Here is a 57,671-nt window from a genome sequence, read left to right as displayed (position 1 = left end):
TGGCAGGTGGCGCTCTGGGCTTTCTGATTCCGCCCAGCGTGCTGATGATTGTCTATGCCTTTCTGGCCCGTGAATCCGTCGGCAAGCTGTTTGCTGCGGGCCTGATGCCTGGCCTGATGCTGGCCGGTATCTATATGATCTACATTCTGATTCGCTGCCGCCTGAACCCGGCGTTAGGGCCAGCGGCCCCGAAAGAGGAAGGTTTTACCACTCAGGAAAAGCTTGCCTCGCTGCGGCATATCATTGCCCCTGGCCTGCTGGTGGTTACCGTGCTGGGTTGTATTATCGGCGGGGTCACTTCACCGTCTGAAGCCTCAGCCGTGGGCGCTGGTGGTGCCCTGCTGATTGCCGCCCTGCGCGGCAGGCTTAACTGGAACCTGCTGCGCTATGTGATGCTCAGCACCACCAAGATCACCGGTATGCTGCTGTGGATTGCCATTGCAGCGGTCTTCTTCAGCCGCATCTATATGGGCCTGGGGGCCGGTATGGTGATTGAGGATATGATTCAGGCTTTCTCGCTCTCACCCTATGTGGTGATCATCTTCATGCTGGTCAGCTTTTTCGCCCTCGGCATGTTTCTGGATGACTTTGCGATCCTGTTCATTACCGTACCGCTGTATATTCCCATCGTCCGTGACCTTGGCTTTGATACCACCTGGTTTGCCGTGCTGTTCATTATCAGCATGCAGTCGGCCTACCTCACGCCACCCTTCGGGTATAACCTCTTCTATATGCGCTCGGTGGCGCCCAAGTCGATCACCATTGTGGATATCTACCGCTCAGCATTGCCCTATGTGGCGCTGCAGATTTTTGGGCTGGCGTTGATTGTCATCTTCCCGGAAATCGCCCTGTGGCTGCCCGGCCTGCTGTTCTGAAGCAGAGCATTGTTTGGTCAGGTATCAAAAAAGCCCCTCATTGAGGGGCTTTTTGTTGCCTGTTCGGCCGGTATTTTTGCTACTACCTATTGGGCCCATTCCTACATATTAGGATAGTTAGGCCCGCCGCCGCCTTCCGGGGCCACCCAGGTGATGTTCTGGGCCGGGTCCTTGATATCACAGGTTTTGCAGTGCACGCAGTTCTGGAAGTTGATCTGGAAACGCGGGTTGCCAGCGTCGTCTTCCACCACTTCGTACACCCCTGCCGGGCAGTAGCGCTGGGCGGGTTCGGCGTAGGTGGGCAGGTTATCGCGAATCGGCAGTTCCGGGTCGCTTAACTGCAGGTGGCAGGGTTGGTCTTCCTCGTGGTTGGTGTTGGACAGAAACACCGAGGTCGACTTGTCAAACGACAGCTTGCCGTCCGGCTTGGGATAGTCAATCTTCTCGAACTCCGCCGCTGGCTTCAGCGCACCGTGGTCGGTGGTGGTGTCGTGCAGGTTGGGCAGCTTGTTGCCCAGCAGCTGGTTGGCGAAGTTGTAGGCGCCACCGGCCACCGTGCCGTATTTGTGAATGGCTGGGCCAAAGCTGGCGCTGGCCTTGAGTTCTTCATAGGCCCAGCTAGCTTCCCATTTTTCGGTGAAGGTGGTCAGCTCCTGGCCGCCTTCATCGCCCGCCTGAAGGGCTTCAAAGACGCTTTCCGCCGCCACCAGGCCGGATTTCATCGCCGTGTGCAGGCCCTTGATCTTGGCAAAGTTCAGGGTGCCCGCATCGCAGCCAATCAGCAGGCCACCGGCAAAGGTCATTTTTGGCAGGCAGTTCAAGCCACCCTTGGTCAGCGCCCGAGCGCCGTAGGCCACCCGCTTGCCGCCTTGCAGATGCTGGCTGAGTACCGGGTGGTGCTTCATGCGCTGGAACTCGTCAAACGGCGAGAGCCAGGGGTTCTGGTAGGACAGATCCATGATCAGCCCGACCACCACCTGCTGGTTTTCCGCGTGGTAGAGGAACCAGCCGCCGTGGGTGTTTTTATCCAGCGGCCAGCCGGAGCCGTGCAGCACCAGCCCCGGCTCGTGCTGCTCGGCAGGCACGTCCCACAGCTCTTTCAGGCCGATGCCGTAATGCTGGGGGTCGCGGCCGGCATCAAGGGAAAACTCGTTGATCAGGCGCTTGCCCAGATGGCCGCGGGCACCTTCGGCAAAAAGCGTATATTTGGCGCGCAGTTCCATGCCCTGCATATGGCCGTCCTTGGGCTGGCCATCGGCGCCCACACCCATATCGCCGATCAGGATACCGCGCACGCTGCCATCTTCGATGATCACATCCTGGGCGGCAAAGCCGGGGAAGATTTCCACGCCCAGCTGCTCGGCCTGCTCGCCCAGCCAGCGGCACAGGTTACCGGCGCTGATCACGTAGCGGTTCATGTCCCCGCCAGTGTTATGCATGCTCTTGGGCACCAGGGCGTTGGGGATCTGCTGGCTTTTCTCAGCATCCTTGAGCAGGTAGACCTCATCGCGGATAGCGGGGTGGTCAAGGGCGCGCCGCGCTCCTCCCAGTCAGGGAACAGTTCAGCCAGGGCGCGTGGCTCGAACACCGCGCCGGAGAGAATATGCGCGCCGACTTCGGAGCCTTTTTCGACCACGCAGACGGTCAGCTCCTGCTCGGCGGCATTGGCCTGCTGCATCAGGCGGCAGGCGGCGGAAAGCCCGGACGGCCCAGCGCCGACAATCACGACGTCAAACTCCATCACATCGCGTTCGATCTCATCACTCTCTACGGCATTGTTATCCACAGTGTCTCTCCTGCTCGTCGCTTGTTTGTTTTAGCTCATCGCTATAGCCACTAAAATATATAAATTTTTAAAAATGTCTATAATAATGCCCATCCAGGCTTGAAGGGTAGTGAATGTCCAAGAATCATCACGAACGGGGGCAAGGTTTTAACAGCTTTTTGTCGGTGGCCAAGCCTGAGCGTTGACCTGGGCCTGATACCAGAGATTCAAGCCTGCGTCTTCCACAGCGTACTCTCCTCGCGTGGATTTCCATATATCCACTCAAGACGCGTCTCTCTGACTTTATGGACACATACGAAAAAGCCGCCCTTTCGGGCGGCTTTTTCTAAATCTGTGACGCTTTGATTTTTGGCCAGTTTTAGATGGTGCCGACACCAGGAGTCGAACCCGGGACCTACTGATTACAAGTCAGTTGCTCTACCAACTGAGCTATGTCGGCTTATCAAGCGCTTTTAAAAAATCACCGTAAGAATTACGATGATAAAAACAGGTTAGCAATGGCTGGGGTACCAGGATTCGAACCTGGGAATGCCGATACCAAAAACCGGTGCCTTACCACTTGGCGATACCCCAGCAGTGTGGTGGCCAGAGACGGAATCGAACCGCCGACACGGGGATTTTCAATCCCCTGCTCTACCAACTGAGCTATCTGGCCGCTGCCAACGGTGCGTATTAAACTAAAACTTCCGTGTTTCGTCAACACCTTTGTGAAACTTTCTGATTTCACCTAAAAATCGACGAGGTGGTATGCCGATATACGCACCTACTGATGACAAGTCAGATGGTGTGTCAGAGGGGCCAATGAGTAACCCGGAAGCCTCTATGCCTGGCTGGGTGGCACGTACCCTTCTGCCTGGTCAGTTTCCTGATTGTCGAAAAAGCGTTCCATCTGGGTCATCAGGTAAGCGCGTGAATCCGGGTCGAGCATGTTGAGGTGCTTTTCATTGATCAGACGCGTCTGTAGGGCCTGCCATTCATCCCAGGCTTTCTTGGATACCGTGGCCTGAATCTCCTGGCCCTGTTTACCCGGCAGAGGAGGAAATGGCAATGCTTCAAGCTCTTGGTGGTATTTGCGGCAGAAAACAGTGTTGCTCATGGTTACTCCTGAAGGTGTCTTTAAATGGCTTTTAGTGGTTGGACAGCCTACGCGTAGCCAGGTAGGTTCGCCAGTTGAAAGGGTTCTCTTTGCGCCTTTGTTTGCGCCAGCAGCTTTTTGACCGGCGCGGCCAGCCCCAGCGCCGGTGGGTCGGTAAGGTCATACCAGAGCCCATTTTCGCGCACACCGTTGAGCGTCTGGCACGCGACTGACTGGGGGTGATCTCCAGGCGAAAGTGGCTGAAGGTATGCACAAAAGCAGGCTGTGCCGCCTGCGGCTGGGCTTCCTTGACGTGGGTTGCCAGCCAGTCGTCCAGGGCGTCTTGGCTATCAAATTGAGGTAGGCTCCATAGCCCACCCCATAAGCCGCTAGGGGGCCGTTGCTCCAACCAGATGCGACCTTGGGCATCTTCCAGAATCAGCATCAGGGTTTGGCGAGTGGGCAGCGCCTTTTTGGGTTTGGACTGCGGGTAGCCTTGCACATTGCCTTCCGCCAACGCCAGGCAAACATCATTGAAGGGGCACTGCGAACAGGCGGGCTGGCTGCGCTTACACAGGGTCGCGCCAAAATCCATCATCGCCTGAGTGTAATCCGCCACACGCTCTTCCGGGGTGTAAACCTCGGCCAGTGCCCACAGCTTGCGTTCCACCGCAGGCTTTCCAGGCCAGCCACTTACGGCATGCAGCCGGGTCAGCGAGCGTTTGACATTGCCGTCAAGGATCACCGCCCGCTTGCCAGTGCTCTGGGCAATAATGGCTCCGGCCGTCGAACGGCCAATCCCCGGCAACGCCATCAGCGCCTCCAGGCTGTCTACCGGCAGTTGGGCGTTGTGGTCAGCCGCTACCTGCTGCGCTGCCTTGTGCAGGTTGCGCGCCCGAGCGTAATAGCCAAGCCCTGTCCATAAGTGCAGCACATCGTCCTGAGGGGCTTCTGCCAGCGACTGAAGCGTCGGGAAACGCGCCATAAAGCGTTCGAAGTAATCAATCACAGTAGCAACCTGGGTTTGCTGGAGCATTATCTCCGACACCCAGACCCGATACGCCGTGCGCGGCGACTGCCAGGGCAGGTCATGGCGCCCAAACTGGTCGAACCAGGTCAACATACGGCGCTGAAACTCGTCAGGCGCAAGTCTTGGTGTCAGTATATCTGTCAACTCGGTTTCGCCCTGCGCCATTGATTATCTCCGTACCTGTCAGCCAGACGGGTTCATTCAAACAGTTTACGCAAGCCATCACGCAGCTTCTGGGTCGTGCCTTCCCCCAGGTTTTCATCGAGCTGCTCTAAAGAACCTTCCAGCTGCTCGTCGAGCTGCTGCTGTACCTTTTCACCTAGCTGATTTTCCAGCTCATCGCGGAGCAAGTCCGTCAGATTCTGTTTGAAAGTCTCACGGTCAAAGCGGCACCATTCGCTGCGCTCATCGCTCACCTGGCCTTCACACATCACCGGTAATGCCAGAGATTCAAGGCGAGGGTTCACTTTACAGGCGGCATCAGCGGTATTCACCAAGCGAACGTTAGCACGGGTATCAAAACGCTGGGAACCCAGGTCGAACTGCCCTTCACCACTCAGATCAATGCCTGGCAGAGTAACCAGCAAGTCATCGCTGGACACTACGCCATTATTAATCACCAGGCGGGCGTCTGCTCGTTCAAAGCGCGTATCCTCCGCCCAGTCGCGGCTGGTTTCCTCCCCTCAAGAGCGGCCACCAGGGTGCAGATTTCACGCGATACATTGACATCCAGAATCGCGCCATTGGCCAGTGAAGTAGCCAGCTCGCCATTCAGGTTGCGAACCAGTTCGGTGTAGGCATTGCCACGGCTGGTGAGGTTACCATCCACTTCCAACTGGCCGCGCAGAGGCGCGCTTTCATTACCCAATGCTTCCAGCAGTGCCGCCACATCCACCTGTTCCACCTGTGGCGTCAATGACCAGGCCATCGTAGGCTCGCGGCTGTCCAGCTCGCCGTTGGCACTCAGCTGCCCGCCATAGAAGCCTGCCTCCAGGTCTTGGAGCTGGTGAAGACCGTCTTCACCTACCAGGCGCATCTTTGGTTCTTCAAAGGTGAGGCCCATCCATTCAAAGCGCTCTAGCTGCAAGGCGCCATCGATATTCAGGGTACTGAGCCATGCCTGGGGCAGTAGCGCTGGCTCTTCTTGTGCGTACGCCCGACGAAGCAGACCGTCGCTTGCAGGCCGGGCAGCGACAGAGGCCGGTAGATAGCGGTCAAAGTCAAGCGTATCGCCCTGCAGATCAAACCCCAGCCGGGTACCGTCAAAGGCAGCGGAAAGCTCCCCGGTGAAAGTGGTGTCGTCAACTACCAGCGACAGACTGGTCAACGCCAACTGCGACAGATCACCTTCCAGAGGGCTGGTCAAAGCGACGTCACGCAGTGCGCTTTCAAACTCGGTATCCACCTCAGTTCCAGTGCGCTCTAACCAGGCTCGCAGGTTGAAGGGTGAGGCCGTCACCTGCCCCTGATACCGGGGGCTTTCCAGCAGTTGCTCAACGTTGAGATGGCCACGCATCCGCAGGCCATCCGGGCCGTTTAGCTCCCATTTCTTAAAAGTCGCCGTTTGCTCGGCCCAGTTACTGGTGAGGCCAAAGTTCAGCGTCATGCTAAGCCCAGCCTCCCAATGGTCGGCATTGCGCAGCGTCGTTTCCAACACGCCTTGCTCAACGGCCAGACGTTTCTCTGCTAGCCAGGTTTCAATCAATGGCGTAGACAGGTTCAGCTGCTGGATTTCCCCTTCAGGCACGAAGCGGTTGCGGGTGGTGAGCTTGACGTTTTCTAGGCTGAATTGCTGTTCTGGCAATGCCAGCTTGATGCGCGTGTCCAGGTTCACTTCACTTTGCGCATTAGGCGTACGCTCCAATGCCTCGGCATCCAGGCTGTCGTGACGATCAACGGTAAACATGGCCTTCATGGGGAAAGACGAAACCGGATTGACGTTACTGCCGGAGACGTTCAGCTTGTGAACATGCCAGGATTGGCCCGCCTGGACATCGCGATAATGAATGTCGCCTTCTTTGACTTCAACGCTGGCAATATTGAGCACCACGGCGAGATTACCGGCATCCGCATGCGGCCCGGCACTGGCCGGCGCCAGCACGGTTTCGGCTTTTCCACTGCCTTCGGATAGACGCTCAAGCAGGGAATTCCAGTTGCCTTCACCTTCTTCATCACGCTCAAGTTTCAGACGCAAGCCGTTGATGGTCAGACCATCCACCGCAATATCACCGCGCAGCAAGGGGCCAAACGCCACACTGACTTCGGCGCTGGAAACCGCTGCAAAAGGGTCGTTATCTTCATCTTGTTCTGGCAGCCAGGCACGCGCCTTCTCGACCCGCATGCCAATGCGCGGATAGAACGACCAGGTTAATGGCCCCTCCAGCGCCAGGTTCAGGCCGGTCTGTTCTTCCACCACGGCGGTAAGCCGCGGTTTGAAATCTTCCGGGTCTAGAAACGTAGTGACATAAACCACAGCGGCCACGGCCACCACGGCCAGAATCCCTACCGCAGCAAGTAAGATACGAAGTAGCTGTTTCATTACCCTGTTCCCTTCTGGGTTTGATCAAGAGCGATCGTTATCGCTTCAGTGCTGAAAACTCATAGTGTTAAAAACCAACCCAAGCCGTTGTGACTATTGACGGGATGATGCCAGGGAAAGCTCGACATAATCGATGCCAGCGGGCACTCCAGACGCCTTGGCCGAGGCGTCCACCTGCCGATAACCCAGCTTGGAAACCAGCATGCGGTCAGCCATCGGCAATGTGGTTGTTTCAATGCGTAAAATGCTATTCTGGCGCATTGACCACTCAGCCAATAGCGCCATCAGTCGTGAGCCGACCCCACGCCGACGTGTTGTCTTGCGAACGCATAAATCGGAAAGCCACCAGGCACCGTCTGGCCCTTTTACCATGGTTACTGCTCCGAGCAGACGGTCATTAAAATGCGCGCAGCCAAAGCAATGTTGCGCGTTCAGGTGTTGATCAATAAAGGATTCAACCGTTTCAGCAGGTATCCTTTCCTGCGGTGCGTCATGATAGATGCGCACCAAGTCCAGTTGGGTCTGAGAATCGGCGTCCCATTTGGCTTGATCAACGATCTGTAGTGTCACCGGCATGCTGGAGTTCCTCTTGGCCTGGGCAATCTTGCTGCTTTTATTGTGGCAATCGTGAGCGCTGGTTATCACACGCATTGTAGCGGATGGGCAGGCCGATTCACTATAATAGTGGTTTTGCCTTTGGCTTTATCCGATTTATCCGCTGGTTGCCGCTTAGATCAAACGCTACAGGGAACGGCGGCTAGCACCTAACATGCGCTCAAGCGCAGGAGAAGTTATGTCAGCGCGTACTGCCACGGTCAGCCGTGACACCAAGGAAACCCAGATAAAGGTCACCATCAATCTGGATGGCGAAGGGCAACTGAACTGTGAAACCGGCATCCCGTTTCTAGACCATATGCTCGATCAGGTCGCCCGTCACGGTATGATCGACATGGCGATCAATGCCAAGGGCGACCTGCACATTGATGACCACCATACGATGGAAGATCTCGGCATTACCCTGGGCCAGGCCTTCCACGAGGCGATTGGCGACAAGCGTGGCATTTACCGTTACGGCCATGCCTATGTACCGCTGGATGAGGCCCTTTCACGGGTAGTGGTCGATTTCTCCGGTCGTCCCGGGCTTTATATGGATGCGGATTTCACCCGGGATACGATTGGCCGATTGGACACTCAGCTGTTCTCAGAGTTCTTCCAGGGGTTTGTCAATCACGCCCGCGTGACCCTGCACATCGATAATCTCAAAGGGTTTAACGCCCACCATCAGGCAGAAACCATTTTCAAGGCCTTTGGCCGCGCCCTGCGTATGGCCGTGTCCGAGGATCCGCGTATGGCGGGTCAGATGCCGTCCACCAAAGGGTGTTTATAAGGAGCGTTTTATGACAATTGCCGTCATCGATTACGGGATGGGTAACCTGCACTCCGTGGCCAAGGCGCTGGAGCACGTTACCCATGAAAACGTCGTGATCACTCGTGATCCTCGGCGTATTCTCGGCGCCACCCGCCTGGTATTACCAGGGCAAGGTGCCATCCGTGATTGTGTGGGTGAGCTTGAACGCACCGAGCTGCGCGGGCTGGTGGAAGATATCCTGACGCGCCAGGCCAAGCCGCTACTGGGTATCTGCGTTGGCCAGCAGATGCTGCTGGAGCACAGCGAAGAGAACGGCGGCATTGGTTGCCTGGGCGTTTTCAAAGGCAACGTGCGATGCTTTCCTGCCGATATGCGCGATGACCATGATCAGCGCCTGAAAGTACCCCATATGGGCTGGAACCTGGTTGAGCAACATCATGAGCACCCGCTGTGGGCAGGTATCGACAATCAGGAGCACTTCTATTTCGTCCACAGCTTCTATGTAGACGCCAGCAACGACACCGAGGTGTTCGGCACCACTCAATACGGCAGGGCAACGGCTCATGTGGCGATTGGCCGTGAGTCGACCTTTGCGGTGCAGTTCCACCCGGAAAAAGCTCTCGTGCAGGCCTGCGCCTGCTGGAAAATTTTGTTACCTGGACACCCTGAACGCCTCCTGACGGCGCTGACAAGGACACTATCATGTTAGTTATTCCCGCTATCGACCTGAAAGATGGCCAGTGTGTACGCCTCAAGCAAGGCCGCATGGACGACGCCACCTCCTACGGTGATGATCCGGTTGCCATGGCCGCCCGCTGGGTAAAAGCCGGCGCCCGTCGTCTGCACTTGGTCGACCTTAACGGTGCCTTTGAAGGCAAGCCGGTCAATGGTGAGGCAGTGACGGCCATCGCCCGGGCCTACCCGGACCTGCCCATCCAGATTGGCGGTGGCATCCGCAGTGCAGAGACCATCGAACACTACCTGGCCGCTGGGGTTTCCTACGTCATTATTGGCACCAAAGCCGTCAAGGAGCCCGATTTTGTGGGTGAGATGTGCCGCGCCTTCCCCGGCCATGTGATTGTTGGCCTGGATGCCAAGGATGGCTATGTCGCCACTGACGGCTGGGCTGAAGTCTCCACCCTGAAAGCCACCGAGCTTGCCAAGCGCTTTGCCGATGACGGCGTCTCATCGATTGTCTACACCGATATCGCCCGGGACGGCATGATGCAAGGGGTTAATGTCGAAGCCACCGCCGCCCTTGCCCGAGAAGGCGGCCTGCCGGTGATTGCCTCAGGCGGCGTTACCAACCTGGATGACATCAAGGCACTCTGCGAAGTGGCTGACAGCGGCATTCTGGGGGCCATTACCGGCCGCGCCATCTATGAGGGCAGCCTGGACGTCACCGAAGCCCAGCAATTGAGCGATCAGCTGACAGGAGGCCGGGCATGAGTCTTGCCAAGCGTATTATCCCTTGCCTGGACGTCGATGGCGGGCGCGTGGTCAAGGGCGTCAATTTCATTGGCATCCGCGATGCTGGTGACCCAGTGGAAATTGCCCAGCGCTACAACCAGCAGGGTGCCGATGAAATTACTTTTCTGGATATCACCGCCAGCCACGAAGACCGCGATACCACGGTCGAGATGGTCGAGCGAATTGCTGGCGAGGTGTTTATTCCGCTGACCGTTGGCGGCGGCATTCGTAGCTGCGACGACATTCGCACCATGCTCAATGCCGGGGCCGACAAGGTATCCATCAACACCGCCGCCGTGACCAACCCGGAATTTGTGCGTGAAGCGGCGGAACGCTTTGGCAGCCAGTGCATTGTGGTCGCGATTGATGCTAAACAGGTCTCCAAGGAAGGCGAAACGCCGCGCTGGGAGATCTTCACCCATGGCGGGCGCCGCCCTACCGGCCTGGATGCGGTCGAATGGGCCAAAAAGATGGTGGAGTACGGCGCAGGCGAGCTGCTGCTGACCAGCATGGATCGCGATGGCACCAAGAGCGGCTTTGACCTGGGCGTGACCCATGCGATTGCCGAAGCGGTCAGCGTACCGGTGATTGCCTCAGGTGGTGTGGGCAATCTGGATCACCTGGTCGATGGCGTTATCAAGGGCGGCGCGGATGCGGTACTGGCCGCCAGCATCTTCCACTTTGGCGAATACACCATTCCTGAAGCCAAGCGCTATATGGCAGAACGCGGCATTGAAATGCGTCTGTGAAGACAATGTTGTGTGAAAACAGTGTTGTGTGAAGATTGAAGGTCGGGGCGTCACTCTTCCAGTGACAGCCCCAGATTGCTGATACCTTCGTTGCGCCCAAGCTGGCGCAGGGCCTTTAGCGCGGCGGCATCCAGCGGCTGTGAGGCCGCATCAAGCACCGCATCCTGGAAGTTGTTTTCATCTTCCGTCAGGGGATGGTCGCGAATCAGCAGCGCCAGTTTCTGGGCGTCTTCCTCACCTTCAGTCAGCTCGATAAAGGCGCGCACGCCCGCCCGCGAGGTGCGGCTGACATCCAGCACGGCTTCCGGCGCTTCCCCCTGCAGGGTATCCAGAATCGAGGACACCGAGACCACTGTATCCAGCGCCCGGCGGGCACCAAAGCTTTCATCGCCTTCTGGCGGCTCACACTCAGCGAGTTTTTCCGCCTGACGAGCAAAGTCAATCGAGGCACCGCGTACGCTCAATTGCTCCCAGACCAGGTTAAGCACCGTGCGCAAGGTGTGTAGATCGCCCTGCCCAGTGGTTTGTGCATACAGCGCATAGTTCGGCATCAGCCGTTCGCACAGTGCAGCCATAAAGGCCTGCTGTGCAAATAAGGGCAGCTGCTGGAGTTGCTGGTAAAAACCGGGGGATTTGGAAGCCATGAATCAATCCTGAGAAAACGAGCTTGAGGAAACGAACCTGATAAAAAGCGCCTGACTTTAACGTATCGGGTGCCCAAAAAGGCATTTATTCCAACAGGTTTTTTATGCGACGCTGCCACTATCCGGGTTGGTGACGCACCCGCGATGCGCTATTGTCTCACCCCTGCCGCACGACGGCAGCACCTTGTTACGTTTTGGCCGGCGAGGAGATTACCATGCATATTCATCTGCTACAGCACGGCCCGGCGCATTGCCCCGCACGAATTACCGACTGGTTGACCAGTATGGGGCACAGCTTTACGGTCTTTCATCTGTATGACGGAGAGCTGGCGCCCCGCCCAAGTGACTGCGATGCGCTGATCGTACTTGATGGGCCAGAAACTCTGCTTAACGAGCCCCCCTGCCTGGTACAAGGCAGAAGACAAACTGATCCAGCGTCTGGTCGATAGCCAGAAGCCCCTGCTGGGCATTGGCCTTGGCGCCCATTATATAGCCCTTGTGCTAGGGGCTATCAGTGCGCCGGGCACCTACCCGGAAACCGGCTGGCATAAGATCACCCTGGCCGACGACAGCCCTTTTGACCTGCCCGAGCATTTTGATGCCTTTATGTGGCACCGCCAGGTGTTCAGCCTGCCGGATTATGCCCTGCCGCTGGGCGGAAGCCCGGCAGCACCGCTGCAGGGCTTTGCCTGGGATGCAGGCCGGGTGGTGGGGCTGTTATGCCATCTGGAAGTCACTCAATCCAGCGCGGCCAGCCTGATGGAATACCCACCAACGCCGCCGGGGCGCAACGACTACATGCAGGACGATGAGGAGATTTTTGCCACGCCCAAGCGGTTTACCCATCTGGCGCCCTTGCTTGACCGGGTGCTGACCCAGTGGCTGCGCAGCACCTCAGCGGCCTAGCGCCTGCTGTTGTTCTGCTAGCCATTGTCGGGTAGCTGCCAGACAGCTTTCCCAATCGCCCACATAGTATTCCAGCGCGCCAGCTTCCTGCTGGCGCTGCAGATGATAGCGGTACAAGGGGTCATAGTATTCGGTCAACAGCGGCGCCAACCAGGCTTCATGCGCCTCGCGGTCGCCCTGTTCGTGGGCGGCAAAGGCCAGTGCCTGCATGCGCTGCAAGCGCTTGAGACGCGCATCGCCCAGGCGCTTTTTCAGGCGCACCAGGGCATTGCCCAGCTGTTGCTGCATACGCTGCCAGCCCTCCTCTGCCCCCACAAGCTGGGTATAGGCCTGCTCCAGGTCGATAATGTAATCCTGAATCAACTGGGCAAGGCGCCAGTCCAGAGGCATTTCAACGCGGATTCGCGGCGCCGTCTCCATGGCCTGCCAGAAGGTCAGCGGTACATTGACGCTGCCGATCTGGCGCGATTCATCTTCGATGACCAAAGGCCCTGGCAGGCCAAGCAGGCGCTTGGCCAAAGCATGTTCAAAATCTATCTGCGCGGGCGGCGGCTCCGGCGAGCGGCCAAAGGCAGAGCCCTTGTGACGGGCCATGGCTTCCAGATCCACGCTTTCTTCCAGCTGGTTGATCAGCACGGTTTTGGCGCAGCCAGTTAACCCGCTGATGATCACCATGGGCTGCTGGGCAGCGCTCTCCACACGGGCGGTCAGGTTGTGGCGCAGCGCTTTCCAGCCACCGGCAATACGCGGGCGCAGCACACCGGCCTCGGCCAGCCACTGCTGGGCAATCTGCGAACGTAGCCCACCGCGAAAGCAGTAGAGTACTGCCTCCGGATGCTGTTCCACGTAGCTGCGCCAGGCATCAACCCGCGCGGCCTTGACTGCCCCGCTGACCAGCGTTTCGCCCAGCGCAATTGCTGCCGCCTGGCCCTCTTCCTTATAGGCGATACCCACCTGATGGCGCTCATCGTCATTCATCAAGGGCAGATTGACCGCACCGGGCAAGGCACCCTGGGCAAACTCCACCGGCGCGCGCACATCAATCAGCGGGCGCTCGTCACTGATCAGCGCGGTATCCGCCTCTAGCGTTGGCAAGATGGTCGGCAAGCTCACCCGATCACCTCGATTAACGCTGGCCCGTCCTGGGCAGACAGGCTACCAAAAGCTTTTAACGCCAGGCCATGCTGGCGGCCGATACGCTCCACGTCATCCTGCCAGGCCGGGTCAACGGCCACCAGCAAGCCTCCCGAGGTCTGCGGGTCGCACAGCCACTGCCAGTGGGATTCATCCATGGCAGGCAAGGCATCGCCCAGCGCCTGACGATTGCGCAGGGTGCCACCGGGTATCGCCCCCTGACGGCGATAGCCTTCTGCTTCAGCAAGACGCGGCAGCTTGCGAAAATCAATCTTCGCCCGCACCTGACTGGCACCGCACAGCTCGGCCAGGTGGCCTGCCAGGCCAAAGCCGGTCACGTCGGTCATGGCATGTACACCGCTTACCTTGGCCAGATCAACGCCAATACGGTTGGAAGCCAGCATGGTTTCCCGGGCCAGGTTTTCATGCCCCGGCTCTACCAGACCGCGCTTCTCGGCAGTGGTCAGCATGCCCACACCAATCGGCTTGGTCAGGTAGAGGAGATCTCCCGGCTTGGCGCCGCTGTTGAGCTTGAGCTGATCCAGCGCCACCAGGCCATTGACTGCCAGGCCGAAAATAGGCTCTGGCGCATCAATCGAATGGCCACCCGCCAGAGCCACGCCCAGTTGGCGGCATACCGCCTGAGCGCCTGCCAGCACATCTCCGGCGACCTCAGCCGAGAGTTTATCCAGCGGCCAGCCGAGAATGCCAAGCGCCATCACGGGCGTACCGCCCATGGCAAACACATCGCTTATCGCATTGGTTGCCGCTATGCGGCCAAAATCAAAGGGGTCATCAACAATCGGCATGAAAAAATCAGTGGTGGCGATCATGCCGCGACCATCGCCCAGATCATAGACGGCGGCATCCTCACGCCCCTGATTACCTACAATCAGACGCTCACCGCCTGCAGGCGGCCCAGCCTTGGCGAGGATACCATCCAGCACATCGGGGGCAATCTTGCAGCCACAGCCAGCCCCGTGGCTGTATTGCGTCAAGCGAATGTTATGCATGGCGTTGTCTCCATTACCAAATATTTTATCAGTCTACCTCAGGTCCAATGCCTGATAACCTTTCCTGAAAACCTCTTTCACCCCAAGGTTACAGGGCTTCGAGCGCGTCGGAGAGCTTATCAACCGCAATCACCTCCATGCCTTGCGGTGCCTTTTTGGGCGCATTGGAGCGCGGCACTATCGCACGGGTAAAACCATGCTTGGCCGCTTCGCTGATCCGCTCCTGGCCGCTGGGCACCGGGCGTATTTCACCGGACAACCCCACCTCACCGAATACTACCAACTCTTTGGGCAGGGCGCGGTTCTGCAGGCTGGATACCACCGCCAACAGCACGGCCAGATCCGCGCTGGTTTCCAATACCTTAACGCCGCCCACCACATTGAGAAACACATCCTGATCGCCGGTAAACAGCCCGCCGTGGCGGTTAAGCACCGCCAGCAGCATGGCCAGACGGTTAGGGTCTAGCCCGACGGCCACCCGGCGCGGGTTGCCCAGCGCGGATTCATCCACCAGCGCCTGCACTTCCACCAGAATCGGCCGGGTGCCCTCCCAGACCACCATCACCAGGCTGCCCGGCGCCTGCTCCTGCTGGCGGGAGAGAAAAATAGCACTGGGGTTTTTAACTTCCTTGAGGCCCTGCTCCAGCATCGCGAACACGCCCAGCTCATTGACGGCTCCAAAGCGGTTCTTCTGCCCCCGTAGGGTGCGAAAACGCGAGTCGGCACCGCCTTCTAGCAAGAGGGAGGCGTCAATCATATGCTCCAGCACCTTGGGTCCCGCCAGGCTGCCATCCTTGGTGACATGCCCGACCAGCAGCAGCACCGTATTGCTATGCTTGGCAAAACGCGTCAGCGCTGCCGCAGATTCACGTACCTGAGCCACGCCGCCCGGGGCCGAGCTGATATCTTCCAGATGCATGGTCTGGATGGAGTCAATGATCAGGATTTCGGGCATTTCCCGCTCGGCAACCGCCAGGATAGTTTCGATGCTGGTTTCGGCCAGCATCTTCAACCCCTGGGTGGGCAGCTGCAACCGATGGGCACGCATCGCTACCTGAGACAGCGACTCTTCCCCGGTGACATACAAGACCCGGCGCTGCTGGGCCAGCTTGCAGGCAGTCTGCAGCAGTAGAGTGGATTTTCCCGCTCCCGGATGCCCGCCCAGCAAGACCGCTGATCCCGGCACCAGGCCGCCGCCCAGCACCCGGTCAAACTCGCTGAAGGTGGAACTGAGACGCGGCACTTCGCTTAAATCAACGCTGCCAAGGTCGACAACATCCCTGGACAAGGCGCCGGCATAGCCGCCCCGCCCGGCACTGCTTGCAGAAGGGCTGGCAGCCCCTGGCCGGGCAGGCGCCAGGCGCACTTCGCTCAGGGTGTTCCACTCTTGGCAACTGCTGCACTGCCCCTGCCATTTACGATACTCAGCGCCACACTCGGTGCATACAAAGGCGCTTTTGGCTTTGGCCACTGGCTTACTCCTGCAGTTTCACAACGTCGCTCAAAAACGGTCATAGCCCCCATGTAGCTAGAATGAGCGACTAGAATAAGTGACTAGAATGAGTGGCTAGAACACGTAAAAGGCGGCCGAAGCCGCCTTTTTGTCACTATTGTGACTGCCTTACAACCACTCGCTGACGGCCTGATTACTGACGTTGAAGACGCAGCAGCTCGCTGTTTTCAAAACGGCGCCGCTCCGGGTCGATCAACTCAAGGGTCTGTGGGTCGATGCGCAGGAAGTAATAGGTCTGGCCTTCGCCGTCTGGCGTCAGCTCATACACGGTGGCATCCGGGTTGGAAGGCGTGCCTGTCAGGGTTTCCCAGTTACCCGCATAGTTTTCAGCCGGTGGGTTCTGGGGATGGTTACGATAGGTGGCATTAAGCGTGAAGGTGCGTTCTTCCGGTGCCTGCGTCTCGTCTCCCATCAGCGTGACGTCAAGTGCAATACCATCGCAGTTGCGGCACGGCAAAGAGCCCTGGTAGTTGACTTCTGTTGGCTCATAGCCCCCAGCACCTTGATCTGTCGGCCCTGACGCACAGCCGGCAAGCAGGGCCAGCATGGCCGTACCGACAAATAGATGTTTAAGCGGCATGGTTCTCTCCTTGGTTTTCAATGCTTGTATCTGATTCACACGCTCTGGGCGAACGCAGTTGGATATCAAAAATCACTCAGCGCATATGACAGCATACCCGCTACAAGGTGCAACGCCCACCCCAAAAACATAACAATGCTTGCGCTTTAGAAGACGTCAAGCGACCATGAAGGTTACCGATTTAATGCCAGCAGGACACCCTAATGAGCCAACTGTGGAGCCCCGCCGTTCAGTCGCTAACCCCTTATATACCCGGCGAGCAGCCGACTGAGCGGGTAATCAAGCTGAACACCAACGAGAACCCTTACCCCCCGCGCCAGGCGTAGGCGAAACATTGCGGGAATTCGCCTCCGACCATCTGCGCCTTTACCCAGACCCGACCTCGCTGGCCCTGCGCAGCGAGCTGGCCCGCTGCTATGGGGTTGAGCCCCAGCAGGTGTTTGTTGGCAACGGCTCCGATGAGGTGCTGGCGTTTGCTTTCCAGGCGTTTTTCTGCCACGGCGAACCGCTGGATGCGCCCTCCATCACTTACAGCTTTTACCCTGTGTATGCCAAATTGTATGGCATTGAACTGCGTCAACACCCGCTTACCCCTGAATGGGAAGTGGATCTGGAGGCCCTGAGCCAGCCGCAGCCACGTAGCGGGGTGATTTTCGCCAACCCCAATGCCCCGACTGGCCACACCCACAGCCTGGACGCGCTGGAAAGCCTGCTTCAGAAAGTCACTGACCGGGTGGTGCTGGTTGACGAAGCCTATGTGGACTTTGGCACACAAAGCGCCGTCACCCTGGTTGAACGCTACCCTAACCTGCTGGTCACCAGCACCTTCTCCAAATCCCGCAGTCTGGCCGGTCTGCGGCTGGGGTTTGCGATTGGCTCAGCGGAACTGATCGAAGGCCTGGGGCGCATCAAGGACTCTTTCAACTCCTACCCGGTCGATAGCCTGGCCAGCGCCGTGGGCATCGCCGCCCTGCAGGACAGCGACCACTTTGCCGCCTGCCGCGAGAAGGTCATCACCACCCGCGAGCGCACCCGCCATCAGCTGGAAACCCTGGGCTTCGAGGTGCTTCCCTCCCAGGCCAACTTCCTGCTGACGCAACACCCGGATCACGACGGCGCTCAGCTGTTTGCTGGCCTGCGTGAACGCGGTATTCTGGTGCGCCATTTCAACAAGGCAGGGTTAAGCAACTTCCTGCGCATCAGCATCGGCACTGATGACGAAATGGATTATCTGATTGAGGCGCTAGAGGCTCTGGTGCGTTAACCCCTGACGGTGCTCACGGCTCGCCATCGGCCAGCTGTTCGTGAATCAGCTCGGCCAGGCGCCGCGCAGGCTCTGAGGGGCGGTGCGGCGCTCGGTGCAAGGCAAGTTCAATGGACGGCAGCGCCGGCAAGCCGCTGCTTTCATCCAGCGGCTTGAGCATCGGCGTCAGCATGCTGCGCGTCACTACCACAATCGCCAAGCCCGCCATCACCACCGGCGCCAGCCCGGTCATCGACTGGCTGGTATAAGCGACCCGCCAACGTCGCCCAGCACTCTGCAATGACTGCTCGGCCACTTCCCGGAACACATCCGCCCCACGGGTGTAGAGCGCCAGCGGCAAAGGGTCACGCAACAAGGGCTGATAGCTCAGCCCCACCGCCCAAAGCAGCGGTTCACGGCGGATCACTTCCCCGCCCGGCGAATTGCGTTGCCGGGTGACCAGCGCCAGATCCAGATCGCCACTGCGCACCCGTTCAACAAGATCAGCGCTGACCCCACAGATCACCTCCAGCCCTACCCCCGGGTACAGCTGGTGGAAATAGGAAAACACCGACGGCAGCAGCGAAGCGTAGTCCTCAGGAATTCCCAGCTTGAGCTCGCCACTGACCTGATGTACCTGCATGTCCTGCCAGGCATCGTCATTCAGCGCCAGCAGCCGCCGCGCATGGGTCAGCAGGCGCTCGCCATCGGCGGTAAAACGTACCTGGCGCCCTTCACGTTCGTGCAGACGCAATTCCATCTGCGCTTCCAGACGCTTCAATTGCATGCTGATCGTCGACTGGCTGAACGCCAAGCGCTTGGAGGCCGCCGTCACGCTGCCGGTGTCAGCAATCGCCACCAGGGTACGTAGCAGGGTAAGGTCAAAGGTACGTGCGCGCATAGATCACATTTCTTGATGATTTATATCAATAATGATTGATTTTGTGATGGGTTGCTAGCGGGTATCTTGCATCAGCGGCCAACAGGGCCGCTTTCAAGATCTCTCAGGTAAGGAGCCTTTTATGCAACTGACGCGTACGTTCGGAGTATTTCCTGTCAGTATCCTGGCGGCGGTTGTCGCCATTGCACTCTGGGCCACGGCACCACTGCTGGCCGAGCAGGCACGCAGCGCCTCCCCCTTAAGCCTGACCACATTGACCCTGCTGGCCGGAGCTCTGGCCACCCTGCCACTTGGCAAAAGCCAAGGACAAAGAGTCAGCAGCCTGGGGTGGCGGTTCAGTCTGTGGTTGGGCGTACCCCTGCTGATTCTGGGCGCGGTAAGCAGCTACTTTATAGGTATGCGCCAGGCACCGGCCTCGGAAGCAGCGTTGATTACCTACACCTGGCCGGTGCTGTTTGTACTGCTCAGCCAATGGACGCAGCTGGGCAGAATAAGACTACGCAGCCTGAGCGGCGCCATGATTGCTTTCGCGGGAGCCGCCCTGCTGATGCTTCCCGAACAGGGTATGGCCTTTAATGACGCCTCGCTGAAAGGCTATGGCTTCGCCTTTCTGGCAGCGTGTTGCTGGGCACTGTATTCCTGGGTCGGGCAGGCGTCGCCTATCACGCTAACCCCCTATCTGCCGCGCCTGCTGTTGATTGCCAGCCTGTTGAGTGCACTGGCAACCCTGGCACTGGAAGGACGCCTGAGCGTACCCAGCGACAGCGCCCTATGGGCCGGCATCGCGCTGGGCCTGGGGCCCTTCGGCATTGCCATGGTCGCCTGGGACAAAGCTTTGCGCGGCGGTCCAAGCGCAACCATTGGCAGCCTGGCCTATGGGGTGCCGATTCTGGCAGCCGCCTTACTGGTAGTCACCGGCGCCACCCCGCTGAACTGGCAGCTGCCATTGGCGGGGCTTCTGGTGCTCACCGGCTGCCTGCAGGCCAGCCGTTAACCGCGCTGCTCAATGCGATACCAGAGGGCGTAAAGCGCTGGCACAAACAGCAGGGTGATCAGGGTGCCCACCGCAACGCCGCCAATCAGCACGTAGGCCAGCGGCCCCCAGAAACTGTCCATGGTCAGCGGTATAAAGGCCAGAATGGCGGCCAGCGCCGTCAGCACCACAGGCCGGGCACGTTGGACACCGGCTTCTACCACTGCCTGGCGCATCGGCATGCCTTCCTTGATGTTGTCCGCCACCTGCTGGGTCAGAATCAGGGTGTTGCGCATCAGGATGCCTGCCAGGCCAATCAGCCCCAGGGTGGCCACGAAGCCAAACGGCTGGTTGAACAGCAGCATGGCGGCGACCGCGCCAATCAGGCCCAGCGGCGCTGTCGCCACCACAATAAAGGTGCCCGCGAAAGAGCGCATCTGCAGCATGATGAATATCAGCATCAGCACGACCATCAAAGGTTGCAGCACCTGGATGGAGGCCTGAGCCTTGGCCGACTGCTCCACCGAGCCGCCGGTATCAATGCGGTAGCCTGGAGGCAATTCATCGCGCAGCGAGGCCAGATCCTCCCAGACCTGCTGGGTCACGTCATTGGGCTGGGCACCCTCGACATCGGCATTGATTGCCACAAACGGCTGACGGTTGTAGCGCTTGATCACCGGTTCTTCAAACGCCACCCGCAGTTCACCAAGCTGCGTCAAGGGAACCCGCTGGCCATCATTGGTCAGTACCTCCAGGCTTTGCACGTCATCAATATCCTGGGCAGCGCCGCGGCCAAGGGCGGGCACCAGACGGATACCGTCGCGCAGCTGGGTGATCGTTACCCCATCCAGCTGGAACTGCAGCTGACGGGCCACATCGTCCGGGGTCAGGCCAATCAGCTGCAGCCGGTTACGGTCGATATCCAGATGCAGGGTGGGCGCGCGTTCGTCCCACTCAAGATGCGGGTCACGAGTCGCCGGATGGGCCTTGATCACTTCACGCACCTGATGGCCAATGGCTCTAAGCTGGTCCGGGTCATCGCCCAACACCCGGAAGCTGACCGGCCAATCCACCGGCGGGCCGTACAGCAGCGCCTCCACCCGAACTCGCGCTTCAGGAAACTCACCGTCTTCAATGCGCTTACGTAGCATGGCCATCAGCTCATCGCGGGATTCGACACCTTCCGCCACGGCTATCAGCTTGGCAAAGGCAGGGTTGGGTTGCTCAGGGTTAGCCGAGATAAAAAAGCGCGGCGCCCCGGCCCCTACATAGGCAGACAGTGATTTCACCCCTTCGGCATCCTTGATCAGGGCTTCCAGGCGCCGGGTCGTGGCATTGGTGGCTTCGATGCTGCTGCCTTGAGGATGGTAAACGCTGACCAGCACTTCGGGACGATCAGAGCTTGGGAAGAACTGCTTCTCCACCGGGCCAGCCATACCGGCAATAGCAACGACCAGCAGCGCCAGCGTCACCGCTACCACGCTCTTGCGAAAGCGCACACAGCCGCTGATAAAGGCACGCAGACGCTGGTAGCCCGCCGACTGATAAGCGTCATCTTCGCTGTGATGAGTTTTCTGCTCAGGTAGGATTTTCACCCCCAGATAGGGGGTAAACACCACCGCTACCAGCCAGGAAATCAGCAGCGCAATGCCCAGCACCCAGAAAATGTTACCGGCGTATTCGCCCACGCCTGACTTGGCAAAACCAATCGGCACAAAGCCAGCCACCGTGACCAGGGTGCCAAACAGCATGGGCGCGGCGGTGACTTTCCAGGCATGGGAGGCGGCATCCAGGCGTTCCCAGCCCTGCTCCATCTTGACGATCATCATTTCGATGGCAATGATGGCATCGTCCACCAGCAGGCCCAGGGCGATAATCAGCGCCCCCAAGGTAATACGGTCAAGGTTGATCCCCATGGCCTTCATGACCACAAAGGTCAGCGCCAGGGTAATTGGGATGGCAATGCCGACCACAATACCGGCACGTAACCCCACCGCCAGCATGGTGACCAGCATCACTACCACCACAGCGACCAGGAACTTGACCTGAAAGAGGTTCACCGCCCCGGCGATGGCATCTGCCTGATTGGTCATCACCTGAAGCGACATCCCCAGCGGCAGACGCTGACGTTCTTCCTGCCAGAGGGCGTTCAGACGCTCGCCAAATGCCAGGCCATTTTCGCCCTCCTGCATCACCACGCCGAGCAACAAGGCATCTTCACCAAAGGCGCGCACCAGATAGCTCGGCGGGTCTTCATAGCCGCGTGACACCTCGGCAATATCCCCCAGGCGGATCAGCCGCTCGCCAATCCGGATAGGCACTTCCGTCAGCGCTTCAGGGCTTGCCATGTCATGGTCGATACGCACATAAAGGCGCGCACTTTGGGTATCCACCCGCCCAGCCGGCAGCAGGGTGTTCTGTGCTTCTATAGCAGCAAATACCTGCTGGGGTGAAATACCCAGGCTCTGCAAGGCGGCAAGGTCGAAATCGACATGCATGCGCTCTTCACGCTCACCAAGTATCTGGGCCTTATTGACGCCATCCAGACGCTGCAGGCGATCGCGGATATCCTCGGCCTCGCGCACCATCTCCCGCATCGGCATATCGGGTGCGGTCAGCGCCACCAATGTAAAGTAGACGTCGCCAAAATCCTCATTGATCAAAGGCCCCACCACACCTTCCGGCAGCTGTGGCGCCTCATCTTGCATGCGCCGACGTACCTGATAGAAGCGCTCGGATACCTCTTGGCTGGGCGTATAATCCTCAAACTCCACCTGCATATCCGCCCGCCCCGGACGTATGGTGGTTTCAATCCGGTACAGGTCTTCAACTTCCTGGATACGTTTTTCCAGCCTGTTGACCACACTTTCCTGCAACTCTTCTGGCGTCGCCCCCGGCCAGGCAACCGATACCATCATGACGCGCACGGTAAAGTTCGGATCTTCAGCCCGCCCCATAGAGGTAAACGCGTAAAGTCCGGCCAGCAAGGCAATTACCAGGAAAAACAGCGTCACCGCCCGTTCACGCACCGCCAGCGCTGAGAGATTGGGAAAACTCACTCGGCCCCCTCCTGCGCCAGCGGGCGCACGTCCATTCCCGGCGTCAGCAGGTGGGTGCCCAGCGCAATCACTTCCAGCCCTTCGCGCAGCTGCTCACCTCGCACCCAGGCCCGGTCGCGCTGCATACGTTCAATCGAAATCGCGACAGGCTGCGCCTGGCCGTCGCTCACCTGCCATAGCTGGGGGCCATCGCCACGTTCATCGATAGCCGCGACCGTCACTTGAAAAACGCCTTCCGGCAGGCTGTCCATGGGGAAACGGGTCTGCACGACTTCTCCCAGGGAATCACTGAACAGCGCTTCCTCCAGCTGATAGCGGGCTCGCCAGGTACGGCTTGCCGGGTCCGCAGCGCCGGCGACTTCGCGGCGTGACAGGCTGATCTGGCGGTCATCGAGCAAAAGCTCTCCCTGGGCAGGCGGGCGTACATGGGAGGGAAACGCCACCTCCACTTCACGTCGCCCTTCCTGGGCCAGGGTCGCAATTGCCTGACCGGTGGCCACCACTTGCCCTGGTTCACCGGCCACATCAATCAGGAGCCCGTCGGCCTCGGCCCGCAGGGTGGCGTAGTCCAGGGCGTTGCGGGATTGCTCCACACGCGCCTGGGCGGCATCTCGCCGCGTCAGCGCTTCACGGCTGGCCAGCTCCGCCCGCTCGAATGCCTGCTGGCTGAGGAAGTTACGCTCCAACAGCTGGCGGTCCCGGGCCAGATCAGCCTGGCTCACCGCCACCGAGGCTTCAGCCGCTGCCAGATCTGCCTGGGAGGCAGCCAGCGCCGCCTGCAGATCGCTGTCATCCAGAGTGAACAGCACATCGCCTTGAGTGACGTTTTGGCCAGCGTCTACATGCCGGGTGGCAATCTGGCCGCTGACCCGAAAAGCCTGAGGCGTTTCATAACGGGCGCGAACCACGCCTGTCAGCATCAGCATTGGCTGCTCGACAGGGGCAAGCTCGGTGGTCTTCACCCAGCGCGGTGATTCCTGCTGAACACTTTCGCTGCTGGTTTCGCCGCATCCTGCCAGCAGCAAGGCAAGCAGCAGCACAGTTAACTTGGGCATAACGGTTTCCTGATAAACGCGTAAACAAAGGTGTCTATGGATATAATGAGACAGGATAAATTAAACGCTCGTTTATGCCTATCAAAGTAGCCACATTGTTACCCTGTGCGAGGATAAACCCAGGCATAAATTTCCTCGCTGTGGTAGCAGTGAAAACCGGCGTTCTCATACAGGCATCGGGCAGGAGTATTGGTAGCATCCACGGTGAGCGCCAGCCGCGTCGCGCCTATTTGCGCCGTATAATCAAACGCGGCCTGCAAGAGTTCACGCCCCAGCCCCAGCCCTCGCCTAGTCGGCACCAACCCCATCAACAGCACTTCCACCACGCCCTGCGCCTGACGGGGCACCATTAACAGCACGCCGATTGGCTGCGGGTCATGTGGCGATGAGTAGACCGCAAACCAGTGTCGATCCGCTTCTGGCGATTGACGATGGAACCCCTGAAGCAGCTCCGCCGACCCCAACGCCTCGCAAATCAGTGGGCTATCCAGTGACTCTACCTGCACCTGTTCGATAAGTGACTGCGCCGCTGTTGGGGCGAGTTCATTCCAGGGGCGCAGGGTGAGTTGCGATCCGCGCGCATCACGATTATTGAGCGATGCACTCAGGTAGCGAAGGGGCGCCACCCGCTGCATACCCGCTGCTGACAGAAATGCTGTTTGTGCTGGCTTGTTCGGCATGACCACACAGTGGCAAAGGCGGATTGCATGCGCTTCCACCCATTTTCTTGCCGCCTGCAGAAGCGCTTGAGCCTCGGCGTCTTCCCTTTGGGGTCGCCACAGCTGAGCCATGTTACCGGGGAAAGGCTGCACCCAGACCGCTCTTGTTGGATAGTTGGCCGCATAATACAAAAGCCCGCTCCAATCCGGGGCAGGCGTTTGCGTAAAGGCCTGAATGGCGGCTGCCAGCGCTCGCTGCCCCGCACTGTTCTGGGCTGCGGCCAACGACCATAACGCATCGCGGCGCATTACCTCGGGGCATTCCACCACCTGATCATGCACATCCTGACGATTATTCACGTAAGCTCCCGAGGTGATTTTTCACTTGGCGACTTGAATCCCGCCGCGCTTGCCTGCATATCATGCTTAAATTCTTTCTGCCTAGAGTGACACCATGTCAATTATTGATCCACGTACAGGCGAAGCCCTGACGGCCCCTATCAGCCCAGATGCGGCCAACAGCCCATCTTCCACAGCAGCGGCGGCAGACGCGCCCTCAGCCGCCACCTCAGGGCCAGCGCCCCGCCGTGAAGACGTCATCATTGATCTGGATGCCAGCAATATTCAGCAGGTGCTGGAAGCGTCCATGCAGGTGCCGATCCTGCTCGACTGCTGGGCACCCTGGTGTGAGCCGTGCAAAAACCTGATGCCGGTGCTCGAAAAGCTGGCCGTCGAATACGCGGGCGCTTTCATTCTTGCCAAACTGGATGTAGAAGCCAACCCGGAAATTGCTGGCCAGTTAGGCGTACGCTCGGTGCCAGATGTCAAACTGGTCAGCCAGGGCGGCCTGGTCGACAGTTTCCAGGGGGCACTACCGGAAAAAGACGTGCGCGAATGGTTGGGCCGTTATTTCCAGCCCCCTGAAGACACACCGGCAAGCCCCGAAGAGCTGGCAGAAGAAGCTCTGAAAGCAGGTGATGCCGCCACCGCTCGCGAACATTATCAGACGTTGACCTCACAGTACCCCGAGCATTACGCCTATCAGGTGGGGCTGGCCAAGGCGCTGGTGGCAGAAGGCCGTGGCGATGATGCCCGCAGCGTACTGGACAACCTGCCACCGGAAGAACGCGATGCCGCCCCTGCTCGCGGTGTGCGCGCCAGCATTGAATTTGCCGAACAGGCGCTTTCCCATCAGGAAGTGGCCGCCCTGGGAGAACGCAACGACAGTGAAGCTCAATTCCAGCGCGCCTTACGCCAGGTCGCCGACGGCGACTACGAGCAGGGCCTGGAAGGCCTGCTGGCCCTGATGAAGAGCGACCGTAGCTTCGGCGATGATGCCGCGCGAAAAACCCTGCTCCAGGTCTTCGATGCCCTGGGTGCCGAGCACCCGCTCACCGTAACCTACCGGCGCAAGCTGTTTGCCCTGCTCTACTGAGAGCGCTGCATTTATCAAGGTATTACTAGGCTATAGGGTGGGGCTGGCAAGCGGCCCCGCCACGCTATATATGATGTCGACGACGTTGACACCCGGTTATCGTCTTAGTACTTGATCCATCCGCTTGAGGGCCTCTTCAAGCTGGGTGGCGGTGGTGCCAAAGTTCAGCCGCACAAAGCCAGGTTGGCCAAAATCAGCGCCGTTGGACAATGCGACTTTTGCCTGCGCCAACAGGGCTTGCTGAGGGTCATCTCCCAGGCCTGCATCGCGCATATCCAACCAGGCAAGGTAGGTGGACTGGGGAGGGTTGAAATGGACGCCAGGCCAGTGGGCGACATAATCACTGATCATCTGACGATGACCACGCAAGACATCAAGCAACGCCTGACGCCAGGGATCGCCATCCCGGTAGGCCGCTTCTGCTGCCGCCAGCCCCATCACGTTGCCATCCGGCAGCAGCCCTTTGGTTGCCTGGGCAAAACGTGCCCTCAGGTCAGGGTCAGGTATCACCGCACAGGCGGCGGTCAGCCCGGCCAGATTGAACGTCTTGGAAGGCGCCCACAGGGTGATAATGCGATCCGCAAGCGCGGGAAACGCCGCCGCCAGCGGTTGATGCCTGGCCCCCTCGTCAAGCAGGAGGTCGCAGTGCAGCTCATCGGACACCACGTATAGATTGTGGCGCTCGACCAGCGCGGCTAATCCTGCCAGCTCTTCATGGCGCCAGATACGCCCTGTGGGATTATGCGGCTGGCACCACAGCAGCAGGCGCGTTTTGGGGGTAATCGCAGCTTCCAGCGCCTCCAGGTCGAGCCGCCACTCGCCACCTTCTTCGCTTGGCGGCGCCATGGCTGCCTGCTGTGTTACTCTGCCAGTGCGCTCGGCCACCGCCAGAAAAGGTGGGTAGATAGGTGTGATGGTCAACACGCCATCGCCGGGTTTGGTCAACGCCAGACTTGCCAGATGCAGGGCAGGTACCACCCCTGGAAGCCACTGTTGCCACTCCGGCTGTATCGGCCAGTCGTAGTGGGTAGCACTCCATTCACACAGCGTTTGCTTGAGGCTGTCCGGTACCTGCCCGTAACCGTAAACGCCATGATCAACACGCCGTTTCAGCGCATCCATCACCGCAGGCGGCGCCGTAAAGTCCATGTCAGCGACCCATAACGGCAGTACATCTTCGCCATAGCGGTGCCATTTCTGGGAGCGCCATCCACCGGCTGGGTGGCGTCGTTCAAGGGGCGTGGCAAAATCGAACATCATCCGTTGTCCTTGTGGTTAACAGCATTTGTCGTTACAACGTATTAATTAAAAATCATTTCCATTACTTTTGACACTTTACAGGGTACTTCATCAGCATGATGCAAGATGACAATCAACCAAAGAACAGGCCTTCCAGCGATGCCCCGCAGCGCGACTTTTACGCGCAGGTGCGGGCTGGCATTCCTGCTTTATTGCGCCAGTGGCTGGCTCTTGGCCAGGCAGACAATACTCGCTTGGCTTTGATACTCGCCGAAACAGCCCGGGTTGCCAAGGTGGGCGCCCCTGATGAAACACCTGATGGTGATACATTCGAAGCTTGGTGCCAGGCCGCCAGCGGTGAAGATATCCCGCTCTGGGCGCCCCGTACGGCTGTATTTCTGCTGAACCAGATGCCCGCCCGCCCAGTGCCACAAAGTGAGGCTGAGGCTTGCGCCTGGGCCTACTGCTGGTTGCGCAACCGTACGTTTGATAGCGTGCAGGAAGCTCTTCAGGCATTGCCTGAGCACCTTCAGGAACCGTTACAACAAGCGCTTCAGGCCGCCTGGCAGGATCAACAGGGCTACGCCTGGTGTGACAACAATTAACGCCTGCGCCGCTGTGCTTTGGGTTTGAAACCAACCGGTTTGCTGGCCAGCCACGCAACAAAGGCGGCGATCGCCGCATCATCACCTAGTGCTGTAACGGTGTTAAGGCGTTCAGCCAGTTCGCGTTCACTATAAAGCCGATGAATGTGCTTGTGGCAGGGTCGACACAGCCAGGCAATGGCAGTCAGCCGCTCCTCGCGTGAATAGCGCTTACGGTAGCGGGGCTTATTGTGCAGCGCCCTGGGTATCAGGTGATGCTTGGTCAAGGATTCCGCCCGCCCGCATAATTCACAGCATTCAGGCATGGGCGGCGGTGATAACGGGTGGGCAGTGGAGGTCGGCATGCCAGCTGTCCTCATGAGCAAATCAACAAGGATAAAAGATGGCAGATGTTCCCCTGATCTGGCAACTGGGTAAGTTGCTGGCATCGATAGGTTTAGTACTTGGGTTAGGGTTGGTCGCCGTACGCGTTAGCCCGCGGGTTGCCGGTTTATTGGCCGGTTACCCGCTGGGTACGGCGCTGGCGCTGTTTTTCATCGGCCTGGAAATCTCTCCCGGCTTTGCGACACAAAGCGCCATCCATACCCTGGCGGGGTTTACTGCAACACTGGCGCTGGGGGTGGCTACCTGGTGTGTGGTGGCCGCACGGACGGCATCAAAGGGGTGTTGATGGGCTCTCTGGGTGGCTTGAGCGCCTGGGTGGCCGTCGGCTGGTCGTTATCGCATTTTGAGTTTACCCGCCTCACTGGAACCCTGGTCACCCTGGTGGCCATTGGCGTGTTTACCTGGCTCTACCGGCGGGTGCCGGAAACCCGGGTCAATGCCAGTGGCACGCTGTCGTGGTCGGCCCTGGGGTTACGGGCAGCCCTGGCCACGCTGATGATTTTTGTGATTACTGCCCTTGCCCACTGGGTGCCCGCTGCCTGGGCCGGCACCCTGGCAGCATTTCCTGTCACCATGCTGCCTTTCCTGGTCATTCTGCATGCCGGTTACGGTGCTGCCCCGGCGTCAACAGTGATCAAGCATTATCCAATGGGGTTGGGGGCGCTGCTCAGCTATACCCTGTGTGTGTCATTGACGTATGCCTCCTGGGGGCTGGCGGCAGGCACACTGGCTGGCTTTATCGTCGCCACGCTATGGCTGGTCGGTTGGATGCGCTGCCAGCAATGGTGGGCCGCGCGACGCTCAACGACTTGACCAAGCGTTTGCTTGGGTGAATGATTAACCAGTCGCTAACCGCGTCTGCTATCTTTCACAATGACAAGGAAATACCATGTTTACACGCATAATTGAGCCGGCCTTTTACGATACCGATGCTCTCGGCCATATCAACAACACGCGTTTGCCTGCCTGGTTTGAACTGGCTCGCAACGACCTGTTCAAGCTATTCACGCCGGACCTGGATACGCACAAATGGCGTTTGATGATGGCGCGCATGGAAGTCGACTATCGTGCTGAGCTTTTTTACGGCCACGATATTGAAATTCGCACTTATTTGACCCGTTTAGGCAATAGCTCCTTTACGGTGACCCAGGAAGCGCGCCAACATGGAAAACTGGCCAACCTGGGCCACACAGTATTGTTACAATACGATCATCAGGCTAAAAAAGCCGTCCCGATAGAAGGCCAGCTTCGCAAGATTCTGGAATCTCATCTCCAGGATGCTCCGGAGTAGGCACTTCCATCGTCGGGCGCCAACCGAGAGTAGCCCATAATGGCAATCCGCTATAACCTGTGGATAGACCCCGACAACAAGGCGCAGCACAGCGCCGTTGAAGCCGATCTTGAGCGCTATTTTGTTGAGCGCTTTGCCGATTATCCACATATCCGCTTGTCCGGCGCAGACCCTTACGATTACGATGCGCCGTTCAACCGCCTCTATGAGGCCCTGATTGCCCGCGGCGCCGAATATTGCGAGCGCACCTGGCGCTATGTCGCCACACCAGAGCAGCTGAATCGGTGCTTTTTCCGCGCTGTGGGCCAGTCAAACAAGTTTGTTCGAGACGACCGCTGACCGCACCTCCAGGAGCTTTACTGACACGCCATGATCATCCGCACCCATCATGCTCCCAGCCAGCATGAACTTGATATTATTGCCCGGCAGCTTGGGCGCGCGCCTCGCGGCATCGAGGCCGTGGCCGCCACTGACGGGGCAGGCACACCCCTGGTTCTACGTATGGCACCGATTGTTGATGGTAAACCTTTCCCGACGCTTTACTGGCTCTGCTCGGAACGTCTAAAAGTGGCCATTTCCCATCTTGAAGCCGCCGGTATCATCAAGCAGCTTGAACAGCAGCTTCAGGAGGATGCCGAGTTCTTGGCAGCCTATCATCAGAGCCACCGCGATTACGTCGCCGAGCGCTGGGAATACATGACCCCGGCTCAAAAAGCGGACGTTGATCAACGTGGTTACCAGACAGTGCTAACAGAGCGTGGTGTCGGTGGGATTACCAACTGGGATCAGGTGCGTTGCCTGCACACCCAGTATGCGCATCATCTCGGCAGCCATAATGTCATCGGCCAATGGATGGATACTGTTCATCAGATTGATCGCTGTGTTGAGTAAGGCCTCTCAAAAAAGGAACCCCCTATGTCACGCATCTGTGTTTATCTTGGCTCACGCGCAGGCACTCACCCGGACTACAAGACAGCCGCAATCGAGCTAGGCCAGCAGCTGGCGCAGCGTGGCCACACCCTGGTGTACGGTGGCGCCAGGATTGGCCTGATGGGCGAGCTTGCCAACGCCACACTGGAAGCGGGTGGCCAGGTGGTAGGCGTGATGCCGGATCATTTGGTTGAACGCGAGCAGGCGCATTTCGGCCTGACTGAGCTGATCCGCGTGAGTGACATGCACGAACGTAAGGCCACCATGGCGGCTCAGGCCGATGGATTTATTGCCTTGCCTGGCGGTATCGGGACCTTTGAGGAGCTGTTTGAGATCTGGACTTGGGGTTATCTAGGGCTACATGACAAGCCGATCGGGCTACTTAACATCAACGATTTCTATACACCGCTGCTGAGCTTTCTCGACAACACGGTCGAACAGGGTTTTCTCGCTACCGTGACCCGCGACATGCTGCTTGATGCCGAAACGCCTTCAGACTTGCTCGACGCCGTTGAAGCACAGCTTTGAATCGCATATAGGCGAACAGGCGATGCTCGTTATGAGGCGCGGCCTTCAGTCAAGTGTCGGGTACGCTCGAAGGTCAACTGCAACAGCCGAGCATCATCCCCGGCCCGATGGCGTTGAATGGCCTGTTCAGCAATGATGGCCTCCTTGGTGTCACTCCATACTGCCAACTGTTCTTCACTCAGCAGTATGCGCAAGGCTTCCAACCTGAAGCCGGGAATAATCCCAGCATGATGGAACAATAGTGACAGCCAAGTATTGTCGTAGCCCCAGCTATCGCTGTAGGCCTTGCCCAGGGTACGCAATTCGTCGTTGATCCATAATGCCACCTGGCGAACGGGATATCCCTCGCGCTCTAGGCGTTGGCGTGAAATACCGTGCAACAGTTCAGCCTTGGGATCCCAGTGAGTCCATTCATCCAGAGGCTGGATAAGAAACGCGCAGCAACTTCCATCCGTGCGGGCAATGCCCACTTCGATAGGATAACTGCCGCGCCCGAACCCGGACGCTTCTATATCCAATAATGTCGGTAGCGTCTCGGACACAGATTTCCTCACCTAGGCGTAAAACCGTTACATAAAAGTCGCTTGGCTGTTTTCAGGAAGCCAGTTCTGACGGACGATGGTTGACGTGCTGATCAGCCAGTGCCTGCCAGGAGGCAGCCAACTCGTGATCAACAGCCAGACCAAGTTGGCCCTGCTTGTAAGCACGTGCCAGACGCTCTGCGGCCAGGTAGTGGCCCGCTTCAGCCGCTCGGGCATACCAGGTCACGGCGTATTCATCACGTCGCGGATACTGCGCGCAACCGTTCTCATAAATCTGCGCCACCTGATATTGGGCTTTGAGGTCCCCCGCATGGGCCGCCTCGACAATATAGCGTGCGCCACGCGCCTTATCCTGCGGCGAGAGGCTGCGGTGAAACAGCATATGTCCATAGACTGACAGCGCATCCGGATGTCCTGCTTCGGCGCAGCGCTTCAATAAACGCAGTGTCAAACGCTGGGTTCGCGGTGAGTGTGGCAATAACCAGCGAGAATGAAACAACCGATCAGCAACTTGATATTCAAGCCGTGTGAACAAAGATGATGCCTGTGGCATGGCAGACCACCTTGCCTGTTGGGTTTACTTAAGTAAGGATGCCAATCAATCGAACAGCGGGCAACCTGACGAGACAAAAAACCGGCCAGTACCGGTAGGGGCTGGCAAGCATACGCCTGCCAGCGCAAGGACTCAACCCCAGTATTTGCCGCCTTGTCGGCGCCTCGTTACCATGCAGGGAAACGCATCACTCAGCATGGCAGAATAAACAGACTATTACGCCTTACGGCGTGAATGAATTCATCTTTCATCACAAGGAGAATCGCATGCAGACACGCCCTCTTGGCAGAACGGGAATGGATGTCAGCCGCCTGTGCCTGGGCACCATGACCTATGGTGAACAGAACACAGAAGCGCAGGCACATGAGCAGCTTGACCGTGCTGTTGCTTTTGGCATCAACTTTATTGATACCGCTGAGATGTATCCGGTGCCTCCTAAAGCTGAAACACAAGGCTTGACTGAGCGCTACATAGGCAGCTGGCTCAAGCAGCGCGGTGCCCGTGATGATGTAATTATCGCCAGCAAGGTAACTGGGCCTGGGCTTGGCCATATTCGTGGCGGCCCTCGGCTGACGCGAGAGCATATTCATCAGGCTATAGATGACAACCTGACACGCCTGAACACGGACTATATTGACCTCTACCAGCTCCACTGGCCCGAGCGTAAAACCAATTTTTTCGGCAAGTTGGGCTACACACATCAGGAAGATGACAACGCCACACCGCTGGAAGAAACCCTGAGCGCGTTGAAAGAACTGGTGGGGGCGGGGAAAATTCGTGCGGTCGGTTTATCCAACGACACTCCCTGGGGCGTGATGAAATGCCTTGAATTGGCTGATCGACTCGACTTACCCAGGGTCGCCTCGGTGCAGAACCCTTACAACCTGCTCAACCGCACATTTGAGGTCGGACTGGCCGAGATTGCCCATCGTGAGGATGTGGGCCTGCTGGCCTATTCACCGCTGGGTTTTGGCGTGCTTTCCGGTAAATACCTGAATGGCAATCGCCCTGCAGAAGCCCGTCTGACCCTATTTGAGCGCTTCAGCCGCTACACCTCAGCTGAAGCCGAATCAGCCACTCAGGCCTATGTCAGCCTCGCTCACAAACATGGGCTGGACCCGGCACAGATGGCACTGGCATTCGTCAATACGCGCAGCTTTCTGACCAGCAATATCATTGGTGCCACCACCATGGAGCAGCTTGAAAGCAACCTGGCCAGTGAAAGCCTGAAACTCAATGATGAAGTACTCGATGCGATTGACGCTATTCACCATCAGATGCCTAACCCTTGCCCTTAAGCTGATTCAAAGACTGCCTATGGGATGCTTCAGCTTCAAGCGCGTCTTCTTCAGCAACTGCGTCAAACTGGCTATTAGCCCGATAGCCCTGCCGCCTGGCAGGGCTTGATATAATGCCATATACGGTTTGGCCCTGCGGTTTGCCAGGCTGCCAGACCCTCAAATTCACCACAGGAAAACCAGACACAGGAAGACGTCATGCTCAGCGTAATTTCACCTGCCAAAACGCTCGATTTTGAAACACCGGCAACGACAAATCGGGTGACGCAGCCCGACTTTCTTGACCATAGCCAGGCGTTGATCGATATCCTGCACGATTATTCCCCCAACAGCTCAGCGATCTAATGGGGATCAGCGATAAACTGGCAGGGCTTAATGCTGCCCGCTTCGCGCAGTGGGCGCCGCCTTTCAGCCTGGATAACGCCAAACCAGCGGCACAGGCTTTCCAGGGCGATGTCTACACTGGCCTTGAGGCAGATACCTTTAGCAAAGAAGACAATCAGTTCGCTCAGCAACACCTGCGAATTCTTTCTGGGCTCTACGGATTATTGCGCCCCCTGGATCTGATCCAGCCCTACCGCCTGGAAATGGGCACCAAGCTTGCTAACCCAAGTGGCAAAGATCTTTACGCCTACTGGAAGCCAACCCTGACCCAGGCTGTCAATCAAGCCGTTGCTGACAGTGGCTCCAAGGTGCTGGTTAATCTGGCGTCCAATGAATACTTCAAGGCAGTCGATACAAAGTCACTGGATGCACAAGTCATCACACCCGTTTTCAAAGACGAGAAGAACGGCCAGTTCAAGATCATCAGCTTTTATGCCAAAAAGGCGCGCGGCTTGATGAGTGCCTGGATTATTCGTGAACGACTGAATACGCCCGAGGCACTCAAAGGGTTTGATGTAGACGGCTACCGCTTTGACCCTGCTTCTTCACAAGGCGATACCCTTGTTTTCATCCGCAGGGAAGCAGATCGTCCCAATTGATCGATTACTTTCGACTTGCGACCTTCTTAATTGAAATGAACCGGGCGCGCTGAGCGCGGTTTCAGAAACTGCTGGTGCGCCTGTTTGAACTCAGGCGTATCACAGCGGTACAGCCACTCATAAGCCACCATATCCGCCGTTACCGCCTGTGCGCCGTTTGCACAGGCCCGCTTGCGGGCCAGTTCAGCCTCGGCACATCGGCGGCTGGCCGTTGCGTCTGTCAGCCAGAGCACTTCATAACCGGCTTCCAGCAACCCCAGCCCTGTCTGCATGACACAGATATGCGCTTCAGTGCCACACAGCACAATTTGTGTTTTGCCTGAGGCAGCCAGGGCATCGCGAAAGTTACTCTCTTCCATGACGCTGAAATGGACTTTTTGCCAGAGTTGGTAATCATCAAGACGTTCAAGCAGCGAGGCGGCACTACCGCCCAACTTTTGCGGACTCTGTTCGGTTAACCAGACGGGAACACCCAGGAGGTTAGCCAAGCCTCCAAGCCAACTGGCTTCTTCAATAGCCTGAAGGCCGCCATCAATGACAGGCAAAAGCCCAGCCTGGAAGTCGACCATAAGCAGCAGGCTTTTTCTCGTTGTATGCGCATGCATCCACCTTAGGGGGTCATATTGAGTCAATGTTCAGCATAATCGGTGATGAACTCTGACTCCATCCCCAAAAACAAAAAACCCAGCCGATTGGCTGGGTTTTTTGCGGTATAAGTGCCTGACGATGACCTACTCTCGCATGGGGAGACCCCACACTACCATCGGCGCTAAGCGGTTTCACTGCTGAGTTCGGCAAGGGATCAGGTGGTTCCCACTCGCTATGGTCGTCAGGCGTAACAGGTAATACATCAAGCTGATGCGCAGGCGGTTAATTGATGGCCTGCGCTGCACGTGTTTGTAAACTGTCCGCGCTCCTGCTTTCGCTTTTGCGCGTGTGATGCGTCTCTGCGTATCCGGCTGGCTTATTTAGCCATCGTTATCACTGCCACCAGACCCCTTGGGTGTTATAGGGTCAAGCCTCACGGGCCATTAGTACACGTTAGCTCAACGCCTTGCAGCGCTTCCACATCGTGCCTATCAACCAGCTGGTCTCGCTGGGCCCTTCAGGAGGCTCTAGGCCTCAGGGATGTCTCATCTTGAAGGGGGCTTCCCGCTTAGATGCTTTCAGCGGTTATCCCGTCCGCACTTAGCTACCCGGCAATGCCACTGGCGTGACAACCGGAACACCAGAGGTGCGTCCACTCCGGTCCTCTCGTACTAGGAGCAGCCCTTCTCAAACATCCTACGCCCACGGCAGATAGGGACCGAACTGTCTCACGACGTTCTAAACCCAGCTCGCGTACCACTTTAAATGGCGAACAGCCATACCCTTGGGACCGACTTCAGCCCCAGGATGTGATGAGCCGACATCGAGGTGCCAAACACCGCCGTCGATGTGAACTCTTGGGCGGTATCAGCCTGTTATCCCCGGAGTACCTTTTATCCGTTGAGCGATGGCCCTTCCATACAGAACCACCGGATCACTAGAACCTGCTTTCGCACCTGCTCGACGTGTCTGTCTCGCAGTCAAGCACCCTTATGCTCTTGCACTCATTGCACGATGTCCGACCGTGCTGAGGGTACCTTCGTGCTCCTCCGTTACGCTTTGGGAGGAGACCGCCCCAGTCAAACTACCCACCACACACTGTCCTCGATCCGGATAACGGACCTGAGTGAGAACGCCAATGATGCCAGGCTGGTATTTCAAGGGTGGCTCCACTCGAACTGGCGTCCGAGGTTCAAAGCCTCCCAGCTATCCTACACAGGCAACATCAGCGTCCAGTGTGAAGCTATAGTAAAGGTTCACGGGGTCTTTCCGTCTAGCCGCGGGTACACCGCATCTTCACGGCGATTTCAATTTCACTGAGTCTCGGGTGGAGACAGCGTGGCCATCATTACGCCATTCGTGCAGGTCGGAACTTACCCGACAAGGAATTTCGCTACCTTAGGACCGTTATAGTTACGGCCGCCGTTTACCGGGGCTTCGATCAAGAGCTTCTCCGAGGATAACACCATCACTTAACCTTCCGGCACCGGGCAGGCGTCACACCCTATACGTCGTCTTACGACTTGGCAGAGTGCTGTGTTTTTACTAAACAGTTGCAGCCACCTGGTATCTTCGACCGGTTCGGGCTTGGAGAGCAAGTCTCGTCACCCTACGCCGGCGTGCCTTCTCCCGAAGTTACGGCACCATTTTGCCTAGTTCCTTCACCCGAGTTCTCTCAAGCGCCTTGGGATTCTCACCCTGACCACCTGTGTCGGTTTGGGGTACGGTCGCACATGATCTGAAGCTTAGAGGCTTTTCCTGGAAGCGTGGCATCGATGACTTCCTGACCGTGGTCAGTTCGTTTCGCATCTCGGCTTTAAGCGCCCGGATTTACCTGAGCGCTCGGCCTACTTGCTTTCACCAGGACAACCAACGCCTGGCTCACCTAGCCTTCTCCGTCCCCCATCGCAATCATGTCCGGTACGGGAATATTGACCCGTTTCCCATCGACTACGCCTTTCGGCCTCGCCTTAGGGGCCGACTCACTCTGCTCCGATTAGCGTCGAACAGAAACCCTTGGTCTTCCGGCGAGGGCGTTTTTCACGCCCTTTATCGTTACTCATGTCAGCATTCGCACTCGTGATACCTCCAGCGAACTTCTCAATTCACCTTCATTGGCTTACACGACGCTCCTCTACCGCTCACACCTAAGTGTGAACCCGTAGCTTCGGTACCTGATTTAGCCCCGTTACATCTTCCGCGCAGGCCGACTCGACTAGTGAGCTATTACGCTTTCTTTAAAGGATGGCTGCTTCTAAGCCAACCTCCTAGCTGTCTGAGCCTTCCCACATCGTTTCCCACTTAATCAGGATTTCGGGACCTTAGCTGACGGTCTGGGTTGTTTCCCTTTTCACAACGGACGTTAGCACCCGCTGTGTGTCTCCCACGCGTCACTCACCGGTATTCGGAGTTTGCCTCGGGTTGGTAAGTCGGGATGACCCCCTAGCCGAAACAGTGCTCTACCCCCGGTGGTGCTGCATGAGGCGCTACCTAAATAGCTTTCGAGGAGAACCAGCTATCTCCGAGCTTGATTAGCCTTTCACTCCGATCCACAAGTCATCCAAATCTTTTTCAACAGATCCTGGTTCGGGCCTCCAATTGATGTTACTCAATCTTCACCCTGCTCATGGATAGATCGCTCGGTTTCGGGTCTATATCCTGCGACTGGTGCGCCCAGTTAAGACTCGCTTTCGCTACGGCTCCCCTAATCGGTTAACCTCGCCACAGAATATAAGTCGCTGACCCATTATACAAAAGGTACGCCGTCACGGAACAAGTCCGCTCCGACTGCTTGTACGCACACGGTTTCAGGGTCTATTTCACTCCCCTCTCCGGGGTTCTTTTCGCCTTTCCCTCACGGTACTGGTTCACTATCGGTCAGCCAGGAGTATTTAGCCTTGGAGGATGGTCCCCCCGTCTTCAGTCAAGGTTTCTCGTGCCCCGACCTACTCGATTTCACAGGATCAGATTTTCGACTACGGGGCTATCACCCGCTATGGCCGCGCTTCCCAGCGCATTCGTCTAATCAGTCACCTGCTTAAGGGCTGGTCCCCGTTCGCTCGCCGCTACTAGGGGAATCTCGGTTGATTTCTTTTCCTCAGGGTACTTAGATGTTTCAGTTCCCCTGGTTCGCCTCCTGTCACCTATGTATTCAGTGCAGGATACTCATCTTGTGATGAGTGGGTTTCCCCATTCAGAGATGCCCGGGTCACAGGTTGTTTGCCACCTCGCCGAGCCTTATCGCAGGCTTCCACGTCTTTCATCGCCTCTGGCTGCCTAGGCATCCACCGTGTGCGCTTCATTGCTTGACCCTATAACCCGAAGGAGTCTGGGGTTCGCAATGATAACGATTGCCGGATACGCTTGAGACGTATCACACAACAATTTACTACGTACAAACCTCTCAGAGTGTTGTTAGTCACACAGAATGTGATTAACCACCCTCTTAAGAAGGTTTTTATCAGCTTGATATATTATTAAAGAGCGACTGCTATAAGCAGTGATAAACGCATGCTTTTTCACATTAAAAATAAAAAAAGAGCTTTCTCTTTTTTCAACGTAAAGGAGACGCTTATCACTGCATATCAACAGCTATCTGATCAGGTAATTCATTGTGAGCGCTTACCGCGAGGGATGATGCATCGTTTAAGGAGGTGATCCAGCCGCAGGTTCCCCTACGGCTACCTTGTTACGACTTCACCCCAGTCATGAACCACACCGTGGTGATCGCCCTCTTGCGTTAGGCTAACCACTTCTGGTGCAGTCCACTCCCATGGTGTGACGGGCGGTGTGTACAAGGCCCGGGAACGTATTCACCGTGACATTCTGATTCACGATTACTAGCGATTCCGACTTCACGGAGTCGAGTTGCAGACTCCGATCCGGACTGAGACCGGCTTTAAGGGATTCGCTGACTCTCGCGAGTTCGCAGCCCTTTGTACCGGCCATTGTAGCACGTGTGTAGCCCTACTCGTAAGGGCCATGATGACTTGACGTCGTCCCCACCTTCCTCCGGTTTGTCACCGGCAGTCTCCTTAGAGTTCCCACCATTACGTGCTGGCAAATAAGGACAAGGGTTGCGCTCGTTACGGGACTTAACCCAACATTTCACAACACGAGCTGACGACAGCCATGCAGCACCTGTCTCTGCGTTCCCGAAGGCACCCAGTGATCTCTCACCGATTCGCAGGATGTCAAGAGTAGGTAAGGTTCTTCGCGTTGCATCGAATTAAACCACATGCTCCACCGCTTGTGCGGGCCCCCGTCAATTCATTTGAGTTTTAACCTTGCGGCCGTACTCCCCAGGCGGTCGACTTATCGCGTTAACTTCGCCACAAAGTGCGCTAGGCACCCAACGGCTGGTCGACATCGTTTACGGCGTGGACTACCAGGGTATCTAATCCTGTTTGCTACCCACGCTTTCGCACCTCAGTGTCAGTGTCAGTCCAGAAGGCCGCCTTCGCCACTGGTATTCCTCCCGATCTCTACGCATTTCACCGCTACACCGGGAATTCTACCTTCCTCTCCTGCACTCTAGCCTGACAGTTCCGGATGCCGTTCCCAGGTTGAGCCCGGGGCTTTCACAACCGGCTTATCAAGCCACCTACGCGCGCTTTACGCCCAGTAATTCCGATTAACGCTTGCACCCTCCGTATTACCGCGGCTGCTGGCACGGAGTTAGCCGGTGCTTCTTCTGCGAGTGATGTCTTTCCTGGCGGGTATTAACCGCCAGGCGTTCTTCCTCGCTGAAAGTGCTTTACAACCCGAGGGCCTTCTTCACCACACGCGGCATGGCTGGATCAGGCTTGCGCCCATTGTCCAATATTCCCCACTGCTGCCTCCCGTAGGAGTTCGGGCCGTGTCTCAGTCCCGATGTGGCTGATCATCCTCTCAGACCAGCTACGGATCGTCGCCTTGGTGAGCCATTACCTCACCAACCAGCTAATCCGGCATAGGCTCATCCGATAGCGGGAGCCAAAGCCCCCTTTCTCCCGTAGGACGTATGCGGTATTAGCCTGAGTTTCCCCAGGTTATCCCCCACTATCGGGTAAATTCCTATGCGTTACTCACCCGTCCGCCGCTCGTCAGCATCTAGCAAGCTAGATCTGTTACCGCTCGACTTGCATGTGTTAGGCCTGCCGCCAGCGTTCAATCTGAGCCATGATCAAACTCTTCAGTTTAAAATCATTGTGATGCTTACCTGTCACCCGAAAGTAACAAAAGCGCATCAAACTTGGCTCAAGGTTCAAACGAATTCATTCAATACACAATCAAAAGCCGAAGCTTAAGACTGTCTTGCTGAGTCGCTTGCCTTGATATTTGGTGATTTATCACCCTCATCGGCAAGCGCCCACATGAATTACCTGATCAGATTTTTAAAGAGCTGTTCGCGAGGCGGTGTAGTTGCCGTTGTCTTTCAACAATGTTGTCATTCGATGACCTGAATGACTTGCCTCAGCGAGGAAGGCGTATTCTACGCATTCCTATGTGTTTGTCAACCGCTGATTCGATACCGTGTTTCGATCGATTTCAGCGAGGAAGTTAGATGCGGCAACTTCTCGCCGGCGTTTTCTCTAACCCTCTGACAAACCGAAGGTTTTCACCTCCGAACTTACGAATAAGTACCGCTAGTAACGCTGTGCGTCCCCGGCAGCGGATGCGTACTTTACGGATTTGATACCGAGGATGCAAGGACTATTTGAACAATAGTGAAAAAACGTCAGCTGTCAGGTGACATCTTGCGCATAACCGCCAGCACAGGGCCAGAACCAACGTAAGCACCAAACAGCAGCAGCAGCATGACAGACGGCTCAACGGAAATCATCACAAAACCCAGCACTATTGCCAACAACACCACAAAAGGCACCGGTTTTTTAAAATCCAGGTCTTTGAAGCTATAGTAGCGAATATTACTCACCATCAACACGCCAGCTGCAGCGACCACAAACAACATTAACAGCTTAAAACCAAACGCATCAGCATCAAAGCTATGAAACGTCCACACGCTGGCAGCCACTAAAGCAGCTGCCGAGGGGCTTGGCAGGCCAATGAACCACTTCTTGTCAACACTACCGATCTGGACATTAAAGCGCGCCAGACGGAGAGCGGCACACGCCACGTAAAGAAATGCCACGACCCAACCTGTCTTGCCAATATCCTGAAGAATCCAGGTAAACGCTACCAAAGCGGGCGCCACCCCAAACGACAGCATATCGGAAAGACTATCGTATTCGGCCCCGAAGGCGCTTTGCGTGTTGGTCATACGCGCAACACGCCCATCCAGCCCATCAAGCACCATCGCAATGAAAATGGCGACTGCCGCAGAGGTAAAGTCTCCATTGATGCCCGCAATAACCGCGAAGAAACCCGAAAATAGCGCCGAGGTAGTAAACAGATTAGGCAATAAATAGATACCTTTACGGCGGACTTTCTTGCCATCCTGCTCAGACTCTTCGATAACCTCCGTTTCTCGTAAAAACGTTGCGGCAAGATCCTCATTTTTACTACGTTTGCCCACCGCCTCATCGGGCGGCGTTGCCTTTTCCTGAGATTGATCATGAGCATCCTGAGTCATAAAAGCATCCGTTTGGAGAATTCACTAATAGGTATATAGCTCATTCTACACGGTGACACCCTTTCAACCACGTTCTCAACCCGCCAACTACAAACGCAAAGAGGTGCGACAATGCGCACCCCTTTGCTATTACTCATGCACCGGCATGATGACCGCTTAGTTTTTGGACTTATCGACCAGCTGGTTAGCGGCAATCCACGGCATCATGCCGCGAAGCTTCGCACCGACCTGCTCAATGTCATGCTCTGCATTCAAGCGACGGCGCGCCGTCATGGAAGGATAGTTGCTGTTACCTTCATTGATGAACATTTTCGCATATTCACCCGTCTGAATACGCTTCAGTGCATTGCGCATGGCGGCACGAGACTCATCATTAATAATCTCAGGTCCCGTCACATATTCGCCATATTCCGCATTATTGGAAATGGAGTAGTTCATGTTGGCGATGCCGCCTTCATACATCAGGTCAACAATCAGCTTAAGCTCGTGCAGGCACTCGAAATAAGCCATCTCTGGTGCATAGCCAGCTTCTGTCAGTGTCTCAAAGCCTGCTTTCACCAGCTCAACGGCGCCACCACACAGAACCGCCTGCTCACCGAACAGGTCTGTTTCGGTTTCGTCCTTGAAGGTGGTTTCAATGATACCGCTGCGGCCACCGCCAACGCCTGCCGCGTAAGAAAGGGCAAGCTCCTTGGCATTACCAGAGGCATCCTGATGAATGGCGATAAGATCAGGAATACCGCCGCCTTTAACGAACTCTGAACGCACGGTATGACCCGGCGCTTTCGGCGCAATCATGATGACATCCAGATCTTTACGTGGCTCAATCTGGTTGTAATGAATATTGAAACCATGGGCGAAAGCCAGCGTTGCACCTTCTTTCAGGTTGGGCTCAATTTCCTGCTCATAAATGGCTTTCTGGTTTTCATCTGGTGCCAGGATCATCACTACGTCAGCGGTTTTGCACGCTTCCGGTACGCTTGCCACTTTCAGGCCAGCGGCTTCTGCTTTTGATGCAGAAGAAGAACCTGTACGCAGGGCAACCGTGACATCGACGCCCGACTCTTTCAGGTTGTTAGCGTGGGCGTGACCTTGTGAACCATAACCGACAATGGTGATTTTCTTAGCCTGGATAAGGGACAGGTCACAATCTTTATCGTAATAAACGTGCATGAGGACTCCAGATATTGAGTTAATCAAAAATTGTGTATTCCAGCATTGATGACCACCTGCGCCGTCTTACGCGGCACTAGGTATTGCGATGTGTTCACTTTACGCCAGCCCACCTGTTGCGTAAAACGCTATATTTGCAACACACTATTTCTTAAAATGAAACACACCATCAGGTGCCCAATGGATTTTCGCTTGTTAAAACATATGGTGACGTTGGCGGAGACGCTTCACTTTGGCCGCGCCAGTGAACTGTGCCACGTTAGCCCATCAACACTGAGCCGTTCTATTCAGCAAATAGAAACAGAACTGGGAACCACCTTGTTTGAACGAGACAACCGCCACGTCACACTGACCCCCAAGGTCTAGCCTTTCAGCACTACGCCAAGGAAACGCTGGAACAGTGGGAAACCCAGAAACGCACTTTGGCCGCCACAATGGAGGAACTCAGCGGCGATATCAGCATTTACTGCTCCGTGACGGCCAGCTATAGCTTTTTATACGAATTATTGAGTGATGTGCGCACCCGCCACCCCGGCATTGAGCTAAAACTGCATACCGGCGACCCCGCCGAGGCAATGTCACGGGTATTAGAAGGGATTGATGACATGGCCATTACACCGCGCCCGCGAATTCCGCCGAGCGCGCTAGCGTTTAAATCGCTCACCCGCTCACCGCTGCTATTCATTGCCCCTACACAGACACATGAATGGCTACCACTCCGGCCAGAAAGCTCAACGGCAGCTCAATGGGAACAGGTTCCCATGATTCTTTCGGAAGCAGGACTTTCCCGGGAATATGCCAACACTTGGTTCAAGGCCATCGGTGTTGCGCCACGCATCTATGCACAGGTCTCTGGCCATGAAGCCATTGTCAGCATGGTCGGCCTGGGGTTTGGTATCGGGGTAGTACCCAAAATAGTATTGGATAACAGCCCACTGGCAGATAGGGTGCGTATTTTGAACGTCAAACCCGAACTCCCACACTATGATGTGGGGCTGTGCGTGCTGAATCGTCGCCTGAACAACCCCATCGTCGATGCTTTATGGGCCACCGTTGCAGAATACCGTCCATAACAACAGAAATGCCGATTTGCAAAAGGCAAAATCGGCATTCGGAGGGCGTTTAAAAAGAAAATAGTCGCTGTTAACGCTTGTTCATCCCATGCTTGGGGAGAACACTGTTATCTGGACGAACTGCCTTCGAGCCTTTGGGCCGGACATACAAGACCAGTGCATGATCCACCAGTTCGTAGCCATGCTCTTCAGCGATTTCCTGCTGCCGTCGCTCTATGATTTCATCAACAAATTCAATGATTTCACCACTATCAAGGCACACCATATGGTCATGATGGTCTTCCTGGGTGAGTTCAAAAACAGCGTGCCCACCATCAAAGTTATGGCGGATGACAAGCCCTGCTGACTCAAACTGCGTGAGCACTCGGTAAACAGTTGCCAGCCCAACATCTTCACCCGCATCAATAAGTGTCTTGTACACTTCTTCAGCGCTCAAGTGATGCTGACCCGTAGCATTTTCAAGGATTTGCAGAATCTTTACGCGTGGCAAGGTCACTTTCAACCCTGCTTTACGCAGTTCATGGTTTTGATCGGCCATGGTTGCTCTTCGCAGTTACAGGTTAGGTCGGTTATCATCGACCAAAACCACGATAGTGAAGAACAGGATCAAATGCAAAAATTAACTCGAATTATCGCACTCTCCGCCGCTGCTGCCCTGATGGGTGGCTGTGTTTATAAACGCGACATCCCACAGGGCAACCTGGTCAACCAGACGATGGTCAGCCAGTTACAGACAGGTATGTCACAACAGCAGGTTGTCTCGATAATGGGGCGCCCATTACTCGAAGCCCCCTTCGATGCCCGCGAATGGGACTATGTTTTCCAACTGGATAAGGCTTATGGTGATATCGAAACGCGCCGAGCCACCCTGACCTTTGACCGTCAGGGACGTCTTGCCGACATCCAAACGGAAGGCAAATTAGACAGCACACTTCCTCTGGAAGGCGATACAGAGCTTGGCCCAGCCAGTGAAGGTTCGGACGCTTTTCAGGCACAACCGTTGAATCTTGGCGTAGATACGCCGGAGCAATAACAGTGCTGTGAAAGCAACACTAAAAACAGCAACAACAGCCTTCACTGTTGCTGCTGTCTCTGCGCCCGAGCCAAGCGTGCGGCCTTTGGATCAATTTCCAGCGGACGATACACTTCCACTCGCTCACCGTCAGACAGGTGATGCTGTGCAGGTGCTTTCAAGGCTTTTCCAAAGATACCAAGCGATGCCCGCTCGAAGACCCCTCGCTCCACTTCAGGGAAAAGTGATGACAGATCCGCCAGCTGCACAGCATCAACGGCAGTTGTTCCTAGAGGAACCTCAAGCGCCACAATGCGCTGTTTGAGTGGCAAAGCAAATGCCACTTCAACATGTATCAGGCTGGGCGTTTCATCGGCCATACAATTGATCTGCCCGCTTGGTGAATGAATCTACCAGTTGTCCGGCAATTTGCTGGAATAGCTTCCCGAACGCCATACCCAACAGACGACTGGAAAACTCAAACTCCATTTCCAGGCTGACCTTGCAGGCATCTGCTCCCATCGGAATGAACGACCAGCGCCCCCTGAGATGCTTGAAAGGTCCTTTAACAAGTGACATTTCAATCCGCTCAGGCGTAAAAAGGTCATTTCGCGTTGTTATGGTTTGCTCAATACCAGCACGACCCAACGTCATTTCACCAATCAGGTGCTTATCATCACTCTCCACCAAGCGAGCGTGACGACATCCGGGCAAAAACTCCGGATAACGTTCAAAATCGTTGACCAGATCAAACATTTTCTGAGGTGTGTGCCGCACTAAAGCGGAACGATTCACGGTTGGCATTGACCTCTCCGCTGACTTCACAGTGCCCAAGGCGTATCATAGGCAATAATCGTAGTACATAAATGGTATCACGCCTCTCTGCCAAGCGAAGAGGCAACTAACAGATCAATGACGAGGTTTCATGGCCACAAAGAAAGGGAAAACGCAAAAAGGCCCCGGTAGCAGCGTCATCGCCCAGAACAAGAAGGCACGTTTTGAATATCATATCGACGAAACCTTCGAGGCGGGACTGGCACTGGCTGGATGGGAAGTCAAAAGCATGCGCGCTGGCAAGGCACAGCTAACCGACACCTATATTCTTGTGCGCAACGGAGAGGCGTGGCTGCTAGGTAGCCATATCACGCCTCTCAATACCGCCAGCACGCACGAATTGGCCGACCCGACGCGAACACGTAAACTACTGCTACACCGCAAGGAAATTGCCAAGATTTTTTCAAAAACCCAGGATAAAGGCCACACCTGCGTGCCTTTGAAGCTGTACTGGAAACGCAACCTGGTAAAATGCGAACTGGCTCTGGTGACCGGCAAAAAACTGCATGACAAACGTGCTACCGAGAAAGATCGCGACTGGAATCGCCAGAAAGGACGTATCATGCGTGAACACAATAAAGCATAGCTAGCCAGTGTGTGCTTTGTTTGTTAGGATAATTGGCTAAGTAAGGGGGCGACATGGTCTCGACGCTGATGACAAACCCTGCGGTGCATGCCGAGAGCGTGATGTATCTCGTAAATCCAACATCACGAATAATAGTCGCAAACGACGAAAACTACGCTCAGGGCGCGCTGGCAGCTTAAACACTGCTAGCTTCTTGTCCGGCTCCAAGGTGATGTGCCTATTCATCACTGAGGAGATACGAGCTAAAAATGATAGGACCGCGGTTGGTGGTGTCTTCTCGCCAATCGTTAAACTTCAGAAGACTCGCGTTGCTGGATCCTGATCGTCGGAGCCAGTCGCGTTAAAGCAAAAGACGAAATCTAAGCATGTAGAGCCAATGGGCGAGTGTCGGCGGACGCGGGTTCAATTCCCGCCGCCTCCACCAAACAAGGGTTTCAGGAGTTCTTAAAACATCCCAAAAACCCGGCAATCAAGCGCCTTCGGGCGCTTTTTTGTTGTCTATCGTTTTCACACGTTCCGTTGACATCTCACCCCTTACGGGGGCATAAATGGGGGCATGGCGTCGAAACCATAATTTAATGCCCCCAATGTTTTTACTACTGCTTCGAGCTGCCGTATAGCCTAGCCTTATCGCAACTCAACAACTGGGGCACATTTTTCCACTGCAGCATAGGTGCCCCCAATGAGCCGGCAAACTAACAAGCTAACCGCTACTAACGTCAAAGCAGCCAAACCCAAAGAAAAGCCTTACAAGCTTTCAGATGGCGGCGGACTGTATCTCGAAATTTCCCCAAATGGCAGCAGATACTGGCGCCTCAAGTACCGATTCAATGGCCGTGAAAAACGATTGGCAATTGGGGTCTACCCAGAAACAACATTATCGGCAGCTCGACAGTCTCGAGATGAAGCGAAGCGCCAGCTTGCCGAAGGTGTTGACCCGAGCCAAGCAAAACGCCTCAATCGACTGCATAATGAAGAAATTGGCGCTAATACCTTTTTATATGTCGCCACCGAATGGCTAGAAAGGGTACATCAGCATGAGGTTGTTACTTCTCACTATCAGCGCAATAAACGTCGACTGGAAAGAGATGCATACCCTAATTTTGGCAAAAGGCCCATTACTGAAATAAAGGCACCCGAATTACTGGCAGCACTCAGAAAGATCGAAGATCGTGGTCATATCGAAACTGCCCATCGCGTCAAAACGCTCTGTGGCCAGGTATTTCGTTATGCAATTTCGACTGGCCGCGCTGATCGTGACCCTATTCCAGACTTAAAGGGAGCATTACGTTCCCCGAAGAAAAATCATTACGCAGCCATTACCAACCCTGAAGAGCTTCCTCCCCTCTTGCGTGCCATCGATGGTTATAGCGGTATGCCGGTCACCACTGCTGCTCTCAAATTGGCGCCATTGGTATTCGTACGCCCAGGCGAATTACGCCAGGCACGCTGGAAAGACTTCGACCTAGATAAAGCAGAATGGTCTTTTCAACCCAGCAAAAATGCGGACCCACTAATCGTACCTCTACCAACTCAAGCAACTGAAATATTACGCGAGCTATACGGTTTGACAGGACGGAGTGAGTTTGTTTTTCCAGGAGCACGCAGTAGCAAGCGCCCCATGAGTAACGCCACCATCAAAGCAGCTCTGGATCGAATGGGCTTCAAAGGAGAAATGACGGCTCATGGATTTCGCGCAACAGCACGTACAATTCTTGCAGAGCGGCTAAATTATCCTGCTGATTACATAGAACAGCAGTTGTCACACGCAGTGAAGGATAGCAATGGTCGCGCTTACAACAGAACTCAGTATCTGGATCAACGACGTGAAATGCTACAACGATGGGCTGACTATCTAGATGATATGCGCAACGATGTGAACTCTGAGACTGACTGAAGGTTTATCAGATAACTCTGATACTTGAGTACCGCGAAGGATTTATGGCAGAGACCCGTGACGGCGCAAACAAAGCCTTTGACAGCACGTTGAAGCGGTTCCAGGACAAGTACCCGAAGGCCATGGAAAATCTGGAGAAGGATCGGGACGAGCTGTTGGCCTTCTACGATTTCCCGGCCATTCACTGGATTCACTTGCGAACCACCAATCCGATTGAATCCACCTTCGCCACCGTACGATTAAGAACCAAGCAGAGCCGATCATGCGGCTCTCGCGACACCACCCTATCGATGGTGTTCAAATTGCTCCAATCCGCCCAAAAACGCTGGAAGCGGATCAAGGGCTTCGATCAACTGAAGCTGGTCGTGGACAACGTCCAGTTTCGGGATGGAGAACGGGTGGATGATCAAACTGGCAGAGACGCCGCCTGATGGTCATACACAAGATTTGACAATAACTCCCTGCCGACGCGCAATGTCCAGACCGGCATTAGCGACATCGAGGTCAAGGTGCCTCGGGTGCGAGATCGTAGCGGTGAAGGTATCAACTTCAGCAGTGTGTTACTGCCGCCTTATCTAAAGCGGGCTCGCAGCGTTGAGGAGTTGATCCCCTGGCTCTATCTCAAAGAGGGCTTAACTGGCGACTACCAAGAAGCGTTGTCAGCCGTGCTGGGTGACAAGGCCAAGGGCTTGTCGGCCAACACGGTCTCGCGTTTGAAAGCCCAGTGGCTCGATGAACACCAAGCCTGGTGTCGGCAGACCGCCGCAACGTGTACTGGTGGGCCGATGGCGTCTATAGCAATGTACGCCTGGATGATCGCCTATGCCTGCTGGTGATCATCGGTGTCACCGAGCATGGACGCAAGGAGCTTGGTGCCGTCGAGAATGGCCACCGTGAGTCGGACGCCAGTTGGACTGAGCTGCTGATGGGGTTGCTAAAGCGTGGCTTGACCGACGCACCAAAGTTGGCGATTGGTGACGGTGCGCTGGGCTTCTGCAAGGCGGTGAGCAAGTTTACCCAGCGACAGGGCACCAACGCTGCTGGGTTCACAAAACCGTCAATATACTGAACAAATTACCCAAATCAGTGCAGTCCAAGATTAAGGTCGACCTGCATGAGATCTGGATGGCCGAGACACGGGAAGCAGCCTATCTGGCCTTCGACCATATGCTCAAATGCTCTGGCGCCAAGTACCCCCAGGCAATGGATTGTCTGGCCAAGGACCGGGACGAGCTGCTGACATTTTATGATTTTCCGGCAGAGCACTGGATGCATATCCGCACCACCAACCCGATCTAATCAGATTTCGCCACTGTTCGCTTGAGGAAAAAACGCATTCGAAGCTGCGGCTCTAGGGGAACGACTCTGGCGATGGTCTTCAAACTGCTCCAGAGCGTCGCGAAACGTTGGAAGCGTATCAAGGGGTTCAAAAAGCTGGAACTGGTCGTTAACAACGTCGAGTTCCAAGACGGAGAGCAGGTAACCGATCAGTCAGACAGAGGCGCTACTTGAACGCTATACACAAACCTTGACGATAACTCCCTGATGTAAGAACGTAAGCGAAACTACGAGGGCATGGTGGCCTTGGCTTGCAGCTTTTTATGGCTACCGATGTGAAAGTGATCCCAGCACCGTTACGTTGGTTTATTTGAGGACGCACAAGCGCTGCCTGGTCGTGCTGTTTAGGTAACGGGATCTGGCCATCACCCAGCTCTTCCCAGTCATCGTTATTCTGTCTGGATGAAGCATCCACCAGCGCCTGCTGTTTAGGTCGCTGGCATGCTCATCCATGGTCGTCGCGACATGAGAAAAATGCTGAACCATTGAAGCGTTTTCCTGAGTAACCGTATCCAACTCGGCAACCGCCTTATTGATCTGACTGATACCTGCACTTTGCTCCCGGCTGCTGGCCGTTATTTCAGCAACAACATCACTGACTTGAGTAATACTCTCAAGCAGCTTCTTGATGGTGACGCTCGTCTCATGTACCAAAGCACTCCCCGCTTGTGTGCCTTTGACAGAGGTATCAATCAGTTCACGGATTTCATTGGCCGCCTCACTGGATCGGCTGGCCAGTTTACGGACTTCCTCAGCAACGACGGCAAAGCCTCGACCATGTTCACCTGCGCGGGCGGCTTCTACCGAAGCGTTCAAGGCCAAAATATTGGTCTGAAAAGCAATGCCATCAATCATGGTAATAATTTCACTGATCTTGTTTGAAGAGGTATTCAAATCCTCCATGGTGTTTTCGACTTCCTGCATGGAACGTCGACCTTCCTTAGGCAATCTTGGCGGCTTCCTGAGCCAACTGGTTCGCCTGCTCAGATGATTCAGTGGAATGTTTGACGGTTGAGGAAATTTCTTCCACGGAAGACGACGTCTGCTGCAGGTTAGCTGCCGCCTGTTCAGTGCTTGAAGCCAGCTTTTCACTATCACGCGCAACATCACTGGCCTCCTGATTGACCGAATGGGCACTGGTGCGCACAGAGACCAGGGTTTCCTGCATGCGATTAGCGAAGGCATTAAAGGCAGCGGCCAATTGACCAACTTCATCCTTGGCCGATGCATCAAGCCGTCGTGTCAGGTCTCCATCCCCATTGGCAATGTCATGCATGGCAAGATTAGCCTGTTGGATGGGGCGTGAAATATTGCGGCCAAGCAGTAATGCCAGGGCAGCGCCGATTAGCAGGACAAAAAGCGAAATCACCGCTGTAACCGTCATTGCCGAGCGTTCAGCTGCAATATAAGCACTACGATCCATGCTGATCTCAACAACGCCCAGAGGGTCGCCCGCGTAATCCGTCATGGCTTTACCCATGACCGATACTGTTGTACCGCTCAGTGTCGCCTGTTCAAGGCGTGTCGTGCCGCTCAACACGTCGTCAAGCGTCTCTGTGTCCAGCAATGGGCCCTGGCCATGCGTAGTGCCAAATGCAGCGTAGCGACGATTGTCCTCCTTGAGATAGACGGCGACATCGACCCCGTAAGTCTCTTTGAAACGCTCAAAGGTGCTGTCGTCAAAGTTCATGCCGAATTCGACTGACCCGGTATGCTCTCCATCCTGCGTCATTGGGGTGAGCCCGCGAATACCGATGCCAAAGAGACCGCTATCCAGACCGAAGACGTCTTGCTGTGACCGATTTGTCTGGACAATGGTGGGGCGTGCATCTGTCAGGTCATCACCAAAGCGTTCAGGGCGATGTAGGCGAAGAAACGATGTGGCGGGCGGTGTATGAAACTGGAACTGATTGACCCCATAACTGGCAAGGCGGTCATAGCCAGGCAGGAAAAGCGATTCCAACGTTCCCCGATCACGCTCGGCAAACGCCTCCTGCACTAATGGAATGCTGGAAACCAAAGCACTCATTGTCAGCGCAGTCCGGCTCTCGGCAGCAAGCATTGCCGTGAAGTTACCATGGAACGCATCCAGTTCACGTTCTTCAGCCGTATCGATGATGTTATCAATACGTATCATCAAAATGCTGGCAATGGTAATGATCGTTATGAGCAGGATGCCCATGATCCCAACAGTTAAACGTGTGCCAATAGTAAAATCATTAATGCGCATTTAATGCCCTCCGAGACCAAGCCGGTAATCGTTATAAAAAATTTGATTCTATAGTTATATCGAGACCTGGAAGGATACCGCAAGAAACATTAAGAAATAATTGGGCGAGGTGATATGGCGCATATCTCAAGCATTGCCGGGTTGGCGTCGGTAAACATGGAATTGGCCAATGGTTGCCCCCCTTCAAACGTATGTTTGGCGCGGGCGAAAGCCAAGGCCTGCTTGAGTGTTCTACCATGAATTCTTGCCAGCTCGGTCTGGCAGTTGTGGCAATACCTATTACTCCGATTAGCCACTAAGGAGCAACCCCAATGCCCTTGACACCGTACAAAATCATACTAAGAGACAATGCTGGCAATGTGCAGCAGCATACCGCTCGCGCCGTTAATCAAGACGCGGCTATGTCTGTTGCGCAGTCAAAAGCGGCCGAGCTTAACAGGAGGACAAGTACATTTTGGCAAGTGGTCAGATGCATTCAACCTGAGTGATTGGGGTATACTCAAGCAGGCTATTGCCTTTAGAACAGCCTGTTCGATCTAGTCTTCGTTCAAAGATCCGGTTTGTTTATCTCTTGCATGAGGCGCCTTAGCTTTTGCTTGAAGCGGTGATTCTGCCATGGCCAGTGGCCCTCCACTTCAACATGCAACGTAAAACCCAGAAATGCCCTGATCAGCACAACAGCTGCCAAGGTAGCTACCTGTTCGCCAGTGTTAACCACAATGACAGTCTTGATCAGATCGCCAGCAATCAGAAAATCCAAACCTACCAGAATGGAACGGCCAATGCCGTGGCGGTAAGCCAGGTAAGCGTGCTTACTATCGTAAAAATCAGGTTGACGTACAAAGCGCCAGGTTGCAATCAGGAAACCTGAGACCATGACCGTCACCCCAACGGCTTCCACCGTCAGCGCGATGTACTCTATTAACTCTAGAAACAAAGACATGAATAACGCCCTCGAAGACACTTCCAAGCATGAATTACCCTATTTTTTGTATGCGGCTCGTGAACACATCTTTTACTGATCCGCGCTTTCCTTGAAGGTAGGTGTTCATCCGTTTTTTGTTGGATACTATCATGACTGAATCAAGCGTGTTGAAGCGCCTTGTTTTATTGAAGAGTCGCTAATGTGCTGATCCATGCTATACGGCCATTCATCTGATGCCGATGTGTGATATTACTTTTTATGAGAAAAACTAATTAATGAGGCGTTCTGAGGTGACGAGGACACAACCTTTTTGTATATAAAGCACCGCCATCGGCTATTCTTATGGTCGTTGCTGTATGCCTTCCTCGTATTTTGCACCTTGGTGAAGGGGGCACTCGCCAACGACCAGCTCCGTGTATCGGATGCCTTACCTGTAAAAGGTGTTGTGGGCTTTGCCCAGGACACTCTGGCGAATGACTGGCGCCTCATGCAAGTCAAGGAAGTTGAGCGCGCACTGGCCACCTATCCCGAGGTAGATTTCATCGTCACCGACGGTAAGGGCAGCGTAGCGCTTCAGGCCCAGCAAATCCGTGCGTTAGCCGAACAGGTGGATGTACTGATCATCAGTCCACGCACAGAAGCCTTACTCAGTAACATTATCAGCGACATTCATGCTGACGGAACGCCAGTTATTCTGCTGGATCGTGGTATTAAGGGAGACGGCTACACCAGTTTTGTACATGGTCAAAATGAAGCCATCGGGCGCCAGGCCGGTGAGTTTATTGCTCAGGCCCTAAAAGGTAAGGGAAGCGTGCTCATGTTGGAAGGCGTGCTAGGCGCCAGTGCCACCACGCAGCGTACCGCCGGTTTCATGGCGGTGATGACGCAGTATCCCGATATTCTGGTGATCACTCGTACAGCTAACTACCTGCGGGCCGACAGCATCCACGTCATCCGCGACCTACTGGAACAGGGCATTGTGTTTGATGCTCTCTTTGCCCAAAGCGACAGTATGGCGGAAGGGGCTCGTATGGCGCTTGAACAGGCTGACATCAACCTCGCCGATTTGCCTATTGTGGGGATTGATTATATACAGGCCGCTCAAGACGCTTTATTGAAGGGTCATCAATCACTCAGCCTGACCTATCCAACCGGTGGCAAGGAGGGGCTGAGCTGGCTATTCGCGTATTGCGCGGTGAGAGTGTTCCCAAACGGGTAGAGATTCCTTTTATTCGCGTGACACCCGCCAATGCCGCTGACGTGGAGCCTATTTTCTGATGGTCTTACGCTCGCTTGCCTTCAAGCTCCCAGCCCTGGTCATTATCATGGTGATAACAGCGTTAGTCATCAGCGGTTATCTGATTGACCGCAATCTACTCGCTTATCACCGCAGCGTTGCAGAAAAACGCTGACGACGAGCAGCCAGCAGATTCGTGGGACGCTGGAAAGCATTCGTGACGAGATACACGCAGAAGCTCAGTGGCTAGAACGTCAGGCCGGCGTGATGGCAGCGCTAGAGCTGATACGCGACTTTGAAGATCCGCAAAACTACCAGGCAGTTCTATTTAACCCTGAAAAACAAAGGATTGCCGACGACCTGCAGGCCCTGATCCAGAATGGGCGGGCAAACAGCGCTTACGTCTTCAGCCTTGATAACCAGCTGGTCAGCTATGCCCGTCAAGGGCGTCAGGAGCTGGAACAGGGCATTGTCAGTTTCGATCAAGGCAACGCCAGGCTTCAGCAGCATACTCGCCACAGCGATAATGACGACTTACTCTCATTGGCCGCTATTCAAGACGGTTGGCAAACTGCTCAGCAGCAAAACAGCGATTATCACCTGATTCATGGGGCTCCTTACTACCTTCATGTTCATCCGCTCACCCAGCAGAACCAACCGTTGGGCACCCTGGTGCTGGCCTATGCATTAAGTGAATCGGTATTCCACCAAGATCTATCAGGCGGTATTAAGGCGCACCTGATCAATGACGCTAATGCGCTGAACCTGCATAGTGACCAACCGCAACAACGGCTTGAAACGACGTCCTTACTGCATAACGACAGCGGTTTCTGGCAATACCAAGGGTTTGCCCATCCGTCTGCCTTTCCCGGGGTGCTTCTCTACTACCCCTCCAGTCAATACCGAGAGGAGCAACGCATCACCCGAGAAGGGCTGTTGGTTGCCATGCTGGTAACGACCTTGCTGTTAATCCCCTTATCATTATGGCGTATTCGACGGCTGGTCCTGAACCCTCTGGACAGGCTGATGGTGGGTATCAATACACTGGGCGACGGTAGGCAACAACCCATTCGCTATCGCTTCTCCCTGCGTGAGCTTGACCAGCTGGCCAAGACCCTGAATAGGATGGCCGACCAACTGCAGCATCGCGAACAGCGCCTGAAGGCATATGCACAGGACATGGAACGCCTGACGCAAGTGATGGCCCACCATTTTCAGGAACCGTCCCGACGCCTCATCGTCTTTTCCAGTCAGCTTCAACAGGCCGACCTCAACGACCCAGAGGACCGCCAGGCCGTTGACTTTATCAACGTACAAGCCACCCGGCTAAGCGCGCTGGTAGAGGGTGCCAGACGCTACCTTGAATTGACCCAATCATCACCCGCATTAACGGCCGTTGATCTCAATGATCTCGTGCACACCGTGCTGACAATGACCCCACTGGCAGAGCGTCTTGATCATCTTCAGGCGCATGTCATAGTTAACGAATTACCCACTGTCGTGGGCGACCCTCAACGGCTGCATGAGTTGTTTGCCATTCTATTTGATAACGCCTGCTGCTATCGTAAGATAGAAATGTTTCTTTATGTTACGTTATGGTCAAAGGAAGGGGCCGATCACTGGCAGGTATTTGTCCAGGATAATGGGCGCGGCATTGCCCCGGCGCATCATGATCAGGCCTTTTCCTTGTTCACACGGCTGGTCACTGATAGCGAACAGCCAGGCATTGGCTTGGGACTTCCCATGGCTCGTCAGATCATGCGGCAAATGGGTGGCGAATTGAGCATTGAGCATAGCAGCCCGGAAGGCACCACGTTCAAGCTTTCGTTCATCAAGAGGGTGACAAACGATGCAGGCGACGCGTCAACAGGCAATGCACCGAATTCTGCTGGTAGAAGATGATCAGGCGGATGCCTATCTTACTCAGCGGGTGTTCAAGGACATTAACCGGAACCTGCATCAACACATTGCCCTTGAGCACAGCGAAACCGGTGAAGCAGCTCTGACCCTGTTGGAGGCGCATCAAAAAGATAACGCCCCGTTGCCTGACCTGATCCTGCTTGACCTTAATATGCCCCGTATGGATGGGTTCACGTTTCTGGAACACATCAAGGCCGATCCGCGACTACGTCTGATTCCTGTTGTTGTGCTTACCACCTCCAGTGCGCAGAGCGACATTCGCCAATCCTATGCCCAGGGTGCTGCTGGCTATGTGGTGAAATCGACCAGCATGGATGAATTCACTCACCATATGCAGCGCCTGGCGATCTATTGGTTCGAGCTGGTCCAACGGGCAGCCCCTTGAGTTTCAGGACATCATTATGCAAGTACTTGATATCATTTTGATTGAAGATGAAGACGGCGATGCCGGCTTGATCCGCTATAGCCTCAAATTTAGCGGTGGCGAGCACAAGATAACTTGGCTAAAAAGCCTGACGGCATTGGACCGGCATCTTGCGACGCTTGATGCCGCCGCAGATGTCATTCTGCTGGACCTGAACCTGCCAGACTCCACCGGGCTTGACACCGTCTACCGCTGCAAGGCCATGGCGCACGGCACACCGATCGTGGTGCTGACCGGTCATGATGATATGGACTTTTCCATTAGAGCGCTGGAAGCCGGTGCCCAGGACTACCTGGTCAAGAACCAGCTGAAGGCTGAAAACCTGCTGCGCGCCATACGCTATGCCATGGAGCGTCACCAGCTGGAACAGCGGCTGCAGCAGTCAGAAGAGTTGATGATGGCCGCCATAGAAGGCGGCAACCTGGGCATTTGGGAGTGGGACCTAAAAACAGATGCCTGTTACACCAGCAAACGCCTGCGGAAAAACGTCGGTTTCAAAGCTGATGACGACACCGTACCGCAAACATTAACAGAGTGGATGACTCGCACGCACCCTGATGATACTGACGCTATTTATGAAGCACTCAAGCGCCATGTAAAGGGCGAAGAGAAGCGCTATCAACACGAGTTCCGACTCAAACACAAACTGGGACACTGGGTTTGGGTATTTGAATCTGGTCATGTGGTCAGCCGTGATGCAGAGGGCAACCCAGAGCGCGTGGTGGGCATCCAACAAGACATTTCCTCACGTAAAGACATGGAAGAACAACTGCGCGACCTGGCCATGCATGATCCCTTGACCGGCTTACTTAACCGACGCAGTTTCATGAATGCCATGGATCGTGAGTATGGCCGGGTCAAACGCCGGGAAGACTATCCAGCGAGCATCCTGATGCTGGATATCGACCATTTCAAGAAAGTCAACGATACTCATGGGCATGCGATGGGTGATGAGGTGCTTAACGCCTTTGCCACCACGATTGCCGATGAGCTACGCGAAAATGATGTCTTCGGCCGTTTAGGCGGCGAAGAGTTTGCTATTCTGCTGCCGGATACACCGCTTGAAGGGGCGCTTAAGGTGGCCGAAAAGGTGCGCGCCGGTGTTGAGACCATGCAAGTCAATCTCAACGGCCACCTCCTCGGTATTACCGCCAGCGTCGGGGTCGATACGTTGCGCGCTGATGATCACCACCCGGATGGCGCGCTGGCCCGTGCCGATGCCGCGCTCTATACAGCCAAACAGACCGGTCGTAACCGAGTGTGCCAGCAGATACCCTGTGGCACACTCGATGCGCCTGCCTGATAGAGAACCCGCCGAGACGTTTATGTCCCACTCACATTATGCCGCCCGCTTATTTCCGCTCGCGCTGTTTATCTTGCTAATGCTGCCTCCCCTGGCTCAGGCCACACCCACCTCCACCACTTTGGGCGTGTTTGCTTACCGCGATGCGGCCACAGTCGAGACCCGCTTTGCCCCTGTGGTTGACGCCATGCAGTGG

The 57,671-nt window shown here is 55.9% G+C and carries 46 protein-coding genes, 3 tRNA genes, 3 rRNA genes, 1 other RNA gene and 10 pseudogenes (1 of these 63 running past the window's edge); 29 read left to right on the top strand and 34 right to left on the bottom strand.

Annotated features, from left to right (window positions below):
* Positions 1-875 carry the 3' portion of a TRAP transporter large permease gene (locus HLB35_RS08225; protein ID WP_171702228.1) on the top strand. Its footprint begins 445 nt before the window's first position, so only the last 875 of its 1,320 coding nucleotides appear in the window; its start codon lies beyond the left edge, outside the window; its stop codon occupies positions 873-875.
* Between the two features lie 101 nt (positions 876-976).
* Here the strand turns inward: HLB35_RS08225 and HLB35_RS08220 are convergent.
* From HLB35_RS08220 to HLB35_RS08185, 9 genes and pseudogenes are all read right to left on the bottom strand, one after another.
* Positions 977-2,616: pseudogene (locus HLB35_RS08220) on the bottom strand (electron transfer flavoprotein-ubiquinone oxidoreductase).
* Positions 2,617-3,024: 408 nt separating this feature from the next.
* A tRNA-Thr gene (locus HLB35_RS08215) sits at positions 3,025-3,100 on the bottom strand.
* Between the two features lie 59 nt (positions 3,101-3,159).
* Positions 3,160-3,234: transfer RNA gene (locus tag HLB35_RS08210), tRNA-Gln, on the bottom strand.
* Between the two features lie 6 nt (positions 3,235-3,240).
* Positions 3,241-3,316: transfer RNA gene (locus HLB35_RS08205), tRNA-Phe, on the bottom strand.
* A gap of 165 nt (positions 3,317-3,481) precedes the next feature.
* Positions 3,482-3,757: an oxidative damage protection protein gene (locus tag HLB35_RS08200; protein WP_171702227.1), complete on the bottom strand. Its 276-nt coding sequence runs from the start codon at positions 3,755-3,757 to the stop codon at positions 3,482-3,484.
* A gap of 47 nt (positions 3,758-3,804) precedes the next feature.
* Positions 3,805-4,910: pseudogene (gene mutY, locus HLB35_RS08195) on the bottom strand (A/G-specific adenine glycosylase).
* 53 nt (positions 4,911-4,963) lie between these two features.
* Positions 4,964-5,386 carry a hypothetical protein gene (locus HLB35_RS18315; protein WP_328731373.1) on the bottom strand — a complete coding sequence of 141 codons (423 nt, stop codon included), beginning with the start codon at positions 5,384-5,386 and terminating at the stop codon, positions 4,964-4,966.
* Positions 5,383-7,305 carry an AsmA family protein gene (locus tag HLB35_RS08190; RefSeq protein ID WP_328731372.1) on the bottom strand — a complete coding sequence of 641 codons (1,923 nt, stop codon included), beginning with the start codon at positions 7,303-7,305 and terminating at the stop codon, positions 5,383-5,385. The genes HLB35_RS18315 and HLB35_RS08190 overlap by 4 nt, the downstream gene beginning before the upstream one ends.
* A gap of 93 nt (positions 7,306-7,398) precedes the next feature.
* Positions 7,399-7,881 (bottom strand): acetyl-CoA sensor PanZ family protein, encoded by a 483-nt coding sequence (locus HLB35_RS08185; RefSeq protein ID WP_171702226.1) that lies wholly within the window; start codon positions 7,879-7,881, stop codon positions 7,399-7,401.
* Between the two features lie 217 nt (positions 7,882-8,098).
* On the opposite strand from HLB35_RS08185, the gene hisB reads away from it, so the two are divergent.
* The 4 genes and pseudogenes from hisB to hisF all read left to right on the top strand — a co-directional run bounded on the left by hisB (position 8,099) and on the right by hisF (position 10,893).
* Entirely contained in the window at positions 8,099-8,692 is a 594-nt protein-coding gene (hisB, locus tag HLB35_RS08180; protein ID WP_171702225.1) for an imidazoleglycerol-phosphate dehydratase HisB, read from the top strand.
* 10 nt (positions 8,693-8,702) lie between these two features.
* Positions 8,703-9,343, top strand: a pseudogene (hisH, locus tag HLB35_RS08175) (imidazole glycerol phosphate synthase subunit HisH).
* 33 nt (positions 9,344-9,376) lie between these two features.
* Positions 9,377-10,123: a 1-(5-phosphoribosyl)-5-[(5-phosphoribosylamino)methylideneamino]imidazole-4-carboxamide isomerase gene (gene hisA / locus HLB35_RS08170; protein ID WP_171702224.1), complete on the top strand. Its 747-nt coding sequence runs from the start codon at positions 9,377-9,379 to the stop codon at positions 10,121-10,123.
* Positions 10,120-10,893, top strand: a complete 774-nt coding sequence (gene hisF, locus HLB35_RS08165) for an imidazole glycerol phosphate synthase subunit HisF (RefSeq protein WP_171702223.1) — start codon at positions 10,120-10,122, stop codon at positions 10,891-10,893. Before hisA ends, hisF begins: the two co-directional genes overlap by 4 nt.
* Before the next feature lie 50 nt (positions 10,894-10,943).
* Here the strand turns inward: hisF and HLB35_RS08160 are convergent, their stop codons facing one another.
* Positions 10,944-11,537, bottom strand: a complete 594-nt coding sequence (locus HLB35_RS08160) for a YjaG family protein (RefSeq protein ID WP_171702222.1) — start codon at positions 11,535-11,537, stop codon at positions 10,944-10,946.
* Between the two features lie 215 nt (positions 11,538-11,752).
* Here HLB35_RS08160 and HLB35_RS08155 point away from each other — a divergent pair.
* Positions 11,753-12,443: pseudogene (locus HLB35_RS08155) on the top strand (type 1 glutamine amidotransferase).
* Here the strand turns inward: HLB35_RS08155 and mnmH are convergent.
* The 4 genes from mnmH to HLB35_RS08135 form a co-directional block, all read right to left on the bottom strand.
* Positions 12,432-13,556 (bottom strand): tRNA 2-selenouridine(34) synthase MnmH, encoded by a 1,125-nt coding sequence (mnmH, locus tag HLB35_RS08150; protein ID WP_422822437.1) that lies wholly within the window; start codon positions 13,554-13,556, stop codon positions 12,432-12,434. The pseudogene HLB35_RS08155 and the gene mnmH sit on opposite strands and share 12 nt — an antisense overlap.
* Positions 13,553-14,590, bottom strand: a complete 1,038-nt coding sequence (gene selD / locus HLB35_RS08145) for a selenide, water dikinase SelD (protein WP_171702221.1) — start codon at positions 14,588-14,590, stop codon at positions 13,553-13,555. Before selD ends, mnmH begins: the two co-directional genes overlap by 4 nt.
* A gap of 88 nt (positions 14,591-14,678) precedes the next feature.
* The gene (gene radA / locus HLB35_RS08140) at positions 14,679-16,061 is read right to left on the bottom strand and encodes a DNA repair protein RadA (RefSeq protein WP_171702220.1); all 1,383 of its coding nucleotides are present in this window, start codon (positions 16,059-16,061) and stop codon (positions 14,679-14,681) included.
* Positions 16,062-16,236: 175 nt separating this feature from the next.
* Positions 16,237-16,683, bottom strand: a complete 447-nt coding sequence (locus HLB35_RS08135) for a copper resistance protein NlpE N-terminal domain-containing protein (RefSeq protein WP_171702219.1) — start codon at positions 16,681-16,683, stop codon at positions 16,237-16,239.
* Positions 16,684-16,886: 203 nt separating this feature from the next.
* Between HLB35_RS08135 and hisC the strand changes: the two are divergent.
* Positions 16,887-17,947: pseudogene (hisC, locus tag HLB35_RS08130) on the top strand (histidinol-phosphate transaminase).
* A 13-nt stretch (positions 17,948-17,960) separates the two neighbouring features.
* On the opposite strand, the gene HLB35_RS08125 reads toward hisC, so the two are convergent.
* On the bottom strand, positions 17,961-18,827 hold the full coding sequence (locus HLB35_RS08125; RefSeq protein WP_171702218.1) for a LysR substrate-binding domain-containing protein: 867 nt from the start codon (positions 18,825-18,827) through the stop codon (positions 17,961-17,963).
* A gap of 121 nt (positions 18,828-18,948) precedes the next feature.
* Between HLB35_RS08125 and HLB35_RS08120 the strand changes: the two genes are divergently transcribed.
* The gene (locus HLB35_RS08120; RefSeq protein WP_171702217.1) at positions 18,949-19,821 is read left to right on the top strand and encodes a DMT family transporter; all 873 of its coding nucleotides are present in this window, start codon (positions 18,949-18,951) and stop codon (positions 19,819-19,821) included.
* Here HLB35_RS08120 and HLB35_RS08115 read toward each other — a convergent pair.
* The 3 genes from HLB35_RS08115 to HLB35_RS18310 all read right to left on the bottom strand — a co-directional run bounded on the left by HLB35_RS08115 (position 19,818) and on the right by HLB35_RS18310 (position 24,933).
* A complete protein-coding gene (locus HLB35_RS08115; protein WP_171702216.1) occupies positions 19,818-22,859 on the bottom strand; it encodes an efflux RND transporter permease subunit in 3,042 nt (1,013 codons plus the stop codon). The two genes, HLB35_RS08120 and HLB35_RS08115, sit on opposite strands and share 4 nt — an antisense overlap.
* Entirely contained in the window at positions 22,856-23,914 is a 1,059-nt protein-coding gene (locus tag HLB35_RS08110) for an efflux RND transporter periplasmic adaptor subunit (protein WP_171702215.1), read from the bottom strand. The genes HLB35_RS08115 and HLB35_RS08110 overlap by 4 nt, the downstream gene beginning before the upstream one ends.
* 98 nt (positions 23,915-24,012) lie before the next feature.
* The gene (locus HLB35_RS18310) at positions 24,013-24,933 is read right to left on the bottom strand and encodes a GNAT family N-acetyltransferase (protein ID WP_171702214.1); all 921 of its coding nucleotides are present in this window, start codon (positions 24,931-24,933) and stop codon (positions 24,013-24,015) included.
* A gap of 94 nt (positions 24,934-25,027) precedes the next feature.
* Here HLB35_RS18310 and HLB35_RS08100 point away from each other — a divergent pair, with 94 nt between their 5' ends.
* Entirely contained in the window at positions 25,028-26,008 is a 981-nt protein-coding gene (locus HLB35_RS08100) for a tetratricopeptide repeat protein (RefSeq protein ID WP_171702213.1), read from the top strand.
* 96 nt (positions 26,009-26,104) lie between these two features.
* Here the strand turns inward: HLB35_RS08100 and HLB35_RS08095 are convergent, their stop codons facing one another.
* A complete protein-coding gene (locus HLB35_RS08095; RefSeq protein WP_171702212.1) occupies positions 26,105-27,268 on the bottom strand; it encodes a MalY/PatB family protein in 1,164 nt (387 codons plus the stop codon).
* Between the two features lie 95 nt (positions 27,269-27,363).
* On the opposite strand from HLB35_RS08095, the gene HLB35_RS08090 reads away from it, so the two are divergent.
* The gene (locus tag HLB35_RS08090; RefSeq protein ID WP_235937081.1) at positions 27,364-27,852 is read left to right on the top strand and encodes a hypothetical protein; all 489 of its coding nucleotides are present in this window, start codon (positions 27,364-27,366) and stop codon (positions 27,850-27,852) included.
* Here HLB35_RS08090 and HLB35_RS08085 read toward each other — a convergent pair.
* Positions 27,849-28,196: a hypothetical protein gene (locus tag HLB35_RS08085; protein WP_235937080.1), complete on the bottom strand. Its 348-nt coding sequence runs from the start codon at positions 28,194-28,196 to the stop codon at positions 27,849-27,851. The genes HLB35_RS08090 and HLB35_RS08085 overlap by 4 nt on opposite strands.
* A gap of 38 nt (positions 28,197-28,234) precedes the next feature.
* Here HLB35_RS08085 and HLB35_RS08080 point away from each other — a divergent pair.
* The 5 genes and pseudogenes from HLB35_RS08080 (at position 28,235) to HLB35_RS08060 (ending at position 30,985) form a co-directional block, all read left to right on the top strand.
* Positions 28,235-29,049 (top strand): annotated as a pseudogene (locus tag HLB35_RS08080) (hypothetical protein).
* Positions 29,050-29,125: 76 nt separating this feature from the next.
* Positions 29,126-29,527, top strand: coding sequence for an acyl-CoA thioesterase (locus HLB35_RS08075; RefSeq protein WP_171702211.1), 402 nt, complete (start codon positions 29,126-29,128; stop codon positions 29,525-29,527).
* A 39-nt stretch (positions 29,528-29,566) separates the two neighbouring features.
* Positions 29,567-29,866, top strand: coding sequence for a hypothetical protein (locus HLB35_RS08070; protein WP_171702210.1), 300 nt, complete (start codon positions 29,567-29,569; stop codon positions 29,864-29,866).
* A 30-nt stretch (positions 29,867-29,896) separates the two neighbouring features.
* The gene (locus HLB35_RS08065; protein ID WP_171702209.1) at positions 29,897-30,418 is read left to right on the top strand and encodes a DUF501 domain-containing protein; all 522 of its coding nucleotides are present in this window, start codon (positions 29,897-29,899) and stop codon (positions 30,416-30,418) included.
* Between the two features lie 24 nt (positions 30,419-30,442).
* A complete protein-coding gene (locus tag HLB35_RS08060) occupies positions 30,443-30,985 on the top strand; it encodes an LOG family protein (RefSeq protein WP_171702208.1) in 543 nt (180 codons plus the stop codon).
* Between the two features lie 29 nt (positions 30,986-31,014).
* Here the strand turns inward: HLB35_RS08060 and HLB35_RS08055 are convergent, their stop codons facing one another.
* Both HLB35_RS08055 and HLB35_RS08050 read right to left on the bottom strand, forming a co-directional pair.
* Positions 31,015-31,527 (bottom strand): hypothetical protein, encoded by a 513-nt coding sequence (locus HLB35_RS08055; RefSeq protein ID WP_171702207.1) that lies wholly within the window; start codon positions 31,525-31,527, stop codon positions 31,015-31,017.
* A 52-nt stretch (positions 31,528-31,579) separates the two neighbouring features.
* Positions 31,580-32,080 carry a tetratricopeptide repeat protein gene (locus HLB35_RS08050; RefSeq protein WP_171702206.1) on the bottom strand — a complete coding sequence of 167 codons (501 nt, stop codon included), beginning with the start codon at positions 32,078-32,080 and terminating at the stop codon, positions 31,580-31,582.
* A gap of 266 nt (positions 32,081-32,346) precedes the next feature.
* Here HLB35_RS08050 and HLB35_RS08045 point away from each other — a divergent pair, with 266 nt between their 5' ends.
* Both HLB35_RS08045 and yaaA read left to right on the top strand, forming a co-directional pair.
* Positions 32,347-33,378 (top strand): NADP(H)-dependent aldo-keto reductase, encoded by a 1,032-nt coding sequence (locus HLB35_RS08045; protein WP_171702205.1) that lies wholly within the window; start codon positions 32,347-32,349, stop codon positions 33,376-33,378.
* A 198-nt stretch (positions 33,379-33,576) separates the two neighbouring features.
* A pseudogene (yaaA, locus tag HLB35_RS08040) lies at positions 33,577-34,361 on the top strand (peroxide stress protein YaaA).
* 26 nt (positions 34,362-34,387) lie between these two features.
* Here the strand turns inward: yaaA and HLB35_RS08035 are convergent.
* From HLB35_RS08035 to ilvC, 6 genes are all read right to left on the bottom strand, one after another.
* Positions 34,388-34,930, bottom strand: a complete 543-nt coding sequence (locus HLB35_RS08035) for an isochorismatase family protein (protein WP_171702204.1) — start codon at positions 34,928-34,930, stop codon at positions 34,388-34,390.
* 149 nt (positions 34,931-35,079) lie between these two features.
* Positions 35,080-35,195: ribosomal RNA gene (gene rrf, locus HLB35_RS08030) — 5S ribosomal RNA — on the bottom strand.
* Positions 35,196-35,371: 176 nt separating this feature from the next.
* Positions 35,372-38,260 (bottom strand): 23S ribosomal RNA (locus tag HLB35_RS08025).
* Positions 38,261-38,595: 335 nt separating this feature from the next.
* Positions 38,596-40,129, bottom strand: a 16S ribosomal RNA gene (locus tag HLB35_RS08020).
* The 16S, 23S and 5S rRNA genes sit together here, the layout of an rRNA operon.
* Positions 40,130-40,668: 539 nt before the next feature.
* Positions 40,669-41,523 (bottom strand): CDP-diacylglycerol--serine O-phosphatidyltransferase, encoded by an 855-nt coding sequence (gene pssA / locus HLB35_RS08015; RefSeq protein ID WP_171702203.1) that lies wholly within the window; start codon positions 41,521-41,523, stop codon positions 40,669-40,671.
* A 156-nt stretch (positions 41,524-41,679) separates the two neighbouring features.
* The gene (gene ilvC, locus HLB35_RS08010; RefSeq protein ID WP_171702202.1) at positions 41,680-42,696 is read right to left on the bottom strand and encodes a ketol-acid reductoisomerase; all 1,017 of its coding nucleotides are present in this window, start codon (positions 42,694-42,696) and stop codon (positions 41,680-41,682) included.
* A gap of 180 nt (positions 42,697-42,876) precedes the next feature.
* Here ilvC and ilvY point away from each other — a divergent pair.
* Positions 42,877-43,769: pseudogene (gene ilvY, locus HLB35_RS08005) on the top strand (HTH-type transcriptional activator IlvY).
* Between the two features lie 70 nt (positions 43,770-43,839).
* Here the strand turns inward: ilvY and fur are convergent.
* Entirely contained in the window at positions 43,840-44,307 is a 468-nt protein-coding gene (fur, locus tag HLB35_RS08000) for a ferric iron uptake transcriptional regulator (protein WP_171702201.1), read from the bottom strand.
* Positions 44,308-44,379: 72 nt separating this feature from the next.
* On the opposite strand from fur, the gene HLB35_RS07995 reads away from it, so the two are divergent.
* Positions 44,380-44,802 (top strand): outer membrane protein assembly factor BamE, encoded by a 423-nt coding sequence (locus tag HLB35_RS07995; RefSeq protein ID WP_171702200.1) that lies wholly within the window; start codon positions 44,380-44,382, stop codon positions 44,800-44,802.
* Between the two features lie 41 nt (positions 44,803-44,843).
* Here HLB35_RS07995 and HLB35_RS07990 read toward each other — a convergent pair whose 3' ends face one another.
* Together HLB35_RS07990 and HLB35_RS07985 are read right to left on the bottom strand one after the other, a co-directional pair.
* The gene (locus tag HLB35_RS07990; RefSeq protein ID WP_171702199.1) at positions 44,844-45,161 is read right to left on the bottom strand and encodes an RnfH family protein; all 318 of its coding nucleotides are present in this window, start codon (positions 45,159-45,161) and stop codon (positions 44,844-44,846) included.
* Entirely contained in the window at positions 45,151-45,585 is a 435-nt protein-coding gene (locus HLB35_RS07985; RefSeq protein ID WP_171702198.1) for a type II toxin-antitoxin system RatA family toxin, read from the bottom strand. The genes HLB35_RS07990 and HLB35_RS07985 overlap by 11 nt, the downstream gene beginning before the upstream one ends.
* A 121-nt stretch (positions 45,586-45,706) precedes the next feature.
* Between HLB35_RS07985 and smpB the strand changes: the two genes are divergently transcribed.
* From smpB to HLB35_RS07960, 5 genes and pseudogenes are all read left to right on the top strand, one after another.
* Positions 45,707-46,201, top strand: a complete 495-nt coding sequence (gene smpB, locus HLB35_RS07980; protein ID WP_171702197.1) for an SsrA-binding protein SmpB — start codon at positions 45,707-45,709, stop codon at positions 46,199-46,201.
* Positions 46,202-46,245: 44 nt separating this feature from the next.
* Positions 46,246-46,625, top strand: a transfer-messenger RNA (tmRNA) gene (ssrA, locus tag HLB35_RS07975).
* Between the two features lie 258 nt (positions 46,626-46,883).
* Positions 46,884-48,098: a tyrosine-type recombinase/integrase gene (locus HLB35_RS07970; RefSeq protein WP_171702196.1), complete on the top strand. Its 1,215-nt coding sequence runs from the start codon at positions 46,884-46,886 to the stop codon at positions 48,096-48,098.
* A gap of 35 nt (positions 48,099-48,133) precedes the next feature.
* Positions 48,134-48,529: pseudogene (locus HLB35_RS07965) on the top strand (transposase); the annotation flags it as partial.
* 21 nt (positions 48,530-48,550) lie between these two features.
* Positions 48,551-49,610 (top strand): annotated as a pseudogene (locus HLB35_RS07960) (IS256 family transposase); the annotation flags it as partial.
* A gap of 132 nt (positions 49,611-49,742) precedes the next feature.
* Here HLB35_RS07960 and HLB35_RS17160 read toward each other — a convergent pair.
* The 3 genes from HLB35_RS17160 to HLB35_RS07950 all read right to left on the bottom strand — a co-directional run bounded on the left by HLB35_RS17160 (position 49,743) and on the right by HLB35_RS07950 (position 52,609).
* On the bottom strand, positions 49,743-50,360 hold the full coding sequence (locus HLB35_RS17160; protein WP_235937079.1) for a methyl-accepting chemotaxis protein: 618 nt from the start codon (positions 50,358-50,360) through the stop codon (positions 49,743-49,745).
* A 16-nt stretch (positions 50,361-50,376) separates the two neighbouring features.
* Positions 50,377-51,666 carry a methyl-accepting chemotaxis protein gene (locus HLB35_RS17155; RefSeq protein WP_235937078.1) on the bottom strand — a complete coding sequence of 430 codons (1,290 nt, stop codon included), beginning with the start codon at positions 51,664-51,666 and terminating at the stop codon, positions 50,377-50,379.
* Between the two features lie 547 nt (positions 51,667-52,213).
* Positions 52,214-52,609: a DUF1622 domain-containing protein gene (locus HLB35_RS07950; RefSeq protein WP_171702195.1), complete on the bottom strand. Its 396-nt coding sequence runs from the start codon at positions 52,607-52,609 to the stop codon at positions 52,214-52,216.
* Positions 52,610-52,901: 292 nt separating this feature from the next.
* Here HLB35_RS07950 and HLB35_RS07945 point away from each other — a divergent pair, with 292 nt between their 5' ends.
* From HLB35_RS07945 to HLB35_RS07930, 5 genes are all read left to right on the top strand, one after another.
* The gene (locus tag HLB35_RS07945; RefSeq protein ID WP_171702194.1) at positions 52,902-53,810 is read left to right on the top strand and encodes a substrate-binding domain-containing protein; all 909 of its coding nucleotides are present in this window, start codon (positions 52,902-52,904) and stop codon (positions 53,808-53,810) included.
* 58 nt (positions 53,811-53,868) lie between these two features.
* Positions 53,869-54,003 carry a hypothetical protein gene (locus HLB35_RS17855; RefSeq protein ID WP_268895897.1) on the top strand — a complete coding sequence of 45 codons (135 nt, stop codon included), beginning with the start codon at positions 53,869-53,871 and terminating at the stop codon, positions 54,001-54,003.
* A 92-nt stretch (positions 54,004-54,095) separates the two neighbouring features.
* Positions 54,096-55,730: a sensor histidine kinase gene (locus tag HLB35_RS07940; protein WP_171702193.1), complete on the top strand. Its 1,635-nt coding sequence runs from the start codon at positions 54,096-54,098 to the stop codon at positions 55,728-55,730.
* Positions 55,678-56,133 (top strand): response regulator, encoded by a 456-nt coding sequence (locus HLB35_RS07935; RefSeq protein WP_235937077.1) that lies wholly within the window; start codon positions 55,678-55,680, stop codon positions 56,131-56,133. Before HLB35_RS07940 ends, HLB35_RS07935 begins: the two co-directional genes overlap by 53 nt.
* 16 nt (positions 56,134-56,149) lie before the next feature.
* On the top strand, positions 56,150-57,475 hold the full coding sequence (locus tag HLB35_RS07930; RefSeq protein ID WP_171702192.1) for a GGDEF domain-containing response regulator: 1,326 nt from the start codon (positions 56,150-56,152) through the stop codon (positions 57,473-57,475).
* Positions 57,476-57,671 lie beyond the last annotated feature (196 nt).

This window comes from Vreelandella azerica, assembly GCF_013112225.1.
GTDB lineage: Bacteria > Pseudomonadota > Gammaproteobacteria > Pseudomonadales > Halomonadaceae > Vreelandella > Vreelandella azerica.
Note: the sequence above shows the minus strand (reverse complement) of the source record. Positions and strands in the feature narration are given on the sequence as shown.

Coding starts and splice junctions, on each gene's coding strand:
- HLB35_RS08200 (WP_171702227.1), bottom strand. CDS start 3,757: ATGAGCAACACTGTTTTCTGCCGCAAATACCACCAAGAGCTTGAAGCA.
- HLB35_RS08190 (WP_328731372.1), bottom strand. CDS start 7,305: ATGAAACAGCTACTTCGTATCTTACTTGCTGCGGTAGGGATTCTGGCC.
- HLB35_RS08185 (WP_171702226.1), bottom strand. CDS start 7,881: ATGCCGGTGACACTACAGATCGTTGATCAAGCCAAATGGGACGCCGAT.
- hisB (WP_171702225.1), top strand. CDS start 8,099: ATGTCAGCGCGTACTGCCACGGTCAGCCGTGACACCAAGGAAACCCAG.
- hisA (WP_171702224.1), top strand. CDS start 9,377: ATGTTAGTTATTCCCGCTATCGACCTGAAAGATGGCCAGTGTGTACGC.
- hisF (WP_171702223.1), top strand. CDS start 10,120: ATGAGTCTTGCCAAGCGTATTATCCCTTGCCTGGACGTCGATGGCGGG.
- HLB35_RS08160 (WP_171702222.1), bottom strand. CDS start 11,537: ATGGCTTCCAAATCCCCCGGTTTTTACCAGCAACTCCAGCAGCTGCCC.
- selD (WP_171702221.1), bottom strand. CDS start 14,590: ATGCATAACATTCGCTTGACGCAATACAGCCACGGGGCTGGCTGTGGC.
- HLB35_RS08135 (WP_171702219.1), bottom strand. CDS start 16,683: ATGCCGCTTAAACATCTATTTGTCGGTACGGCCATGCTGGCCCTGCTT.
- HLB35_RS08125 (WP_171702218.1), bottom strand. CDS start 18,827: ATGCGCGCACGTACCTTTGACCTTACCCTGCTACGTACCCTGGTGGCG.
- HLB35_RS08120 (WP_171702217.1), top strand. CDS start 18,949: ATGCAACTGACGCGTACGTTCGGAGTATTTCCTGTCAGTATCCTGGCG.
- HLB35_RS08110 (WP_171702215.1), bottom strand. CDS start 23,914: ATGCCCAAGTTAACTGTGCTGCTGCTTGCCTTGCTGCTGGCAGGATGC.
- HLB35_RS08100 (WP_171702213.1), top strand. CDS start 25,028: ATGTCAATTATTGATCCACGTACAGGCGAAGCCCTGACGGCCCCTATC.
- HLB35_RS08095 (WP_171702212.1), bottom strand. CDS start 27,268: ATGATGTTCGATTTTGCCACGCCCCTTGAACGACGCCACCCAGCCGGT.
- HLB35_RS08090 (WP_235937081.1), top strand. CDS start 27,364: ATGATGCAAGATGACAATCAACCAAAGAACAGGCCTTCCAGCGATGCC.
- HLB35_RS08085 (WP_235937080.1), bottom strand. CDS start 28,196: ATGCCGACCTCCACTGCCCACCCGTTATCACCGCCGCCCATGCCTGAA.
- HLB35_RS08075 (WP_171702211.1), top strand. CDS start 29,126: ATGTTTACACGCATAATTGAGCCGGCCTTTTACGATACCGATGCTCTC.
- HLB35_RS08070 (WP_171702210.1), top strand. CDS start 29,567: ATGGCAATCCGCTATAACCTGTGGATAGACCCCGACAACAAGGCGCAG.
- HLB35_RS08065 (WP_171702209.1), top strand. CDS start 29,897: ATGATCATCCGCACCCATCATGCTCCCAGCCAGCATGAACTTGATATT.
- HLB35_RS08060 (WP_171702208.1), top strand. CDS start 30,443: ATGTCACGCATCTGTGTTTATCTTGGCTCACGCGCAGGCACTCACCCG.
- HLB35_RS08050 (WP_171702206.1), bottom strand. CDS start 32,080: ATGCCACAGGCATCATCTTTGTTCACACGGCTTGAATATCAAGTTGCT.
- HLB35_RS08045 (WP_171702205.1), top strand. CDS start 32,347: ATGCAGACACGCCCTCTTGGCAGAACGGGAATGGATGTCAGCCGCCTG.
- HLB35_RS08035 (WP_171702204.1), bottom strand. CDS start 34,930: ATGGTCGACTTCCAGGCTGGGCTTTTGCCTGTCATTGATGGCGGCCTT.
- pssA (WP_171702203.1), bottom strand. CDS start 41,523: ATGACTCAGGATGCTCATGATCAATCTCAGGAAAAGGCAACGCCGCCC.
- ilvC (WP_171702202.1), bottom strand. CDS start 42,696: ATGCACGTTTATTACGATAAAGATTGTGACCTGTCCCTTATCCAGGCT.
- fur (WP_171702201.1), bottom strand. CDS start 44,307: ATGGCCGATCAAAACCATGAACTGCGTAAAGCAGGGTTGAAAGTGACC.
- HLB35_RS07995 (WP_171702200.1), top strand. CDS start 44,380: ATGCAAAAATTAACTCGAATTATCGCACTCTCCGCCGCTGCTGCCCTG.
- HLB35_RS07990 (WP_171702199.1), bottom strand. CDS start 45,161: ATGGCCGATGAAACGCCCAGCCTGATACATGTTGAAGTGGCATTTGCT.
- HLB35_RS07985 (WP_171702198.1), bottom strand. CDS start 45,585: ATGCCAACCGTGAATCGTTCCGCTTTAGTGCGGCACACACCTCAGAAA.
- smpB (WP_171702197.1), top strand. CDS start 45,707: ATGGCCACAAAGAAAGGGAAAACGCAAAAAGGCCCCGGTAGCAGCGTC.
- HLB35_RS07970 (WP_171702196.1), top strand. CDS start 46,884: ATGAGCCGGCAAACTAACAAGCTAACCGCTACTAACGTCAAAGCAGCC.
- HLB35_RS17160 (WP_235937079.1), bottom strand. CDS start 50,360: ATGCAGGAAGTCGAAAACACCATGGAGGATTTGAATACCTCTTCAAAC.
- HLB35_RS17155 (WP_235937078.1), bottom strand. CDS start 51,666: ATGCGCATTAATGATTTTACTATTGGCACACGTTTAACTGTTGGGATC.
- HLB35_RS07950 (WP_171702195.1), bottom strand. CDS start 52,609: ATGTCTTTGTTTCTAGAGTTAATAGAGTACATCGCGCTGACGGTGGAA.
- HLB35_RS17855 (WP_268895897.1), top strand. CDS start 53,869: ATGGTCTTACGCTCGCTTGCCTTCAAGCTCCCAGCCCTGGTCATTATC.
- HLB35_RS07940 (WP_171702193.1), top strand. CDS start 54,096: ATGGCAGCGCTAGAGCTGATACGCGACTTTGAAGATCCGCAAAACTAC.
- HLB35_RS07935 (WP_235937077.1), top strand. CDS start 55,678: ATGCAGGCGACGCGTCAACAGGCAATGCACCGAATTCTGCTGGTAGAA.
- HLB35_RS07930 (WP_171702192.1), top strand. CDS start 56,150: ATGCAAGTACTTGATATCATTTTGATTGAAGATGAAGACGGCGATGCC.